Below are 54,525 nucleotides of genomic sequence, written 5' to 3'. Positions count from 1 at the left end.
CACCTTCATCGCCACCCTGGCCTGCTTGCCGCTGTTCGGCTGGCTGGCATCGACCGTGCGCCGTCGGCATATCCTGCCGTGGACCTACGGGTTCTTCATTGCCAACCTGGTGCTGTTTGCCGTGGTGTTTGCCAGCGACCCGGACGGTGTATGGCAGGCGCGAGCCTTTTACATTTGGCTGTCTGTGTTCAACCTGCTGGCCATCTCGCTGGCCTGGAGCGTGCTCACCGATCTGTTTTCCACCGCCCAGGGCAAGCGCCTGTTTGGCCTGCTGGCAGCCGGCGCTAGCCTGGGCGGCCTGAGCGGGCCGATTCTCGGCACCCTGTTGGTCGCTCCGCTGGGGCATGCCGGGCTTGTGCTGCTGGCCGCGCTGTTGCTGCTGGGCAGCGTTGGCGCGGCAGGGTACCTGCAGCGCTGGCGTGATCGCCACCCATTGCCTGACGTGGGCGAGCAACCCGCTTCTCGGCCGCTGGGCGGCAACCCGTTCGCCGGCGCCACCGCGGTGCTGCGCTCGTCCTACCTGCTGGGTATTGCCCTGTTCGTGGTGCTGTTGGCCAGCGTCAGCACGTTCCTGTATTTCGAACAGGCGCGGATCATCAGCGAAACGTTCACTGACCGTACCCGACAGACCCAGGTGTTCGGCCTGATCGACACCGTGGTGCAAGCACTGGCCATTGTCACCCAGGTGTTTCTCACTGGCCGGCTGGCCAGGCGGTTGGGCGTCGGCATTTTGCTGGTGGCGGTGCCGCTGGTAATGGCCGCCGGGTTTGTCTGGCTGGCCCTGAGCCCGGTGTTTGCGGTGTTCTTGGTGGTGATGGTGGTGCGCCGCGCAGGCGAGTACGCCTTGGTGCGGCCGGGGCGGGAAATGCTGTTCACAGTCCTGCCAGCCGAGGCCAAGTACAAAGCCAAGAACTTCATTGACACCGTGGTCTACCGGGGTGGCGACGCCTTGAGCGGTTGGGTCAAGCGCGGCCTGGACATGCTTGTCGAACACCCGCAGCTGGCCATGCTGACAGGCGCCGCGCTTGCCCTGGCGTGGGGCTTGACCGGTGGCTGGCTGGGGCTTCGCCAGCAACGCTTGGATACCGGCCGCGACCGATGACCCGTCCATTGGCGCACCAAATACACATTGGCCGCTTATTTAATGCCGCCGGTCCGAACGCTTCGCAATAAAACGAATCCCCCGATATCGCCGAACTCCGAACCTATGTACGGCAGATTCGTCGTGCATCCCCTAAGTCACATGAGGTTTCGCACCATGGACAAGAAAGAGAAGGGCAGTACCGGCAGTCAGGGCGGCCAAGGCAGCCAGGGCGGTACCAAGAACCCAGGGAATTTCGCCAATGACCGCGAGAAGGCTTCGGAAGCCGGACGTAAAGGCGGCCAGCAGTCCGGTGGCGGCCATACCAGCGACACGAGCCGCAAAGGCGGCCGTTCGTAAGTGACGCGCGCCGTGCAGGGGCGACCCGGCACGGCGCTTTACTGACCGAGAGGAACACCCATGCGCCTGATCAGCCTTTTGCCCTTGCTCGGCAGCCTGACGTTGTTGGGCGGTTGTTTCGACCGTGACAGCGATCATCCGGCCAAGGATGCCGACCAAAGCAAGCCTTCGTTACAAATGCAGCAACCCGACGACAAGCCGGCTCCCCAGCCTGCACCGGACCCTGAGCCTATGCCCCGGGCCAATCAAAGCCAATGAGTGCACGAGGAGTGAGGCATGACGGTCACGACCTGCAAGAGCGCCGCGAACGCAGCGGCAAAGGCCGCCCCTGATAGCCTGCAGCAGCGGTACCAGGCGCTGCTCGATGGGCACGACCCCAGCAGTGCCGCTTGGCTTACCGAGCAACTGACACGCGCGCAATCCCTACCCGATGACCTGCCCGACACTCCTTCACAACTGCAGGCGTGGAGTGCCAACCACGCCGCTCAGGTTGCCCAAGGGTATGCCCACTACCTGGAACAACGCCGCCAAGGCGCGCCCCGGCGCTATTTCAGCAACCGCGCCCAGGCGCTGTGGTTCCTGCAGCAAGTGGCCCCGACCAAAGCGGTCGATGGCGCCTGGTTGCACAGTACCCTGAGCCATTGGGATGACCCGCGTTACCACGGCCTGATCACTACCTACCTGGAGGAGCTCGGCGCAGGCGACCCCCGCTGCAACCACGTGCTGATCTACCGGCGTCTGTTAAGCCGCCTCGGCTGCCTGGAGCTCGCCGCCCTGGAAGATGAGCGTTACCTGCAAGGCACGCTGCAGCTGGCCTTGGGGCAGCACGGCGAGGCCTTTTTACCTGAGGTGATCGGTTACAACCTGGGCTACGAACAGCCGCCGGTGCATTTGTTGATCACGACCTATGAACTCGCCGAACTGGGCATCGACGGCCACTATTTCCAGCTGCACGTCACCATCGACAACGCTGCCAGCGGCCACGCACGCAAATCCCTCGCAGCGTTCCAACAGCTGTGCCCCCGGGAAGGTGCACAAGCGTTCTACCAACGTGTGCGCCGAGGTTATCGCTTGAACGACCTGGGCCTGGATACGCCTAGCCTGATCAGCCGCTTCGACCTGCAGGCCGAGTTGTTCGCCGCCCTGGAACGCAAGCGCGTGTTCGGGCAGTTCATGCATGCCGACCGCTGCCGTGTGCAGAACCGCACCATCAACCAATGGCTCGCCGAGCCAGGTGCCATGCCGGGTTTTGTTGCCGCCTTGCAAGCCCAAGGGTGGATAAAGCGCGGCCTGGACCCGGCGCAAAGCCGTTGGTGGGCATTGATCGAGGGGCCCAGTGCGCCGATGTATGGCGTATTCACAGCCTACGAGAAGCAGCTTTGGCATGACTGGATCGCCGCCGACTGGCAGCCGCCGATTCGCCGCGTCGCTCCCGGAACGTGGGAGGCCAAGCTCACGTTCGACGCGGTGCCCGGCAACCCGATGGCCGCCGATGGCATCCCGGCGCTGATCGCGCGCATGGCGGGCGACCGTCATGCCTTGCCGGAGGGCCTTCTGGCCACGCAAGCCTACTGCCGCGCCACCGGCCTTGATCAGGAGCCAGCCCACTGATGATGCGCGAGCCAGACGAAGCCTTGCTGCAGCTTGGCCGGCGCCTGCGCGCCGAGGGGTACCGCTTCACCTGCGTATCACCGGCCACGCACGCGCGCAACAACGCCCGGCCCGGCAGCGAGCGAGCGGCGACGTTGCGCGATGTGTTCGGCTGGAGCCGACCATTCGGCGCGTCGCTGCTCTCGCCAGATGAGCTGGCGCAACTGCGCGTTGCCCAGGTGCTGAGCGAGCAGGGCAGCCTGTGGCGCGCCACGGTGCGCTGGTCCACCCTCGACGAGCTGCTGCTGGTGCACTCCGCTTACCCGACCCTGGCCAGTGATGCGGTGTTCTTCGGCCCCGACAGTTATCGCTTTGCCCAAGTCGTCCATGACCATCTGCAGCGTACTGCCACCCCGGTGCAGCGCGCCGTGGACATTGGCTGCGGCAGCGGCGTCGGTGCCTTGCTGATCGCCCGCGCGGCGCAGCACGCGCAGGTCAGCGCTGTCGACATCAACCCCCTGGCCTTGCGCTACACCGCCATCAACGCCGCCTTGGCGGGGGTGAGCAACCTGTCGCTGGCCTCCAGCGATGTACTCGATGGCGTCGACGGCAGCTTCGACCTCATCGTCGCCAATCCACCCTATATGTTCGATACCGCCCAGCGTGCTTACCGCCACGGCGGCGGCGCGCTGGGCGCACAACTGTCGTTGCGCATCGTCGAGCAGGCCTGCGAGCGCTTGAACCCCGGCGGCTCTTTGCTGCTGTACACCGGGGTGGCCATCGTCGAGGGTCGCGACGCCTTGCTTGAAGCCGTCCGCCTACGCCTGGCCGGGCCGCAATGGGCCTGGACCTACCGGGAAGTGGACCCTGATGTGTTCGGCGAGCAACTGCTCGAGCCGGGGTACGAACACGTTGAACGGATTGCGGCGGTGGCGCTCACCGTAAACCGTAGCGCGTGACGGACATGGACCGGGCCTGCTCATTCGGCATCGAAGAAGAGTACCTGCTGGTGGACCTTACCAGCAGACGTGTGCTGGCAAAGCCTTCGCAGGCGGTGACCAAGCGGTGCCGGCAGGTGTTGGGCAGGTACTACGCCGAAGAGATGTTCTGCAGCCAGATCGAAGTCGCCTCACCGGTATTCGGCAGCCTGTTCGAAGCCCGTAATTTCCTCAACGACACCCGTCAGCAGTTGAACGAGAGCCTGAGCGAGGAGGGCGTTGGCCTGTATTGCGCCGGCAGCCATCCCACGGCCGCGTGGCGGCGGCAAAAAGCCAGGACCACGGTCCACTACCGGCAATTGTTCGACGACTACCAGCACGTCGCACGGCGCAGCCTGCTCAACGGGCTGCACGTGCACATCGGCGTGCCACCCGGCTGCGACCGCATGCAGTTGATCAACCGGCTGCTGTACTGGCTGCCATTGCTGCTCGCACTCAGCACATCCTCGCCGCTGTGGTCAGGGCAGATGACGGGTTACAGCAGCTATCGCCGCGTGATCTGCGGGGAATGGCCGCACATGGGCTTGCCGGAGCCGCTGCCCGACTGGTCGGCGTACCTGCGCTACCGTGCGCTGCTGCAGCGGACCGGGGCATTGGCCGAGGAAGGCGACTTCTGGTGGGCGATACGGCCCTCGCGGCGCTTTCCAACCGTGGAGCTGCGCATCTGCGACGCGTGCCCCGCACTGGAGGACGCGGTGTGCGTGGCCGGTGTGTTCCGCCACCTGGTGGAGCACTGCCTGCTGGCGCAGCACGTGGCAGCGCCACTCAACCGCGAACTGCGCTGGGTTACCCAGGAAAATTACTGGCGCGCCCTGCGGTACGGCCGCAGCGCCCAGTTCATCGGGATACATGACCAGCAGCCGGTCACGGCCCTGGCCTGGCTGGCCCAGTTGCAGGCGATGTACCCTGTCGAGACGATCGACGCTGAGCGTTCGTTCCAGCATGCCCAAGGCATTTTGCGTGAAGGCACCAGCGCCGATCACCAGCTCACCTGCCTGCACCAGGCCACCGAACACGGCGCCAGCGCTGCCCAGGCACTGCACGCCGTCGTCGACCTGGTTCTGGCCCAAGGGCGTGCAGCCCCAGGTCCGGCAGGGCCGCTTGCAATTAGACAGGGTTCACCGACAATGGCTGCGCCTTCCGCAAGCCATTAGGACCCGCCCGCTCCATGATGCTGACCAAGCAATTTCCCGATATTTCTCTGGCTGACACCCTCTTTGTCTTCGCCCTCGAAGCCGAGGCCGGCAGCCTGTTTGACGAGATGAATACCGTGTTCACTGGGATCGGCAAGGTCAATGCTGCCATTGCGCTGACCCGGGCTATCCACCAGCGACGACCGAAACTGATCGTCAACCTCGGCTCGGCCGGCGGCCAGGGCCGTAACAAGGGCGAGGTGGTCTGTTGTACGCGGTTCGTGCAGCGTGACATGGACGTGACCCCTCTGGGCTTTGCCCGCTACGAGACGCCGTTTGCGGATATTCCGGTACTGCTTGAGCACGGCCATGCGATGCCTGGGTTGCCGCTGGGCACGTGCGGCAGCGGCGACAGCTTCGAAATCAACCACGGCGACGCGCCCTACGACATCGTCGACATGGAGGCTTATGTATTGGCGTTGATCGCCCGCAGCGAAGGTATCCCCTTTGTTTGCCTCAAGTACATCTCCGATGACGCCGGCAGCGACGCGGCTGGCGACTGGTCGGTGCAGGTTCACCTCGCCGCCGAAGCGTTCAAGCGCGTGTTGTTCACCTGCACAGGTTGAATATTCTGCCACCGGAGCAGGTGGGCTAAACCTTCTGCAGGCTGGGGAGTCATTTCCATTAAGCGCCTGACCTTTTTCAGGCCAAGGAGGTGGCTGATGAGCTTCGTCTGCCTGCTGCGTGGCTGCCACTGGCGTGCCATGGCCAACCCGGACGTGGCCGGGCTGCACTGTCAACTGTGCGAACGCTGTGGCGCGTTGCGGTACAGCGAACCCGTTCACCCCCAGCACCCTTAGGAGGGCCACATGGCCAGGGCAATCTGGAAAGGCGCGATCAGTTTCGGCCTGGTGCATATCCCGGTCTCGCTCAATACGGCGGTGCGCACCGAGCGGGTCGATTTCGACTGGCTCGACAAGCGCAGCATGGAGCCTGTGGGCTACAAACGGATCAACAAGGTGACCGGCAAGGAAATCGACAAAGAGAACATCGTCAAAGGGGTGGAGTACGAGAAAGGCCGTTATGTGGTGATCAGCGAAGAAGAAATCCGCAAAGCTCGGCCCGAAGCGACCCAGACCATCGACATCTTCTCGTTCGTGGCGGCCAGTGAAATCCCGCTGCAGCAGTTCGATACCCCGTACTACCTGAGCCCTGACCGCCGTGGCGGCAAAGTGTATGCGCTGCTGCGCGACACCTTGGAGAGTACCGGCAAGGTCGCGCTGGCCACAGTGGTCCTGCATACCCGCCAACACCTGGCGCTGCTGCGTCCGCTGGAGGATGCGCTGGTCATGATTACCTTGCGCTGGCCTGAGGAAGTGCGCGGGCTGGACACCTTGGAACTGGACAAGAGCGTCACTGACACCAAGGTCGACAAGCGTGAACTGGACATGGCCAAGCGGCTGGTGGAGGACATGAGCGGGTCGTGGGCACCGGAGGAATACCACGACGCGTTTCGCCAGACCATCATGGACCTGGTCGAGGAAAAGGCCAGCAAAGGCAAGATCAGCGTGGTGGAAAAAGGCGAGGGCGGCGAAACCGAGAAAGGTGCCGACATCATCGACCTTACCGAGCTGCTCAAACGCAGCCTCGGGGGCAAAGGGGGCAAGAAACCCACGGATGACAAGAAGCCGGCCAAGCGCACGCGCAAAGCGTCGTGAAGCCCGGCCACTGCGTCGTGCGTGGCCAGGCGTCGCTCGCCTAAGTCGAGGTCACCTTGGCGAGGCTACAGGAGCTCAGCCTGCAGGCTCGCCAGGTAGTCACCAAAACCTTCCCGCGCCCGGCTGTTGCGACGGCTACTGGTGGCCACGCTGTGCCGGGCGGTCCAGACGATCTGTGCACCACTGGCCTCCAGGTCTTTCACCAGTTGCACATCCTCATGCGCCACCAGGGGCTGAAAGCCCCCCACACGCTCATACGCACGGGCACACACGCCAAGATTGGCACCGTGGATATGCCTGTGCCCCTCGCACGCCTGGTACCTGCTGCGGTAGAGCTTTCGCAGTGCGGCTCGCTGCCAGGGCTGCCAGCATCCGATATGCACGGTGCCGCACACCACCTCGGCCGTGCAGGCCAGTTGCGACAGCAGCCAGTGCGCAGGCACCTGGCTGTCGGCATCCGTGCAGGCCAGCCAGCGAGCGCCACGCTCAAGCATCTGCGCTGCGCCGAGCCGGCGCGCCATACCGACGCTGCCTGCCTCCACCGCCAGCGTCCGCACGCCATGGCGAGCGGCCACTGCGGCGCTGCCATCGCTGCAGCGGTCCAGCACCACCAGCACTTCGACTTGATGGCCGGCCTGTTCAGCCATGGCGACGGCGGCGCGCATGGCCACCAGGCAACGCCCCAGGCGGCGCGCCTCGTTGTGCGCCGGAATCACGACGGCAATCATAGGCAGGTCTCATCCAGGTCGACCACGCTGGGCTGACACGACCAGTACTCCATGACGAAATCGGCTTCCTCATGGTGGAACACAGGGAACAGCGACAGGTGCTTGGCCAACATCCGGTGCACCTCGCGGCCGTCTTGCGGGCAGCCTGCAATCGGATGTTTCCAATGGCAAGCCAGCAAGCCGCCGTCATAGGTCAGACTGGCCACCGATTGTTCGATCACCTGCAGCCAGTCGGTGGGATCCAGGTAATAGCCCAGTTCACTGAGCACGATCAGGTCGAAACGACCGCCCGGCCAGTCGCCAGGCAACCGGGCCAGGTCAACCGAGGCGTGCGGGGCGCCCGCCAGGCGATCCCGGGCCAACCCCACGGCGGTGGGGTCAAGGTCCTGGCACAGCAACTCTGCACAGCGCTCGGCCAGCAGCGCGCTGAGCTCGCCGTTGGCACAGGCGGGTTCGAACACGCGCTGGTAACACTGGCGCGGCAGGCAGGCCATCAGCAGGTCGCGCTTGCGCTTCTCGTACCAGCGGGTGCGAAACGCCCAGGGGTCTTCGTTACAGGCATACAGATCAGCGAAATATTGCGCATCGAGGCTCATGACCACTCCGTTCTACATGAACACCAGTTCGAAAGGTTGCAGCAGACACTCCAGCAGGTGCGCGGGCAGCACCGGTGCGCGCCCCTGGTCTGGCTCCAGCTGGCTGACGTGGGCCGCCAGGGCCTTGCGCTTGCGCGCGACCAGTGACTCGTCGAGCTGGATGCGGTGTGCGCGAGGCCAGGGCAGGCGAGGGTCGTCCGGCTGCGCCCAGTGCCAGGCCCAGACCGGGACTTCCAGCAGCGCAGCCTTGCGTGCCAGGGCCGCCTGAGCGGCGGCGCGGCCCACCGCCTCATGGTCGCAATGGCCATCGTTGCGCCAGGTCGCCATCAGCAGGTCATCAGGTTGCAGTAACTGGCTCAGGTGGTTGACCAGAAACGCTTCTTCTCGCGGCAAGCTGCCATCCCTGAGGTTGAGCCGGCGCCAGTCCAACCGGTTCAGCTCCAAGCCCAGGTGCTGCAACGCCTGGCGGCTTTCCAGCGGCCGCTGATGACGCAGGTTGTGCTCGGTCCAGCGTTCAGAGCCAGGGTGGCTGCCCTCACCATCGGTGGCGGAGATCAGCACCAGGTCCTGCTCGCGCCCGGCGAACCCTGCCAGCAGCCCGCCCGCCATGAGAATTTCATCATCAGGATGGGGGGCGATGAGCACCAGACGACGCCCTGGAGGGCACAGTTGTTGCGGGTTTACCCACGTGGCTCGGGCCAGATGGGCCGAATGCTGCCAGTCTGACCATGGCGTGCCGCTGGCGGCCTGAATCAGGTTTTCGCTCATAGCTGCCAGGCTCCTGCGGGGAGGTGGGCCAACTGTTGACCCAGGGCAGCCAAGTCGCGCTCGGCATGGCTTTGGCGCACGTACACCGGTAAGTCGGCACTGAGCCGAGCAAAGTGGCCGCTGCGGCAAAAAGGTGTAGCGCCCAGTGCCCGTGCGACATGGCTGGTCACGTGTTCGACCGCGTGCTCGACCTGGGCGCGGGTACGGCGTACCACAAAGCTGGCATCCGCACGGGGGTCGCGGTCAATCCAGGCGGCACATTCACGCAGGGCCGCACGGGCGCCGAACAAGGCAGCATCGACCGCACCCAGGTGGGCGTCGGCGTGAGGGTCGGGGCGGGGGTTGCGGCAATGCTCGCGCAGGTAGTCGGCCAGCGCTTGGGCTGCACCGTACCAGCAGGCCGCGATACCGGCGCCGCCATGCCAGAAGCCGGGCCGCCGCAGGTACTGGCCCGGCTGGCCGATGGCGATGCCGGGGGTGTCGTTGAATTCCACCTCCACGCTGCAGGTGGTCGCCATGCCCACGGCCTGCCACTGCTCGATCGCCAGGCCTTGGCTAGGCTCAGACAGTTCAATGGCGACCAGCTGTGGCTGGTCATCGTCGGCCCAGGCGGTAATCAACGCCCGGTCGATCTGCAACGCGCCGGAGCACCAGGCCTTGCGCCCGCTCAGGCGAACCTGATCGCCCTCACGTGCGACGATGCGTGCACGCGCATCCGGCGGCTCCGCCGCCCACACGCCCCAGACCCCATCCAGCGCCTGGTGCGCCGCACCGCATTCGGCGAGGATGGCCAGCGCGTCGGTGTGACCCTCGTAGAGTTTGGCCAGTGCCAGATCGCAGCCGGCCACCCGTGCCAAGGTCTGCCAACGCCGCAGCGTGTTGCCTTGCCCGGGTAGTGGCAACAGGTCCAGATGGTCAGCCTGCAGTGCCTGTAGCAGCTGCGGCAGTTGAGTATCAAGGTTCAAGGGCTGCGGTCGCTCGCTGAAGGTGCGCAACAGCCGGTCTAGGTTGGTCAGGTCGAAATCCTGGATGATGCTCATCGAGTCGGCTCCATGGCGATGTGCGGTAATGCGACCCCGTGTTCCATCAGGCCAGCCCCAGTTGCTTGCGCATGCGCGCGGTGATCGACTGGCGGACCTTGCCCAGGTCCGCCCAGGGGTCGTCCAGATCGGCCAGGCGTTCATGCAGGTTGCCGATGTGCCACTGGTCTGCACCTTTGAGCTGGGCCAATTCCTCGCGCCAGATCGGCACCGACACCGGGAGGCCTTCACGGGCGCGCAATGAATAGGCGCAGGCGGTCGTCGCGCCTTTGCCATTGCGCAGGTAGTCGATGAAGATGCGCCCGACCCGATTCTTGGGCCCGGACACGGCGCTGAGCCGGTCGGGGAACAGCTTGGCCAGGTAATCGACGATGGCGTGGCTGAAGTCCTTCACCTCGTCCCAACCTGCACGACGGGTCAACGGCACCACAAGGTGCATCCCCTTGCCACCACTGGTTTTCAGGAACACCTGCAGGCCCAGCTCGTCGAGCAGGGTCAAGGTCAGCTGGGTGGCTTCGATCATGGCCTTCCAGGGGAGGGCGGGGTCGGGGTCCAGGTCGAGCACGAAACGGTCGGGCTTTTCGAAGTCCTTGTCGGTTGCGTTCCAGGTGTGCAGCTCGAGCATGTTCATCTGCACCGCGCCGAGCAGGGTGTCAGGGCGGTTGATGACCATCGCCGCTTGGCCGGCTTGGGCCTTGTCGTAGCTGAGCACATTGGGGATATGGAGCTGGCCGGCGTTCTTCTGGAAGAACAGTTCGCCGCCCAGGCCGTCCGGGGCGCGCACCAGCGCCACGGGGCGATCCTTCAGGTGCGGTAGGAGCCACTGGCTGACGGCGGCGTAGTAGTGCGCAATCTGGCGTTTGTTCACCCCGGTGGTGGCGTCAATGACGCGGTCCGGGTGGGTCAGGCGCAGGTCGCCCAGTGTTTCGGGCGCCTTGGCCTGCTTGTGCTTGGGCACGGTCTTGGCGGGCATGGCACGCTCCAGGTCGATGGCGCTGGCGGGCTTGTCGTCGCGCAGGCCATGGAACACCGAATGGCGCACCACGCCGTCGCGGGTCATCTGTGCGTAGGCCACTTCGGCCAGCAACTGCGGTTTGAGCCAGTGCACACCCCGGGCTTCGGCGCCGGTGGGCGGCCGTGGCAAGGCGGGCTTGGCAATTTCCAGTGGTTTGAGCCGGGCGTGGATGCTGGCCAAGGTGGTGGCGCTGAACCCGGTACCGACCTTGCCGGCATAACGCAGCTCGCCACTGTCGTTGTCATGCAGCGCGAGCAACAGGGCGCCGAAGCCGCTGCGGCTGCCTTTGGGGTCGGTAAAGCCGACAATGACGAACTCTTGGCGCTGCTTGCACTTGAGCTTGACCCAATCAGCGCTGCGCCGCCCGATATAAGGGCTGTCGGCGCGCTTGCCGATCAGGCCTTCGAGTTCCAGCCTGCAGGCGCTGTCGAGCAGCGAATCGACCGGCTCATCGAAGTCGGCAGAAAACTTAAGCACGTCCGATTCGGCGTGTTCGAGCAGTTGGCTCAAGGCCTTGCGCCGATCCTGCAACGGTACCTGGCGCAAATCCTCGCCACCGAGAAATGGCAGGTCGAACAGGTAGTAGGTGATACGCCCGTCCTGCTCGGTATCGAACGCGTTCTGCAAGGCTTGGAAGTCCGCTACGCCGTGTTCGTTAACGACCACCATTTCACCATCGAGCCACGCCGCATCGATGCCCAGTGCACGCAAAGCGGCTACCTGCCTGGGCATCTTGGCGCTCCAGTCATGGCCGTTACGGGTGAACAGGCGAACATCGTCGCCCTCGACGCGGGCGAGAATGCGATAACCGTCGAACTTGACCTCGTAACGCCAGTCGCCGCTGGGTGGCGAGTCGACCAAGGTTGCCAGTTGAGGGTGCAGTTGCTCTGGCAAGGGTATGTTCTTCGCGCGTTTGCGGCGGGGCTTACCGGTTGCCTTGGCGGCCTTTACCGCGCCGCGTGGCAGTAACGTGCGGTCGCTGATCACGCTATCGGGTTGCGCCTCGACGATGCTGTACTCCGCTTCGCTGCGGGCCTGGGCATCGTGGGACTTGACCAGCATCCATTGCTCCTTTTTGCCGGCCAGGTGTGTGCGGAACAGGTTCCACACCCCGCTGAGTTTCTCGCCCTGCAGGCGAAAGCGCAGTTTGCCCTTGGCATAACCCTGGCGTGCATCACCCTCGGGCTCCCAAACCCCTTTGTCCCAGACGATGACATCGCCGGCACCGTAGTGGCCCTCTGGGATGTGGCCTTCGAAGTCGGCGTAGTCGAGCGGGTGATCCTCCACATGCACGGCCAGGCGCCGCACTTTCGGGTCCAGCGAGGGGCCTTTGGGGATCGCCCAGCTTTTCAGCGTGCCATCGAGCTCCAGGCGGAAGTCATAGTGCAGGTGGCTGGCATCATGTTTCTGGATACAGAACTGCAGGGCGTGGGCGCGCTTGGCCCGGCCAGTCTTGCCGCTGGGCTCGGGCGTGGCATTGAAGTCGCGTTTGCGCGCGTATTCCTGCAGGGCTTTAGCCATGGCCGGCTCCAGCTGTTGACGGTCTCTCATTTGGGAGGCGGCGCGGCTGACGCTAGTTCAAAAAATCGTGTTCGCCAGACGGGAAAAAACTCTGAATCTTCCGCTGCTTGGCGTAGTCGACCAGAAGTAACCCGCTGATGGAGAGCCGAGATGACCCGACCCGATGACCCCAAGCCCTATACACCCCGCGAAATCGACGACACCGAAGACCGCATGGGCAGCGTCCATGAGCTGGACTTCAGCGATCGCAAGGACGAGCGCGAGGGGCGCATAGGCGATGAACGCCCGCCGGCGGAAGTGGCAAAGGAGTTTCCGCCACAGCGCGTCGTCGAAAGCGGCATGACCGGGGGCGAGGCCCTGACCGATAGCCTGCACGAGGACAATGTCACCGACGACGACCTGAGCCCCGACACCCTGCTGGATGAGACCGGCGCGCGCGATCGGTACGAGCCAGGCGATGGAACTGGCCCCGCCGACCAGCAATTGAGCGAGGTGGATGCGGGCGACATTGGTGGCGGGATTGGCCTGGACGAAGCCGAACTGGCCCGCTCCGACCCCCTGGACGGTGAGCCTTGGGCCGATGATGCAGTGGAAGACGAACCGAGGAAATGACCATGACCGAACAACGCTGTGGCTGCACCCATTGTTCCTGCACAGTGGATCACAATGCCGTGATGCACAACGGCAAGGCGTATTGCTGCGAGGCCTGTGCATCAGGCCACCGCAACGGTGAGCCCTGCCGCATGGGCGATTGCAAGTGTGGCGAGGCGGCGCAGCCTGGGGAAAGCAGCGTCGACAACGCACTGGAAGAGACCTTCCCGGCCAGCGACCCGATTTCGCCCTGAACGGTGCGGCCAAGCACTGAACCCAAAGGGCCGCTGTGCGGCCCTTTGCTTGGTCACGCCTGCTTGCGCAACGCTTCGACCAATTGGGCCTTGCGCATAGTGGAGCGCCCAGCAATGTGCTGCTGGCGAGCCCGCTCCAGCAACTGGGCCTTGCTCATGTCTTCCAGTTGCTCGCCAGGCCGGGGCACGCCCTTGCGGGTTGCCGCAGCACGGCGACCGGATGACGCCCGGGCTTTTTCCTTGCTGGCGGCACTGGTTTTCTGCCCCGAACCACCTTTGCGCTCCCCGCCGCCGGACTGCTTGTTGACCGTCGCCCAGGCACGGGCCTGGGCTTCGTCCTTGGACACGCCCTTGGCCTCATAGCCCTCCTCGATGTGTTCAGCCTTGCGCTTCTGTTTTTCGGTGTACTTGGTTTTGTCTCCACGTGGCATGGCGGTACTCCTGCGTTGGGTCAGTGGGTCTGCCAGATGCCGTCGCTGCGCTCGCAGTCGGCACGGGCCTGGCCGAGGCTCGGGGCGTCGTAGTAATAGGTAATTACCCGCGCATCCTTGGCCAGCGCAGGTTTGGTTGACGGCTCGTCGCGCCCAGCGGCCTTGGGGTTGGCCAAGCTTTCCTGGGTCAGCGGGGCAATACAGCTGCCCACGCTGCCATCGGCGCAGCGTGCGACCTTGTGCTTTTTGGTGCTGAGCATGTCCTTGCTTTCGTTGCTGCAGGACCAGTCGATGGCCTCGGCGGGCATGTTGCTGTAGCTGTAGCAGGTGTGTTGCTCGACTGGTTTCACTGCTTCGCTGGACGACCGGGTTTGCACATCGCAGGCCTCGGCCATTGCCTGGCCACTGGCAACGGCGCCCAGGAGCGCTAGTATCAGGGAGCGTCGCATGGTGCACCTCCTGGGCCAGGGGCCCGTTATCGAGCTAAGCCGGCTTGCTGCGCTGGCGCATCGCCTTGGCACGCTTTTCAAGCACCAGGTAAGTGACAAGCGCCAGCAGCAGCGGGATGAGATAGTACAGGCTGCGGTAGCCAAGCAATGCCGCCACCAGGGTGCCTTGACCGATCTGGCCATGCAGCAGGGCCAGGAACACGGCTTCGAGTACGCCCAGCCCCGCGGGGATATGGGCCACAACGCCGGCGACGCAACTGATCAGGAAAATGCCCAGAATCGAGGGGTAAAATGCCTCACCAGGCAACAGCCAGAAGATCAACAACGCCATCAGCGCCCAGTTGCTTGCGCCCAGCGCAATCTGGCACAGGGCCAGGCGCAGCGAGGGCAGGGTGATTTCATGCGCCCTCCAGCGCCAGGTGCGTTTTTTGGCAAAACCACAGGCAAGGACGTATCCGACGGCAATCGCCAGCAGCAATACGCCGATCAACTGCAAGCCTGCGGCGCCGACCGCCCAGTCGCTTGGCAACTCGACCAACCGTAGCGCAAACACCGTACCGGCCAGCAGCATGTAGCCCGTCCAGTTGGTCAGCAAGCCCAAGGTAAGAATACGGGTGATGGTGGCGGTATCCAGGCCCAGGCGGCCGTACAAGCGATAGCGCAGCGCGACCCCGCCTACCCAGGTGGTGAAGTTGAGGTTGAATGCATAGCACACGAACGCTACCGGGAGGACCTGCCGCGCGGGCAAGGTATGACCGGTGTAGGCACGCGCCAGCAGGTCGTAGCTGGCAAATACCAGGTAGCTGCACAGCGCCAATGCCAGGCCGATCAACAGCGTGCCGGGCTTATAGGCCAGCAGCGAGTGGCGCACTTCATTCCAGTCCAGGTTGCGCGCCAGCAGGTACAGCAAGACCGGGATCAGCACCAGAAAGACCCCGGTGAACAGGCGTTTGCCCCAGGTTTGCCAACGCGCCTGTTCCATCAGGCTTTTCCCTCGCGAAAATCACCGTGGGCCTGCACTTCAGGCTGCACCGAGTGCAGCCGCTGGCGGTGTGCCGGGAACCAGCCGGCGATTCTGGGGAAATGGCGGATGACGTGGAAGCATACGAAGATCAGCGGCGCTCGCCACCAGTAACCCCGGACCATGCGCTCCAGGGTGACGACCTTGCACTGTTCGCCAGCCAGTGACTCGAGGTGCTGGTGCAGTTGCTGGTTGAAGGCTCGATCACGAATGAACAGGTTGGCCTCCAGGTTGAACGACAGGCTCAACGGGTCAAGGTTGCTGGAACCCACCGTCGCCCATTGGTCATCGACCAGCGCCACCTTGCCATGCAGCGGGCGGCTGCAGTACTCGTGGATGCGTACGCCGTCGCGCAGCAGGTAGTTGTACAGCAGCCGCGACAGCGCCCTGACCCAGCGCAGGTCGGGCTGCCCCTGCAGGATCAGGGTAACCTGTACACCGCGCCGGGCGGCGTTGCGTAGCTCACGCAGCAGCCGATAACCGGGGAAGAAGTAGGCGTTGGCCACCACGATGCGCTGACGTGCCGCACGGAATGCCTCCAGGTAGCGGGCTTCAATGTCCGTAGTACGCCGGTGGTTGTCCCGCTCGACCAGCACCGCGCTGGCGGTGCCGGTTGGCTGCGTCAGCGGGCGCACTTCGCTGGGCGGCTCCAGCACCGGTTTCATCAGGCGCCGACTGGCCGCATGCACTTGAGCCACCACCGGCCCGGTCACCTCGACGGCGTAATCCTGCTTCGCCATGGGCCCGAAGTCGCCCAGGTGATCGGCGCTGTAGTTGATGCCGCCGATAAAGGCGCGCTGGCCATCGATCACCACGATCTTGCGGTGCAAGCGGCGGAACAGGTTGGTGCGCATGCCCACCACCCTGGGTTGTGGGTCGAAAGCATGGAAACTCACACCCGCATCGGTCATGGCCGAAATGAAGGCATTGGGCAGGTCGGCGGTGCCATAACCATCCACCGCCACTTCGACCCGCACCCCGCGGCTGGCGGCGTCGATCAGCACCTGTTGCAGTTGCTGGCCCACCTTGTCATCGAAAATGATGAAGGTTTCCAGGAGGATTTCTTCACGCGCCTGCGCCATGGCCTGGAACACCCGTGGGTAAAAATCTTCGCCATTGATCAACAGCTCCACGCTGTTGCCTTGCACCCATGGTCTGTTCACAAGGAAATCTCCGCTGCCAGGGGGGCATGGTCGGACAGGTGCGACCACGGGTAACTCGACAACACCTGGGCCTTCTCGGGTACGGCATTGCGCAGGTAGATGCGGTCCAGGCGGAGCAGGGGTAGGCGCGCCGGGAAACTGCGCGCCAGTGCACCGCAACGCTTGCCAAAGGCTTCTACCAAGTGCCTGGACAGCACGGCGTCAGCTTTCAGGCGCCAGTCGTTGAAGTCGCCGGCAACAATCACCGGCGCGGTGGGCGGCAGGCTGTCGAGCAGCTCCAACAGCAGACGCACCTGGTTTTGCCGGTGCGCCTCGCGCAGCCCCAGGTGCACGCAGATGGCGTGTACCTGCTCATGGCCCGGCACGTCCAACCGGCAATGCAACAGGCCGCGTTGCTCATTGCCGTGAATTGACACATCGCGGTTGTCGTAATGGCTGATCGGGAACTTGGACAGCAGGGCATTGCCGTGGTCGCCATGGGGGTACACCGCATTGCGCCCGTACGCGAACTGCGGCCACATGCTATCGGCCAGGAACTCGTATTGCGGGGTATCCGGCCAGGCCGGGTGGCGGACCGCGTGGTGCTGATGGCTGCCATGCACCTCCTGTAGAAACACCAGGTCGGCTCCGGTGGTCCGCACCGCTTCACGCAGCTCCGGCAAAATGAAGCGCCGGTTGAATACGTTAAACCCCTTGTGCACGTTGATGGTCAGCACCGTGAGCCGATGCACGGTGGTGACCCTGTCGATGATGCAATTGGGCGCGGGCAGTGTCCTGTTCACAGTTGCACCTGCGGCTCGACGCCAGGCTCAGTGACCAGGTCGTAATCGAGCTTCATTTTTTCCAGCAGGCGGCGGGCATCGTAGGGCGCATGGACCTTCTGGTCGTTGTCGAAATAGCAGTACACATCCCGCGAGGCCCGTCGCGGCGGCGGCCCGGGAATGACCAGCGCCGCATCGTCGGCCTGGCTGCCTTCGCTCCAGCACTGGATGCGCTGCTTCCAGCGGCGCAAGGCACGCGCCGTGTAACCACTGCTGTAAAGCTCCACGTCACCGTGCAGGCGCATGTAGACAAAATCGGCAGTGACGTCTTCGACATACGGCCATTTGCCGGCGCTGTCGGCCACCACCAGGGCGATATGGTGCTGGCGCAAGAGTTTGATGAAGGCATCACACAGAAAACTATCGTTGCGGATTTCCACGGCATGGCGCAAAGGAGCGTTGCCTTCTATGCCCGTTCCGCCATTGCCTTTGAGCCGTTCTGCACAGGCCTTGGCGCAGTGTCGGGCCGCCTGTCGATCACGCGGCAGCAGTTGCAGAAAATGCGCAAAGCGCGCTTCGTCGAACTTCATGTTCGGCGGAAACTGCCAAAGGAACGGCCCGAGTTTTTCACCCAGCAGCAAAGGCCCGGACGCAAAGAAATTGGCCAACGGCTCCTCGATGTCCTTGAGCCGGCGCACATGGGTGATGTAGCGCGGGCCTTTCACCGAAAACAGGAAACCCTCCGGCGTCTGGGCGTGCCAGGCACGGTAGCGGTCGGGCGTCTGCAGGCTATAGAACGAGCCATTGATCTCAATGCTGTTGACTGCCCGCGAGGCGAAGGCCAGCTCGCTGTCCTGGGGTAGGCCCTTGGGGTAGAAGTCCTTGCGCCAGGGGCCGTAGCGCCATCCGGATATGCCGATGCGGATCTCGCTCACATTGCCTCCTTTTCTGATTCAGCAAAGCTTGTGATGTGCGACTGGCGAATGCTCGCGCAGGTTCAGCATGAGTGACCAGCGGCGTGGCCAGCGCTGGCAAAATGAACTTTGCAGCGACCGGCGATTCCACCGCATAGCGGACAAACAGCAGAGGAACGCCGACATGAAATTCGACCGTTTCGCCCAATGGCTGGCCAACTGGAGTGGCCGCCCGCTGAGCTTCGCCATCGCGTTGCTGTTGATTCTGGTCTGGGCCGTCACCGGGCCGCTGTTCGATTACAACGACACCTGGCAACTGGTAATCAACACCTCGACCACCATCGTTACATTCCTCATGGTGTTCCTGATCCAGAACACCCAGAACCGGGACAACGATGAGCTGCACATCAAGATCGACGAGCTGTTGCGAACCACCCATCGCGCGCACAAGGCCCTGCTCGACCTCGAGGACATGGACCCTGCCGAGCTGCATGCCTTGCGCAAGCAGTACCAGCGCATGGGCGAACACGGTGAGACAGGCGCCGACAGCAAGGACCAGACGACGGACTGAACGCCCGCTCACTCACGGGTATGAACCTACGCTGGAGACAAGCATGCCCAGACACATCATCCACTTCACCGGCCCGATCAACTCCTCGACCTGTGGCAACCTGATCAACACTTGTTCCAAGGCACTGCAGCAGGGCGCCGAAGCACTGCAGCTGAACATCGCCACGATGGGCGGTGAATGCAGCTATGGCTTTACCCTTTACAACTTCCTGCGCGCGCTGCCGGTGGCGGTGCATACGCACAACCTGGGCACCGTCGAATCGATGGGCAATATCCTGTTCCTGGCCGGTGAACATCGCACCGCATGTAGCCACAGCAAATTCCTGTTCCATCCGTTCCATTGGACGCTGCATGGTTCGGTGGACCACGCGCGCATGGCGGAATATGCAATGAGCCTGGATTACGACCTGCAGCTGTATGCGCAAATCGTTGCCGAGCGTACTCAAGGCAGCAGCGAAGTCCTGGATGTACCGCGCTACCTCATGGCTTATCCGCGGATACTGGGGCCTGACGAGGCATTGGCGAGCGGGATGATTCACGCCATCGACGAGATGCCGATCGAGGCGCAGGTCACGCAGTGGAGTGTGCATGCATGATGCACAAGCCCTGATCAGCGCACTGATGCTGCCATGGCCCGGTCACAGGCAAGCAACGACAGGATCAGCGCCTTGATTTCGCTGTTCAAGGCTGGCACCTGCGTCAGGTGTTCAAAGCGGCAGTCGGCAATTTCATGCTGGGCGATGGGCTTGGGGGCATCGGCAAAGTCGGCTTCGAACACATAGTGTATGCGCCCTGGTGCCTCATAGCGCATCAGAAAGGTCAGCGCCTCGGCCTGCAGGCCGGTCTCTTCCCACAACTCGCGCGCAGCGGCCTGGTGAGGTGTCTCACCCGGCTCGATCTTGCCGCCCGGTAAGGTCCAGGCAGCCTTGGGCTTTCTCACCCACAGCCATTTATGGGTCTTCTTGCCATGCCGGCAGATGATGGTGGCGCGATGTTTGACTGGCTTCATGCGGGCTCCAGCGGCGAATCTTGATTTCTATCTGGTTTGTCCGCGCCGGTGCAACAAACGTTCTGTTGACTATGGAAAAGATGAGCCCGCAAACCGCTGCACAAGCATTTGCGCTCGCAGTGTTTTGTGCCACCGGTCAGTCCCCGTCAATCGAATTGAGCAGAGCGCTGTTACACGTGCTCCGTATTAGGGCATGGCACAGTTTCATGCGCGCAACCCATCCCATCGCAAGGAGATACGACATGGCTGGCGATCAACAACGGACCGGGCAACGAGGCGGCACCAAGGAAACCAACCCAGGCAACTTTGCCAACGACCGCGAGCGGGCCTCCCGTGCAGGCCAGAAGGGCGGACAGGCATCGGGCGGCAACTTTGCAAACGACCGTGAGCGGGCCTCCCAGGCCGGGCGCAAGGGCGGGCAGAACAGCCATGGGGGAGGCCGCCAGGCGCAGTGAGCTCCGGGGGCAATTGTTCGACAATATTTTTTGAATCTTCTCGACAGGCATCACTCAATGACTGAGTCATCCATGGAGAAGAGGAGGGCCGAGTGATGCCTAACCCCCAGCTGTATATCATCGATTACCAACTGCACGGCGAGCCCCGCAGCTTCATCATTCGCCTTGAGCGGCTGGATAATGCCGAGGCTTGGCACTGGGCAAGCTGTGATGCAGGGATTGGCATCATCCCCAAGTTTGGCCGAGAAAAAATCAAGAAAGTCAGCCGCCCCATGGCCGAGCGCTATGGAATAACGGGCGTCAATTGGCGGCCATCGGGCAGCAAACCGAGCCAATCGGTAGGCGACTCGGCGTTGATAGGCTGAGTGTGGGAGCGGGCAGACGCCCGCTCCAATACATCACGCACCCGCTTCGGGATCGCTGGCAGGGACTCCAGGGCGGTTCTGTTCGTCATCGGTGACATTCGGATCGGCATCCGGGTCATCCGCCCGATCGTTGCGCCGTTCAGGCTCCAGCTCGGGCCAGTCGTCCTGGGCATTACCGCCGCCCATTTGCAGTCGTTCGTTCATCACGGTCTCCTTGGCGTACTTTGCACATTAGAGTGTGCTGTAGCCAGGGCGATCTTTCTGCGGGCGCCAATACCGACCAACGGTGTCAGGTACCGGTGTATTTCACGGCGGCGGCGGTGCGTGTGGTGACGTTGAGCGCCTTGAGCAGCGAGGAGACATGGATGCGTACAGTGAACGGCGAGATGTCCAGGTCCCGGGCAATTTCCTTGTTGGTCTTGCCCTGAGCGATCAGGCGCAGCACCTCGTGCTGACGATGGGTCAGTTGTTCAAGCTCGGCGTCGCAGCCCAGGTTCGGCAATAGCCCTGACGGCGCGTACTTGACCAACACTTCACCGTCACGAATGGCCAGGATCGCGGCGCCGATCTCGTCGGGCGCGATGCTCTTGCCGATAAAGCCATCCACACCACTGGCCATGACCTGTTCGATCAGCACCGGCTCATCGACCATTGACACGATGATCAAGGTGGTGCGGCGCAGTTGCTGGCGCAGCTCGGCCAACCGGTCGACACCGGTCAGGCCAGGGAAGCGAAGGTCAAGAATCAGTGTGTCTGGCGCCTCGCCCTGACGGGCCAGGCTCAGGACCTGCTGCAGGTCTGCGGCTTCTTCCGGCTGCGCATCGGGTAATACCCGCTGCACGGTGCGGACCATCGCCTCCCTGAACAGCGGATGGTCATCCGCCACGATGATGCGACACGTCACGTTCTGAAACTCCCTTTGATCGCCCGTTTTCCGGGTCGTGCTAATTTAACAGCCGACTACGGCAGCCGTCGCGACGAGATGGCCGTTATGCGACCCCGTGCACAAGGACGTCTTCATGGATTTCAACAAGAACAACGAGCTGGACCAGGCGAACCTGCGGATCATCGTTGCCTGCTGCGCACTGGCCTATATCGTGTTTCTAGGTTTCCTGCCTGGCCATTCGCTGCCCGACTACCTGCCAGTCATCTACTACATCCTCTGTTTCATCCTGCTGTCGGTCGGCCTGCGCCAGGCGATCGCTCGCTGGCCAGGCCATTACCCTTGGCGCCGGGTACTGGGCATCGTGCATGACTACACAGGCACCTGCTTCGGTCTGGTGCTGGGCGGTGAATCGGCGCTGCCGCTGTATGCCGTGATGGTCTGGGTAAACCTGGGCAACGGTATGCGCTTCGGTACCCGGTACCTTGCCATTGCCACGGTGCTGGCACTGACCGCGCTGCTGGTGGTGTATCGCCTCAACCCCTACTGGCAGGCCAACCCGTACATGGTGCTGATGCTATTGACCACCAGTACGGTGATTCCGTTCTACGCCCACCTGTTGCTGGAGCGCACGCGCCAGGCATCTGAGCGGGCGATGGCCGCCACCCAGGAGAAATCGCGTTTTCTGGCCCAGGCCAGCCACGACCTGCGGCAACCGATCCACTCCATCGGCCTGTTCACCGCGTGCCTGCGCGAAGCGCCGCTGGGGGAGCAGGAGCGACGCCTGGTGGACAGTATCGACCGTTCGCTGCTCAACGTGTCGCAGCTGTTCCGCTCGATCCTTGACCTGTACACGCTGGATAATGGCCGGGTGCAACCGAAGTACGAGACGTTCGCGCTGGGGGATTTCCTTGCCGAGCTGCTGCGCCAGAACGCCGAGGCGGCCCGTTGGAGCGGGGTGCAGATGCGCCTGCGCGCGTGCAGCCACTGGACGCGCGCCGACCGCGGGATGCTCGCGACCATGGTGCAGAACGTGCTGTCCAACAGTTTCAAGTATGCGGCCCATCGGCCGTTGCTGATTGGTGTGCGGCGCCACGGCGAAGGGCTGGCGATTGTTGTCTACGACCAGGGGCGGGGTATTGGCGAAGAGCACCAGACGCTGGTGTTCGAGGAGTTCTACCGGGTGCGCCACGCACGTGACAAGGATGTCGAAGGCGTCGGCCTGGGGCTGTCGATCGTCAAGCGGCTAGGGCGGCTGATGGGCGTGCAAGTGTACTTGCGGTCCCGCCTCGGCCGGGGGACGGCGGTGAGCCTGCAAGGCCTGCCGCGGGTGGCGGCGCAAACGGTTGCAGTCAGTGTCGAGCAGCAGGCCCTGCAAAGTGCGATGCTTGGTGGTTTACGGGTGTGCTTGGTGGAAGATGACCATAACGTGCTGCGCGCCACCTCGGCATTGTTGCAGCGTTGGGGTTGCGAGGTGGAGGCGCACAGTTCACCGGTTGGCCTGAGCAGCCAGTGTGAGGTGATCGTTGCCGATTACGACCTGGGCCAGGAAGCGACCGGCGTGGACTGTATCGACCGTTTGCGCGAGCAGCGGGGCTGGGAAGTGCCGGCGTTGATCATGACCGGGCATGACCTGGAGAGGATCCAGGCCCTGGTGCAAGGGCGCAATATCGCCATTTTGTCCAAACCGGTCAGGCCGGTGGAACTGCGGGCGGCATTGCGCGGCTTGCGGGAAGTGCCCGCCGCCTAGGTTGCCTGTGCGGGCTTCAGCGTCGGCGAGCCGGCCAATCGGCATGGCTGGCCGACGCTGGGACGAGTGCGTCAAGCCATCATTCAGGGCTGCTTGAGCACCAGGGTCAGAATGTCATAACTGGCGACCAATTCACCCAGCTGGTTGGTCACCTCGACATCCCACGCTACCACGCCCTGCGGCTGACCGAGCGGGCTGGCCTTGCCCTGGTCAATCTTGCGCTTGCACGTCAGCCGCGCCTGGATGGTGTCGCCAATGCCCACCGGGTTGATGAAGCGCAAGGTATCCAGCCCGTAGTTGGCCAGCACCGGCCCGGCACCTGGGGAGACGAACAGCCCGGCCGCCGCCGAGAGCACGAAGTAGCCGTGGGCGATGCGTTTGCCGAACTGCGATGCCTTGGCCGCGATCTCGTCGAAGTGCATGTAGAAATGGTCACCCGACAGGCAGCCGAAGTTGACCAGGTCGGCTTCGGTCACCGTGCGGCGGTGGGTCAGCAGCGATTCACCGATGCGCAGTTCGTCGAAGTAACGGCGGAACGGGTGCACCGGGGTCTCGATCACCTCGGCGCCGCGGACATATTCGCCGGTCACGGCGGTGAGCATGCTTGGCGAACCCTGCACGGCGGCGCGCTGCAGGTAATGCTTGACCGCGCGCAGGCCACCGAGCTCCTCGCCACCCCCAGCGCGGCCAGGGCCGCCGTGTTTGAGCTGCGGCAGCGGCGAGCCGTGGCCGGTGGACTCCTTGGCCGCTTCGCTGTCCAGCACCAACAGGCGACCATGCCAGGCGGCCGCAACTGGAATCGCCTTGGCTGCCACGGCACGGTCGGCGGTGACCAACGTCGCCACCAGGCTGCCCTTGCCACGCGCGGCCAGGGCCAGGGCTTCGTCAAGGTCATGGTAGGCCATCAACGTGCTGACTGGGCCGAAGGCCTCGATATCGTGGGCACCACCCTCGGCATGCGGGTCACGGGCCTGAAGCAGGGTCGGGGCGAAAAATGCACCTTCGGCAACGCCTTCGCCACGCGGGGCAAAGCCGTCGCTGGCACCGAACAGCTGGTCGCAACTCTCCAGCAGGGCACGGACCCGCTCGCCCACGTCACGCTGCTGGTCGTGGGAGGCCAGGGCACCCATGCGCACACCTTCCACCGCCGGGTCCCCGACCACCACGTTGCTCAGGCGCTCACGCAGGCGTGTGGCCACGGCGTCCAGGTGCTTGGCGGGGACGATGGCGCGACGGATGGCGGTGCATTTCTGACCGGCCTTGGTGGTCATTTCACGCACCACTTCCTTGATGTACAGGTCGAACGCTTCGCTGTCCGGGGCCACGTCAGGGCCGAGGATGGCGCAGTTGAGCGAATCGGCCTCGGCGGTGAACGGCACCGAATGGCGGATCAGGTTAGGGGTAACGCGCAGCTTCGCAGCCGTGTCCGCAGACCCGGTGAAGGTCACCACATCCTGGCCCTGCAAGCGGTCCAGCAGGTCCCCCGTGCTGCCGACCACCAGTTGCAGGCTGCCCTCGGGCAGCAGCCCTGAGGCGTGCATCAGGCGCACCACGGCTTCGGTCAGGTAGCTGGTTGACGTGGCAGGCTTGACGATGCAGGGCATGCCGGCCAGGAAGGTCGGGGCGAACTTCTCCAGCATGCCCCAGATCGGGAAGTTGAAGGCATTGATGTGCACGGCGACACCCGCGCGCGGCACCAGGATATGACTACCGGCAAAATGGCCTTGCTTGCCCAGCGGGATCGCCGGGCCTTCGTGCACCAGGTTGCCCGAGGGCAGTTCGCGGCTACCGATACCGGCATAGGCAAACAGCGTGGCGTTGCCGCCTTCGATGTCGATCCAGCTGTCGGCGCGGGTAGCGCCACTGTGGTGGGACAGGGCGTAGAGCTGCTCCTTGCGTTCAGCCAGATACAGCGCCAGGGCCTTCAGGCGGGCGGCTCGCTGCTGGAAGTCCATGGCCATCAGCTGCGCAAGGCCGCGTACCCGGGCGAAGTCCACGGCTTCGGCAAAGTCCGGGCGCTCTTCATGGCTGTAGGCCAATACATGGCCGTCGAGGGCACTGCGCAGGGCCTGGGCGCCGTGCTGGCCGATCCAGCGGCCGGCGATGAAGCTCTGCAGGGTGGGGGCGTCAGACATGCTGTTCTCCTGTAAAGGGCGCTGTTACCACAGCGCCAGGGTGTAACCGATGATCAGGCGGTTTTCGTCCACGGCGTTGGTCAGCCCGTTGCCGGAGCGGAAGGTGACGTTGCGCCAGCGCAGGCTCACGTCCTTGAACGGGCCGCTCTGGATGACGTAGGTGAGGTCGGTATCACGCTCGCGCTCACGGCCATTGCTGACGATGGCGGTTTCGGCATGGCGGCCATCGGTGTAGCGGGTCATGAAGCTCAGGCCTGGGATGCCCAGGGCAACGAAGTCGTAGTCGTAGCGCAGTTGCCACGAATCGAGCCCCGCGCGGGTGGAGGTGTTGTAGGTCACCAGGTTGACGGTGAACGGGTCGCCGCCGTTGACGAATGGAAAGGCGCTGGCGCCGGACATCTGCTGCCAGGTGGCGGTGAATTTATGGGCCTTCACGCCGAGGGTGAACAGGGCGTTGAAGTTGCGGTTGTCGATAGTGCCGGCGCGCTCGGCACCGTCGTTGCGGCTGTCGAAGTAGCGCAGGTCGCTGCGCAGGCTCAGGCCTTCACCCAGCGGGCGTGTGTCGACCAGGCCGACGAACTGCTGGCGGTAGATGTCCTGGAGCTTGGCGTAGTAGTAGCTGACGCTGGTCTGCGGGGTGATCGCGTAGCTGCCGCCGGCAAAATCAAGGTGGTCGCTGGTGGCGGCACCGTAGCCCATGGCGTCGCGGCCGGATGAATCGCGCAGGTTGGCTTTGCTCAGGCGCCCGGCATTGAAGGTGAGGCCGTCGATGTCCTGGCTGGTCAATTGGCCGCCCTGGAAGGTCGAGGCCAGCAGCCGGGTGTCGTTGTACACCACCACTGGCAGGATCGGCTGCAGGGTGCCCAGGCGCAAGGTGCTTTTCGCCACCCGCAGTTTGCCGGTCAGGCCCAGCTCACTGTAGTCGTCGACCGGCTCGAGGCTGTTGGGGCCAAACGGCAACAGGCCGGTGTTGCGCCGGTCGCGGCTGGCGTCGAGTTTGATGCCTAACTGGCCCATGGCGTCCACGCCGAAGCCTACCGGCCCTTCGGTGAACCCGGACGCCACGCGGGCGGTGAAGCCCTGGGCCCATTCCTCGGCCTTGGCCTGGGGGGCGTTGCTCTGGCGAAAGTCGCGGTTGATGTAATGGTTGCGCAGGTCCAGCCGTGCATGGCTGTCGGCGATGAAGTCGGCCAGGGCCGGCGCGGGCAGGGCGAGGGTCGCCAACCACGCAGCTGATTTGAGGTGCATGCGGTTCATTGTTGTTATACCCGACATAGTCAAGAATCAGTGCTTGCTGGCGCCGGCGGCGCCAATCCCGGTCATGGAGCGGATGAACTGCGCCAGGTAGCGCCCGCGTTCTTCGCTGGCACGCGCGCAGGTATCGGTCACCGAGAACACCCAGGCGCCCAGGAACGCCAGGCTCATGGAAAACAGCGCGGGGTTGCTGTAGGGGAACAGCGCCTGTTCGTGGTGCAGCACGTTGACCCACACCGCCGGCCCCAGGACCACCAGCACGATCGCCGACACCAGCCCGGCCATGCTCCCGCATACCGCACCGCGGGTGGTCAGACCCTTCCAGAACATCGAAAGCAGCAGGACAGGGAAGTTGACCGAAGCCGCCACGGCCAGCACCAGGCCTGAGAGGAAGGCGATGTTCTGTGATTCGAACACCAGGCCCAGCACCACCGCCAGCAGGCCGATCACCAGGGTGGCGATACGCGATACGCGCATCTCTTGCTGTTCGGTGGCCTGCCCCTTGCGCACCACGCAGGCGTAAAGATCATGGGACACGGCCGAGGCGCCAGACAGCGCAAGCCCGGCCACCACAGCGAGGATGGTGGCAAACGCTACCGCAGAGATGAAGCCCAGGAACAGGTTGCCACCCACGGCCTGCGCCAGGTGCACGGCGACCATGTTGCCGCCACCGATGATCGCGCCACTGGCATCGCGGTAGGCAGGCTCGGTCCCGACCATCACAATGGCCCCGAACCCGATGACGATCAGCAACAGGTAGAAGTAGCCGATGAAGCCTGTGGCGTAGAACACACTCTTGCGTGCTTCCTTGGCATCGCTGACGGTGAAGAACCGCATCAGGATGTGCGGCAGCCCGGCGGTGCCGAACATCATGCCCAGGCCCAGCGAAATGGCATCCACGGGGTTGGACAGCAAGCCTCCTGGCGCCATGATTGCCTGGCCCTTGGCGTGCACGGCGACGGCATTGGCGAACATCGCCTCGGTGCTGAAGCCAAAATGCTTGAGGACCATGAACGCCATGAAGCTGGTGCCCGACAACAGCATCACAGCCTTGATGATCTGTACCCAGGTGGTGGCGAGCATGCCGCCGAAGGTGACATAGGCCACCATCAACACGCCCACCAGCACGACGGCGTACAGGTAGCTGATGCCGAACAGCAGTTCGATCAGCTTGCCGGCGCCGACCATCTGCGCCACCAGGTACATCAGCGCCACAGCCAGGGTGCCGAAGGCCGAGCTCAAGCGTACCGGGGTTTGCGCCAGGCGGTACGAGACCACGTCGGCGAAGGTGTATTTGCCCAGGTTTCGCAGGCGCTCGGCAATCAGGAACAGGATGATTGGCCAACCGGCCAGCACGCCCAGCGCATACAGCAGGCCGTCGTAGCCGTTCATGAACATCATGGCCGAGATGCCCAGGAACGACGCCGCGCTGATCATGTCGCCCGCGATGGCCAGGCCGTTCTGCATCCCGGTCAGGCCGCCACCGGCGGTGTAGAAGTCACTGGTCGAGCGGGTACGCAGGGCGGCCCAGCGGGTGACCAGCAGGGTGAAGCAGACGAACACCATGAACATCGAGATGGCGGTCCAGTTCATTGCGCGCACTCCTGCTTGACCTTGTCATTGAGCGGGTCGAGCACATTGTTGGCGCGGTGCACGTAGATGCCGGTGAGGGCAAAGGACAGCAGGACCATCAGCACACCGACCAGCATGCCGACGGTGGTCACCCCACCGCTCAGCGACTGGCCCAAGGTAGTGGGGGAAAAGGCCACCAGAAGGACGAAACCGTAGTAGATGACCAGCATGGCCAGGGTAAGGCTGCCGTTGAGGCGGCGCTTGCGCCGCACCAGGTGCTGGAAATCGGGGTGGTTACTGATGCTCTCGATCTGTTCGGGGGTCATGGCAAGCGATCTCTGGGTGTTGTAATTGTTTTTGGTGAGGTCACGCGGTTATTGCGGTGTCGCTGAGGCCCTTTTCGCGGGGTTACGGGCGAACAGGGCAACCCGGTTTCAGAGCTGGTCGAAGTCCAGAACCACCTTGTCGCTGACCGGGTAGCTCTGGCACGACAGCACATAGCCGGCCGCCACTTCGTAGTCTTCCAGGGCGTGGTTGCTGTCCATTTCCACCTCACCCTCGATCACCCGGCACTTGCAGGTCGAGCACACCCCGGCCTTGCACGAGTAGGGCAGTTCGGCGCCGATGGCGTTGCCGGCGTCGAGCAGGTTCTGGCTGTTGCGCGGCAAGTCGAAACTCAGCGCGCGACCGTCACTGATCACGGTGACACGGCTCAACGCGGCATCTACCTGACGCGCGGCCTCGCGGGCTTCGCGGCGGGCGTGGCTGCCGGCGGCGGCGAACAGCTCGAAGTGAATGCGGTCCTTGGCCAGACCATTGACCTGAAGGCTGTCGCGCACGGTTTCGGTCATGGCTTGTGGGCCACAGATGAACGCGGCATCCAGGCTGGCAACGTCCATCCAGCGGGAGAACAATTGGCCGCACTTGTCGGCGTCGATACGGCCGTTGTAAAGGTCGACGTCCTGCTGCTCGCGGCTGAAGACGAAAATCAGGTTCAGGCGGTCGAGGTAGCGGTTCTTCAGGTCTTCGAGCTTGTCGCGGAACAACGCGCTGGAGCTTGAGCGGTTGCCGTACAGCAGGGTGAAGCGGCTGTGCGGCTCGCTGGCCAGGGTGGTGGCAATGATCGACAGGATCGGCGTGATGCCGCTGCCGGCAGCCACGCCCAGGTAATTGCCCTGGCGTGTCGGGGACAAGGGCACGAAGAAGCTGCCCGACGGTGGCATCACCTCGAGCTGCTGGCCCACCTTGAGCACTTCGTTGGCATATGCCGAAAAACGCCCACCAGGTACGCGCTTGACGGCCACGCGCAACTCGCCGTCCTGTACTGCGCTGCAAATGGAGTAGGAGCGGCGCACTTCTTCATTGTCCAGTTGGGTGCGCATCACCAGATACTGGCCCTGGGTGAAGCGGAAGGCGTCCTGCAGGTGTGGCGGCACGTCGAAGGCGATCGATACCGCATCGCGGGTTTCATTGCGCAGTTGCTTGATGGTCAGGCTGTGAAACTGGCTCATGGTGGTCTCCACGGCTCAAATGCATTTGAAATAATCGAACGGCTCCAGGCACTCGCGGCAGCGATAAAGCGCCTTGCACGCCGTGGAGCCAAACTGGCTGAGCACCTCGGTATGGCCGCTGCCGCATTGCGGGCAGCACACCTGCGGGGCTTCGCCGAGCAGGCTGCGTTTGCTGGCGCTGCCTTCGGGCGGGGCGATGCCATAGGCGCGCAGGCGTTCACGGCCCAGGTCGCTGATCCAGTCGGTGCTCCAGGCCGGGGTCAAGCGACGCTCCAGGGCCGGCTCGGGAAACCCGGCCTGCTCCAGCGCCTGGCGGATATCGCCCTCGATCACTTCGGTAGCCGGGCAACCGGAGTAAGTGGGCGTGACTACCAAGTGGAGGTGGCCGGCGCGCCAGCTGAGATCACGAACGATCCCCAGGTCGACCACGCTGACCACTGGCACTTCCGGGTCCATGACCTGGGCAAGCACCGCCCAGGCCCGGCTCAAGTCGTCGCTGCTAGGGGCCCGGGCACCGCGGTCCCCGGCAATCAGCTCACCAGGTTGCATCGGGGTAGGCCCTTGGCAAGAACTGCATCTCGGCCAGCAGCAGGCCCAAGTGTTCGGTGTGCAGCCCTTGGCGGCCACTGAGGTAGAAATGGCTGGCAGCGTTTGGCAGGGGCAGCTCGACCGACTGGAAAATGCGGGCTACTTGGTGGAGCCAGGCCGCTCCCACCTGCGCAGGGTCGGCAGCAATGCCAGCTTCGGCCAGCCGGGCTTCGCTTTCGCTGCCGGTTGTGAGTTCGACGGTGAAGCGCCACAACGCAGGTATCGCCTCAAGCATGCGCCGACGGCTCTCTTCGGTACCGCCACCCAGGCGTTGTACCCATTCGCTGGAGCGGCGCAGGTGATAGGTCACTTCCTTGAGGGCCTTGCCGGCAATACCGGCGATACGCGCGTCGCTGGAGTCGACCAGGCGCTGCAGCACGGCATGGTGCCAGGCGTCATAGAAGCACTGTTTGGCCATGGTCACGGCAAAGTCACCGTTGGGTTGCTCGACCAGCAGCAGGTTACGAAACGCTCGCTCGTCGCGGCCAAAGGCCAGGGCATCGGCGTCCCGGCCGTCGGCGAGCAACTCGGCGGCGTATTCCAGCCAATTGCGCGCCTGGCCCACCAGGTCGAGGCCGACGTTCATCAGGGCCAGTTCTTCTTCCAGTGCCGGCGCGTGGCCGCACCATTCACACAGGCGCTGGCCCTGGATCAGGGCGCTGTCACCGAGCAACAGCAGGTAAGGGATGAGTGCTTGGGTGTGCATGGCCAACCTCACATGTGCCCGACTTCGTCGGGGAGTTCATAGAAGCTGGCGTGGCGGTAGACCTTGTCGTCCGATGGAGCGAACAGCGGGTCTTTCTCGTCAGGCGAGGAGGCGGTGATCAGCGCCGAAGGCACTACCCAAAGGCTGACCCCTTCGCTGCGGCGGGTGTATAGCTCGCGGGCGTTCTCGATCGCCATTGCCGCATCGGCGGCATGCACGCTGCCGACATGCTTGTGGTTCAGGCCGTGCTTGCTGCGCACGAACACTTCGTAAAGGGTCCAGACAGACATTTTCGATCTCCGCATCAATCGCCGCTCAGGCGGCGTTCTTGTTCTGTTGCTTGCGCGCATACGCCACGGCCGCTTCGCGGACCCACGCGCCATCCTCGATGGCCTTGCGCCGGGTGGCGACGCGCTCCTGGTTGCAGGGGCCGTTGCCCTTGATGACTTCGTAGAACTCCTCCCACTGGATCGCGCCGAAATCGTAGTGGCCGCGGGCTTCGTTCCATTTCAGGTGCGGGTCCGGCGCAGTGCAGCCAAGCAGCTCCAGCTGCGGCACGGTCTGGTCGATGAAGCGTTGGCGCAGCTCGTCGTTGGTTTGGCGCTTGATCTTCCAGGCCATCGACTGGGCGCTGTTAGGGGAGTGTTCGTCGCTTGGGCCGAACATCATCAGGGCCGGCCACCAGAGGCGATTGATGGCGTCCTGGACCATGTCCTTCTGCGCCTGGGTACCGTCGCGCATCATGGTCAGAAGCAGTTCGTACCCCTGGCGCTGGTGGAAGCTTTCTTCCTTGCAGATACGGATCATTGCCCGGGAGTAGGGACCATAGGAGGTGCGCTGGAGCACCACCTGGTTGACGATGGCCGCACCATCGACCAGCCAGCCCACCGCCCCCATGTCGGCCCAGCTCAGGGTCGGATAGTTGAAGATGCTCGAATACTTTGCCTTGCCACTGTGCAGCTTGGCGATTTCCTCGTCGCGGTCGGCGCCGAGGGTTTCCATGGCGCTGTACAGGTACAGGCCGTGGCCGGCTTCGTCCTGGATCTTGGCCATCAGCTGCAGCTTGCGCTTGAGGCTGGGGGCGCGGGTGACCCAGTTGCCTTCGGGCAGCATGCCGACGATTTCCGAGTGGGCGTGCTGGGAGATCTGCCGGATCAGGGTCTGGCGATAGGCCTCGGGCATCCAGTTCTTGGCTTCGATCTTGATTTCGGCGTCGATCTTTTCCTGGAAGTTGCGCTCCTCGGGCGACATCTCGTCCAGCGATTTGACGCGCTTGACTCCGGTTTCCACTAGCTGTGCGTACATGTTCCGACTCCTGCTAAGGCATGAGTCATTTGTAAGCGATACAAAACATAAGGTCAAACAGTTTCCTATGTATCAAATAAGATTTGTGTATCACATGCTGTGTTGACGGAGCACGGGCACCAGGCAAAAAAAAGCCCTGGCTAAGCCAGGGCCTTAAAAACAGCTGAAACGTCAGCTGGCCAACCGTTTGTCATAGACGTGGCACGCCTTGCCTTCGGAGCGCTTGAGCGTGCCGCAGGGCTGCAGTCGCACCTGGGTGCTGATGCCGATGTAGGTTTTGATCTGTTTGGTCAATTCGCCAGTGAGCAGCTTGCGCTGGCTGTCGTCCAGCCCTTGGCACTCACCCCGCAATTCCACGTGCACCTCGACACTGTCCAAGTTGCCATTGCGATACAGATGAATCTCGTATAGCTCAGAAAGCTGTTTTATTTTTAGCACTTGTTCCTCGATTTGAGTCGGGAACACGTTGACCCCACGGATGATCAGCATGTCGTCGCTGCGCCCGGTGATCTTGCCTCTGCGCCGCATGGGGCGCGCGGTGCCCGGCAGCAGGCGTGTGAGGTCGCGGGTGCGGTATCGCACCATCGGCAGCGCCTCCTTGCTCAGCGAAGTGAACACCAGTTCGCCCAATTGCCCATCGGGCAATACCGCGCCGGTCAGCGGGTCGATGATTTCGGGGTAGAAGTGGTCCTCCCAGATGGTCGGGCCATCCTTGCTCTCGAGGCATTCCATGGCCACGCCTGGGCCCATGATTTCAGACAGGCCGTAGATATCCAGGGCATCGATGCCCAGGCGCTGTTCGATGGAGCGGCGCAACTCGTCGGTCCATGGCTCGGCACCAAAGATGCCCAGGCGCAGCTTGAGGTCCTGTGGGTCTATACCCTGGCGCTCAATCTCGTCGGCCAGGTTGAGCATATAGGACGGGGTGACCATGATGATGTCCGGCTGAAAGTCGCGTATCAGCTGCACCTGTTTCTCGGTCTGCCCGCCGGACATGGGAATGACCGTGCACCCCAGGCGCTCGGCACCGTAGTGGGCACCCAGACCGCCGGTGAACAGGCCATAACCGTAGGACACATGCACCTTGTCGCCCTTGCGCCCACCCGCGGCCCTGATCGAGCGGGCAACCACATTGGCCCAGGTATCGATGTCGTTCTGGGTATAACCGACCACCGTCGGCTTGCCGGTGGTGCCGCTGGAGGCGTGCAGGCGCACAACCTCTTGCTGGGGCACGGCAAACATGCCGTAGGGGTAGTTGTCGCGCAGGTCGTTCTTGCCAGTGAAGGGGAACCTCGCCAGGTCGTCGAGGGACTTCAGGTCGTCCGGGTGAGCGCCGCATTCGTCGAAACGCTTGCGGTATAGCGGCACGTGGTCGTAGGCGTGTTTCAGGCTCCAGCGCAAACGCTCCAGTTGGTGCTGGCGCAGGGCGTCGATACTGGCGGTTTCCATCGGGTCCAGCAGGGCACGATCGGCATCATGGTACATGTTCATGGCTTCACTCGAATTGTTCTTGTAGACCGGCACGCGCTTGTGCAAAGCGCGCGTCGTGAGTGTCATGGACGCAGCATAACGGGCGGCGTCGCGTTCAGTAACAAGCCGTTGGTCAGAGGCGTTCAATGACCATGGCGATACCTTGGCCAACGCCGATGCACATGGTGCACAGGGCATAGCGTCCGGCCGTTTCTTCCAGCTCATGCAGCGCGGTGGTCACCAGCCGCGCACCGCTCATGCCCAGCGGGTGGCCCAGGGCAATGGCGCCACCGTTGGGGTTGACCCGCGGGTCGTCGTCGGCCAGGCCCAGTTCACGCAGCACGGCCAGGCCTTGAGCCGCGAACGCCTCGTTGAGCTCGATGACATCCATGTCTGCCAGCGCCAGGCCGGTCAGTTCCAGCACCTTGTGCGTCGCCGGCACCGGGCCAATGCCCATGATGCGTGGATCGACACCGGCCACCGCCATGCCGACGATCCGCCCCCGCGCCTTGAGGCCATGGCGGCGTGCTGCCTGGCTGCTGGCCAGCAACAGGGCGCAGGCACCGTCGTTGACCCCAGAGGCGTTGCCTGCCGTAACGCTACCGCCCTGGCGAAACGGCGTGCCAAGCCTGGCCAATTGTTCAAGCGTGGTATCGGCACGCGGGTGTTCATCGTGCTCGACACGAAGGGCCGGGCCTTTACGCTGGGCAATCGTCACCGGCACGATTTCACGGGCCAGCCGCCCGCGCGCCTGGGCAGCAGCAGCCTTGTGCTGGCTGCGCAGGGCGAAGGCATCCTGGTCAGCGCGGGAGATGGCAAATTGCTCAGCAACGTGTTCTGCGGTCTCGGGCATGGAATCGGTGCCGTACTCGGTGTGCATCAACGTATTGACGAAACGCCAGCCGATGGTGGTGTCGAACAGCTCAGCGCTGCGGCCAAAAGCCTGCTCGGACTTGCCCATGACAAAGGGCGCGCGCGACATCGACTCTACGCCGCCTGCCAGCATCAGGCCGGCCTCGCCGCAGCGCAGCGCACGGGCGGCATTGCCGATGGCGTCCATCCCGGAACCGCACAAGCGATTGAGGGTAGTGCCCGGCACGTTGACCGGCAGGCCGGCCAGCAAAACGGCCATGCGTGCTACGTTGCGGTTGTCTTCACCGGCCTGGTTGGCGCAGCCGAGGATCACGTCATCGATGGCTTGCCAGTCCAGTTGGGGGTGGCGCTCGATCAAGGCCTTGATCGGCACCGCCGCCAGGTCGTCGGCACGCACGCTGCTCAAGGCCCCGCCGTAACGGCCGATGGGCGTTCGCACGGCGTCGATGATCAGCGCGTCGAAGGGGGTGTGTTCAGTCATCTGGGGTCTCCTGCGCGAGCACCGTCCCGCGCACTTTGTAGGATTTGCCGTGGAACAGGGCGATCAGCTCGCCGCGCTGGTTTTCAATGCGTACGTCGTAGAGCCCGGTACGGCCTTTGCGGCTGAGTTCGGACGCACGTGCGGTCAGCACGTCCCCGCGCAGTGCAGGCGCTACGTAGTCAATGCTGCAACCCAGGGCGACAGTCGCCTGGTCGTAGCTGTTGCAGGCAAAGGCGAAGGCAGAGTCGGCCAGGGCGAAAAGAAAACCACCGTGGCAGGTACCGTGGCCTTGGAGCATGTCGGCTCGCACCGCCATGCGCAGGCGCGCCCGGCCAGCGCCGGCGTCGAGCAGCTCGATGCCCAGGGCCTGGCTGGCCTGGTCGCGGGAAAACAGCGCATCGACGCAGGCCTGGGCCAGCGCGTCAGGGTTAGGTTGGGGGTCATTCATGCAGGCGGGCTCCTTGGGCATCGCAACGGCGCAGCAGCAGGGAAGGGCGATAGCGGCTCTCGCCGTAGCTGCGCTGGAGGTTTTCCAGCACGCGTAGCGTGTAGCCAAGCCCAAGCTGTTCGGCCCAGGCGAGCGGGCCGAGTGGGTAATTGACCCCGGAACACATGGCCAGGTCGATGTCGGCAGCGCTGCCGACACCCTGCAACAGTGCGTCAGCGGCTTCGTTGGCGAGCATGGCCACGGTCCGCAACACAACCAGGCCAGGCAGGTCGGCGATGGCCGACACCCGGAGGCCGGCGCGCTGCAGCAACGCCACCGCCTGGTCGCGAGCCAGGCTCGTGGTATCGGCAGACCAACTGACGGCAATGCGTGAAGCACTGCGGTAATCCAGGGCAAGGTCGACCAATACCAGGTTGCGCAGGCCGTCCTCTCGGGCGCGCTGGCTAGCCAGGCGGCCATCGGACAGAGCCAGGGTCGCGTCGCCGACCTGGATCAGGCCCAGGCCGGCACGCTCGCTGACGGCTACCCCGTTGTCGCGCAAGCGCTCGGCCAGCGGCTGCAGCACGCCCAGGTTGCCCTCGACCACGCAGCGCTCCACTGTGGCCTGGCTTTGCAGCTCATCTGCGTGCGGGCGCTGCGCGCCTTCGGCGTAGCTATAGAAGCCCTGGCCACTCTTGCGGCCCAGGCGCCCGGCATCGACCAGTTCTTTTTGCACCAGTGACGGCTGGAAGCGGAAGTCACCATAGAAGGCGTCGAACACCGAGCAGGTGACCGCGTAGTTGACGTCATGGCCGATGAGGTCGGTGAGCTCGAAGGCGCCCATGCGAAACCCGCCGGCATCGCGCAGCAGTGCATCGAGCGTGGCGCAGTCGGCCGCGCCTTCCTGCTGCAGGCGCAGGCTTTCGGCATAGAACGGCCGGGCCACGCGGTTGACAATGAAGCCTGGTGTGGAACGGGTCTGCACGGGCTGCTTGCCCCAGGCCTTGGCGGTTTCATAAAGCTGCGCGGCAACGGCTGGCGCGGTGGCCAGCCCGCGGACGATTTCCACCAGGGCCATCAGCGGGGCGGGGTTGAAGAAATGCATGCCCACCACCTGCTGCGGCCGTTGCAGGCCCGCGGCCAGGCTCGTGATCGACAGCGACGAGGTATTGCTGGCCAGAATGCAGTGTGGGGCGCAGAGCGTTTCAAGCTGCACCAGCAGGGCCTGCTTGACCTGCAGGTTCTCGACGATGGCCTCGATGACCAAGCAGGCATCGGTGAGGGCCTCGATCGCCTCCACTGGCTGCAAGCGTGCAGTGATAGCCTCGCGAGCCTTGGGCTGCAGCCTGCCTTTTTCCACCAGACGCCCGAGCTGACGGTCGATGCCCGCCACGGCCTGTGCCGCTGCACCGGGGCGGTTGTCGTAGAGCTTGACCGGGTGCCCGGCCTGGGCCGCCACCTGGGCGATACCGGCGCCCATCGCACCCGCGCCGATCACTGCCACCAGCGCGTTGTTATCCAGTGCGCCCATGTCAGTGCCCCTTGAATTCGGGGGTGCGCTTGCCCATGAACGCGCTCACCCCTTCGCGATAATCCTCACTGCGCCCGGCCAAACGCTGCAGGTCACGCTCCAGTTCCAGCTGCTGGTCGAAGCTGTTGTCGAAGCTCGCGTTGAGGCTGCGCTTGATCAGGGCTAGCCCGTAGGTGGGCTGGCGCGCTAGGTGACGGGCGAGGGCAAGGGCTTCATCGCGCAACTCGGCATCGTCCATCACGCGGTGGATCAGCCCCCAGCGCTCGGCCTGTTCTGCGCTCAGCCGCTCGCCGAGCAATGCCAGAGCCTTGGCCCGTGCCATGCCCACCAGGCGCGGTAGCTGCCAGGTGCCGCCAGAATCTGGGACCAGGCCGATCTTGCAGAACGCCTGGATGAACGACGCCGAACGAGCGGCCAGTACCAGGTCGCAGGCCAGCGGGATATTCGCGCCGGCACCTGCGGCTACACCATTGACAGCGCAGATCACTGGCATTGGCAGGTCGCGCAAGGTGCGCACCAGCGGGTTGTAGAATTTATCAATGGACTCGCCCAGGTCAGGCATGACCGCACCAGGGGCCACGTTACGGTCGGAAAGATCCTGGCCTGCGCAGAAACCGCGGCCCTCACCGGTTAGCAATAGCACGCGGGCACCGCTGCCCTGGCGCACTTGCTTGAGTGCCTCGCGCACCTCCAAATGCATTGATGCATTGAAGCTGTTCAGCTGCTCGGGCCGGTTCAGCGAGAGGAGGGCAACGCCGTCCTCGATGGAAAACAGGATGTGCTCGAAAGTCATGACAGACTCGCTCCGTCAGTCGAAGGGAAGGGCAGGTCAGCGGCCTTTGAACTGGGCCGGGCGTTTTTCCTGGAAGGCACGGATGCCTTCATCACGGTCGGCGGTGCCGGCCAGCAGGGTGAAGGCGTGACGTTCAAAGCGCAGGCCGCTGGCCAGGTCGGTATCGCCGGCCTTGAGCAGCGCTTCTTTAGCCAGGCGCACGGCCAGTGGCGCCTTGGCAGCGATGCTGCGGGCGACCTGGGTAGCACGCTCGACCGTCAGTTCGGGTTGGGTGATCTCGCTGACCAGGCCGGCCTGTAGGGCATGCCGGGCGCCGATGGCTTCGCCGGTCAGCACCATCTGCATGGCCAAGGGCTTGCCTACCGCACGCAGCAGGCGCTGAGTGCCGCCGGCGCCGGGGATGATGCCAAGATTGATCTCTGGCTGGCCAAAACGGGCATCCTCACCCGCGATGACGATGTCGGCGCACATCACCAGTTCGCACCCTCCGCCCAGGGCGTAGCCGTTCACGGCAGCAATCAGGGGCTTGGAGAATGCGGCGATGCGCTGCCAATGGGCGACGCGTGGGTCGTTGAGGATACCGACCAGGTCGCACGCGGCCATTTCTCGAATATCAGCCCCGGCGGCAAACGCTTTACGGTTACCTGTGACGACCACTGCGCGGGTGTGTTCATCGCGTTCGGCGTCTTCCAGTGCAGTGGCAAGCTCTGCCAGCAGGTCAGTGCACAGGGCGTTGAGTGCCTCTGGCCGTTGCAGTGTAACGAGCCGAACGCCGTGCTCCGGCGCCTGCACTTCTAGATAACGAGGCATGCTGGGTTCCTCAGGCTGCACGCACGGCACATCACATGGCCGGCATTTCTTGGAATTGTCTGCAGAGGCAACGGGTGACCGTGCCCAGGTGGGATCAGTATAAGCACTTTGTGATACGGGAAATCAATAGTGATGTACAGTATTGGTATCTGTTTCCCTGGGTGTGATTCCTTGACCCGCTAAGTAATTCAGGATTTACAGAGCATTTTCGGGGTTTGACGCAGGGCTATGTTGCGATACAGAATTTGTCACAACGACAAAATATTGAGGAATTTATAATGCCTTGCTATCGCCTCGACGGCCTGACTCCAGTCATCCACCCGACCGCCTATGTTCACCCTAGCGCCGTGCTGATTGGTGACGTCATCGTTGGCCCCGGTTGTTATGTGGGCCCATTGGCGTCACTGCGTGGGGACTTCGGGCGGATCGTCCTGGAAGAGGGCGCCAACCTGCAGGACACCTGCGTGATGCATGGCTTCCCTGGAGGCGACACGGTGATAGAGCGAAACGGCCATGTTGGGCACGGTGCGGTACTGCACGGTTGTCGCGTGGGCGAAGATGCGCTGATCGGCATGAATGCCGTGGTGATGGACGGTGCCCACATCGCGCCACGCTGCATCGTCGGCGCCACAGCGTTCGTCAAGGCTGGCTTCCACTGCCCGGAACAAAGCCTGGTAATGGGTACCCCGGCCGTGGCCAAGCGTCCGCTGACGGACCAGGAGCTCAGTTGGAAACAGCGCGGCACCGCTGAATACCAACACCTCAGCCAACGCTGCATGGCCAGCATGGTGGAGTGCCCGCCATTGACCGAGGCCGAGGCTCAGCGCCCACGAATGGGGGACGGCGGCTTGCGGCCCAAAGGTGAGGAGGGCGCATGAACCTTCCTGCCGCACATAATGGCCAGGCGGCCCGTCGCACAGGTATAGTCGGGGCTTTATCCGCGCACAGTTCCTTCATGAGCAACCTCGCCCCGCTGAACAACCTGATCACCCGCTTCCAGGAGCAGACGCCGATCCGCGCCAGTTCGCTGATCATCACCCTGTACGGGGATGCTATCGAACCCCATGGCGGCACGGTCTGGCTCGGCAGCTTGATCAACCTGCTGGAGCCGATCGGTATCAACGAGCGGCTGATCCGCACATCGATTTTCCGCCTGACCAAAGAAGGCTGGCTGACTGCAGAAAAGGTTGGCCGACGCAGCTATTACAGCCTGACCGGTACCGGGCGGCGACGCTTTGAAAAAGCCTTCAAGCGCGTGTACAGCCCAAGCCAACCGGCCTGGGACGGCGCCTGGACCCTGGTTTTGCTGTCGCAACTCGAGGCCGGCAAGCGCAAAGCGGTGCGTGAAGAGCTGGAATGGCAGGGCTTCGGTGCCATGGCCCCGAACGTGCTCGGTTGCCCACGGGCAGACCGTGCCGACCTGGCCGCGACCTTGCGGGAACTGGAAGCGGGCGACGATAGCATCGTGTTCGAAACCCATACCCAGGAAGTGCTGGCCTCCAAAGCCATGCGCGCACAGGTGCGAGAAAGCTGGCGGATCGACGAGCTGGGGCAGCAGTACAGCGAGTTCATCCAGCTGTTCCGCCCGTTGTGGCAAGGCTTGAAAGAGCAGGAAGAGCTCGACGCCCAGGACTGCTTCCTTGCACGCATCTTGCTGATCCACGAGTACCGCAGGCTGCTGCTGCGCGATCCGCAACTGCCGGACGAGCTGCTGCCCGGAGACTGGGAAGGCAGGGCGGCGCGGCAGCTGTGCCGTAACTTGTATCGACTCGTATGCGCCAAAGCCGAAACATGGTTGAACGCCGCACTGGAAACTGCAGATGGGCCGTTACCGGACGTCAACGAGAGCTTTTACAAGCGGTTTGGCGGGTTGGTCTGAGGTGGCCTGAATATAACTAAACTAAATATTCATTTAGCATAGTTATAGATCAAGCTAATAATTAGGCGTTTCGGCAGGGCGCGATAAGCCCACGCGCACATCGCTTACATCTTCCTCAGGCCGCCGCCGCATGCCTGGGTGGAGGGCTTTGAATACGCTGTAGCCAATCACAGTAACGGGCCACACCTTGCTCGACGGTCAACGTCGCCGCCTCGAAACCGGCGTTGCGCAAACGCCCCAGGTCAGCACAGGTGTAGCACTGGTACTTGCCGCGCAGATGATCGGGAAACTCGCTGTATTCCAGTATGCCCTCAAGCAAGGCCGCTTCGAGGGTCAGCTGGGGTAAACCCTGGTGCTCTCGTAGCCTGTTGATCACTGCAAGGGCAACGTCATTGAAGGCCTGGGCGCGACCGCTGCCGACATTGAAGATGCCGCTCAATTGTGGTCGATCGAGGAAGAACAGATTGACCCTGACCACATCATCCACCGAGACGAAATCACGCAGGTGGTCACCGCTTGGGTAATCCCCATAGCTGCCGAAAAGGCTCACCTTGCCATAGGCCTGGTATTGGTTGAAGCAGTGAAGGGCCACAGATGCCATCGCACCTTTGTGCTGCTCGCGGGGACCGTAAACGTTGAAATAGCGTAAACCTACGATTTGGCTGCGTGAACCTGACAGCTGGCGGCGCACCTGTTGATCGAACAGGAATTTGGAGTAGCCGTAGACATTCAACGGGCGCTCGCATTCGCGCTGTTCATGGAAATCCTGTTCAGCACCGTAGACCGCTGCTGAAGACGCGTACAAGAGCGGAATCTGCTGCCGTTGAGCAGACTCCAGCAGGTCCCGACTGAACCGATAATTGTTGTCCATCATGAAACGTCCGTCGGTTTCGACAGTGCTTGAGCATGCACCTTGATGCAGCACCGCACGCACCTTGCCGAATTCTCCGCGACTGAAACGTTGAAGGAAGTCGTCCTTATCCAGGTAATCAGCGATGTCGCTGTCCGCCAGGTTACAAAATTTGTCGCCATCGCTCAGATCATCGACGGCGATGATCTCGGTTTCGTTGCGCTGGTTGAGCGCCTGAACGAGGTTGCTACCGATAAAGCCCGCGGCGCCGGTTACGATAATGGTCATGCCAGATTCCCCGTGAGGGTGCGGAGCCCGCAGTTTAGTAGAGGGAATTTGGGCGATTATTAATCGGGGTCAAAGGTTTGTGGAAAATTGGGGCGCGCGTAGCTTTGAATGCTGCTGACTCATGGGTGCGTATCTCTGCACGAACCTGCGCATAATGCATATTATGTTAAACTGGATGCTATGTCCGATATGTTCATAAGCCACGTAACCGGTTTGGACGACTAGTCTTGCAACGGGCCATGTGTTTTGAGGCTATCGCTAAATGAGGCGACTCATCATTAGTCATGCTTAACCCATTGATCTGATTGAATAAAATCGACCATTAAGGCAATGCCCTGCGAATTAAAGCGACATCTGTGCTGCTCAGCCTCATCATCTGAAGCCAAAGTGCCCAATTTTTTGAGTCAGACATCGATTCCTAAACCTTTTAGCGTTGGCAATTAATGAGGAGTTTTTCCCACTCTTCGGAGTAAGCGTCGTGAATCGACGAAAAATCCTCCCTTCAGAATGCAAGATTGAGGCGACTCTCCCGCGCTCGTGCAACAGATTGAGGCGACTTTCCCAGGTTTTGGAATCAATAAGGCGACTTTCCCACGCCTTGGAAGTAATGAGGCGACTTTCCACCAGCACCGCTGCTGCGTTCAAGTATGGCTTTAAGGATGTTTGTGCAGCTTTTATATCAGTTAGGGAGTATAGGGAAGTATCCAAATTTAAGAGCGCTTGATGAGCGCATTTGCCTGAACCTGAAGGAGCGCGCAAGACATCTGTCATTGATCCAGTCACGGCACTCTCATGTTGCGCCTAGCTAGGCTTGTCGTTACCATCAGTCATTCGACGCTTTTTCTTCGCAAAAGGTTGAAACTTCCGATTACTGTCATAACTGGAAGTCTATTGTATTCAAAATTCTGGCTGGTACTTCATGGCGCGCGCACCCCAACCCTTGTTCGAAACCCACGATAACTTCATCGAGCAGGACTTCAGTTTGCACGGCTCACCGCTGGCCTGCGTCGGCGCCTTTCTGGGCGAGTGTAACGCCGCACTGGAGGCTGACCGCGGCTACGCCGCGGTACGTTCGTTTCTGCGCGCCTTTTCCGACAACGCCCAGACGTTCAACTCGTACCGCAGTCATACCGAGCGCTTACTGCTGTGGGCGCTGCTGGTCCAAGGCAAACCGCTGAATCAACTCAAACGCCAGGATGCCCAAGACTATCTGAACTTCTGTCGAAACCCGCCAGATGACTGGATGGGTCCGGTGACCCGCAGCCGGTTCGTCAGTAACCCGCACGCGCTCGATGCCCGCGAGGCCTACATCCCCAACCCCAAATGGCATCCGTTTAATAGCAAGTCCCGCAAAGTGATCGCTGCAGAAACTCCCAGCACCCCGGAGTATCATGCTGCGAATGGCACGTTGAATCAGGTGTATACGGTCTGCAGTCGCTTCTATGAGTTTCTTGTTGAAGATGGCTTTGCTCAGACGAACCCCTTTCGGCTCCTTAAAAAAGGCAATCGATTCTCCACGGAAGCGCTGGGAGTTACTTCTTCGCGGGCACTTACGCCGTTGCAGTGGGACTTTGTGCTGGATACCGTTGAAGCAATGGCGAACGCCGAACCGGAGCGGCATGAGCGAACATTATTTATTGTTGCTACGCTGTTCGCCATGTACCTGCGGGTTTCAGATCTCTCCGGTCGTAAAAACTGGAAACCCACAATGGGTGACTTCCGCTTGGATGATGAAGGCAATTGGTGGTACTTCGCGGTGGGTAAAGGCAACAAGGCGGCGAAGATTGCCGTGCGGGATATCTACGTAGAGCGCTATTTGAAACGTTATCGGCGATTCCTGGGACTTCCCGAGTTACCTCATCCAGGAGAAACTACGCCTCTGATCACGACGCTCAACGGCCGCGCCGGTTTGTCTGATCGACAGATCCGCGCCCTCCTCCAAACCGTGTTTGATAAAGCCGTAGAGAAGATGCGCAGCGAAGGCCGCGCGAACCACGAGATGGAAAGTCTGCGCTGTGCGTCTGCGCACTGGCTACGTCACACCTCGGCCACCTTTGACGCGCCGCTGCGAAATCCTAAGGACCTGCAGGAAGACTTGCGTCACAGCAACCTCAGTACGACCCAGAACACCTATTATCACTCGCATGATCAGGAGCGCGCACATTCGGTCAAGCGCATTGGCATGCGTGACCGCGGTTGAACTCGAATCACTTGGTCGCCGATCGCCAGCCTGCCCTCCAACATGGCACGAATCCATTTTCTAGGAATTCACAGTGAAAATTACCGGGCTGGTCGAGATTGAGTGCATAACCGATATCATGTGTGACGTCTGCGGGAATTCTACGCGCCTGGCTGCGGGCATTTATCAGTATGGAACCCTACAAGCCCACTGGGGGTATGGCAGCGAACACGACGGCCAGCGATTCGAGGTACACCTCTGTGAGCACTGCTTTTTCCAGACCCTGGCGTACGTGAAGCAAGAGCGACGTGTTCAACAGCTGTTCAGTGATGAGCCGAAGGCTGAGAGCGGTGATTTGGGCTTGGTCGCCCAGGACGACTACTTCCAGGACGCGGGCCGCCGTTGACTGGTCGACCATTAGTCAGCCGGTGGATCCGAATTAGTGGTGGTCTATCTCTCAGCGGGCAGCTCAGAACTGGCTGCTGGCATCCCCTACCCCCTAATTCTTAAGGAGGGTCTCGCAGATGAGCGAAATTCGAAAGGCGAGGAATGTTGCCGGTCGAGAGGCGATTTTCCAGTCCAAGGCACAATCCAGAGTCATGGCCAGCGGAGATTGGCTGACCTGGCCTGAGCTAAATGCGCTGCTGCCGGAGTTAGCAGAGCAACTCAGCGCCGGCGCTCCTGGCCGGTATTTAGACGGTGCAATCTTCTCTATCAACTACGAGGGCGTGGAGTACTTTCCACGTTTTGCCATCGATGCATGCGCCTTGGCCATTGCGGCCCGGGGAATACAGCGCGTCATCGCTGTGCTGGCCACCAGGCTGAATGGCTGGGGCATGGCGTTATGGTTCGAATCATCCAATTCGTATTTGGGCGGTAAGCTGCCGAAGGACATCATATCGTCCGACCCCGACGCGGTGGTTCAAGCCGCACAGTACGAGATAGATGGGGCCTTGCATGGTTAGCGCTGCTCGTAGCTAGGCCCATCGCCGCGCCTCGCTCGCTATACCCAAGAGACAAAACCGCTTTATTTAGCGACGCCCTCCTCCATTCAGGCTTCCGGCCGGCAGTCTTCGGCAGTGCTAGTCAGGAATCTTCCACGATTCTCGACACGGTGTCCTGTACAGGCCAATTGAAAAACGGGGAGCAGCGGCGGTGGCCATAGGCATTTTGGATGTAGAAGGGGCCACCTTAGCCATGGAATGATCTACGCATAGCTACGCTGCTCCCCGAAGCGGGTTTCAGTGAGCAGCGATGGTAGTCGATCCAGGACGACATGAACACTATAGCGCTCATTTTGGGCGCTGAATCGACGGTCAAGGCTTGAGCGCCTCTTTTTTCACCTGTTTGATCAGCCCGTCGAAGCTCACCTCCGGGTCTTGGATAAGATACGCAGATACGATGAGGCTGAGTGGGTGGACACCCATGCGGCCGGCCAGCTCTTCAATTTTTTGGATGGTCGGCGACTTGAGTCCTCGTTCGAGGGAGCTTACGTAGGTTCGACTACTGACTACGGCGAAATCTTCCTGGGTCAGATCGTGCGAAATGCGCATGCGCCGCAGTGCCTCACCCAGGGATTCACGGATTTCCATCATCATTCCTCATAAAAGGAATGATGAAGCGCTATCGAACACGATAGGGCTACAATCTATAGTGTTCATTGTGGGATAATTTGAGTTTTCCAGCCCTGGTGACTGGTCGCCTAGGGGTATGCAGCGCTCAGTGGAGCCCGTTTTGATCTATTTGTCCGAATCTCACACCCGTACTGTCCGTACGGGTTCCTATTGTGAAATTGAAGGGATGTGCTTTTGGGTAACCTTGCGGCCGCTTTTCAACGGTGAGAGCGAGCGAGCAGCTGTGGTTGAAGATGCCTACGAACTCAACGTCTTCCTGTCCCAGGCAACGGGCGTCGAGATCGCGCAGGTACAAATGCTATGCCCTCCTTCCATCACCGGACGTCCGCACTGGAGTCTGGAAGAGCTTCGTAAGATTGTGATTCACCGTGGGCTTGAGTCCTCGCAAAGCGCAGTGATTTACGAGACTGCGGTGGCCACCTACAAATTAGGTGACCTCGATTTACGCCTGCGGAAACGGTCACACGCGTTGTACTCAGCGCGAAACCTGAAAGCGCGAATCACCAGCGCGGCCCCTCAACCTAAGTCTGCTGACGAACCGCAGTTGTACGCGCACTTTTGATGTAGGAACGCACACCGTCGTTGAACGGTGAAGCGTCCACACATGTTTTTTCGGCGCGAGGCCCCCGAATTGGTTGTTCACTGATCCGATGCCACCCGCGGCCGCTCTCCTGGCAGCCTTCCCTGCCCCACGTTAGGAAGATGAGTACTCATGGACACCCTAGCAAAAGCCGCAGACGCATTGCGGGATGCGCAACATATCATGGTGTTTACCGGCGCTGGCGTTTCTGCCGGCAGCGGCATTCCGACTTTTCGTGACCGACTAACCGGGTTGTGGGAGCGCCAAGACCCTCAACGGTTAGAAACCGCGAAGGCATTTCGCGAAAACCCGGCGCTGGTTTGGGGCTGGTACCTATGGCGTCGCCAGCAGGTCATGCAAGCTCTGCCCAATGCGGCACATCAGGCGATCCACCGGTTATCTGGCAGCGGTCGGAGTGTCACTGTGGTTACTCAGAATGTTGATGATCTGCACGAGCGGGCGGGCAATCAGGACGTGCTTCATCTCCATGGCAGCCTGACGCTTCCCAAGTGTTTCAGCTGTCATCGCTCTGTCGCGGGATCGCTTGAATTTCCGAGCTTTCCAGCGGAAGGCGCATTGATAGAACCGCCCCGCTGCCGACGGTGCAACGGTCGCTTACGTCCAGCTGTGGTGTGGTTTGGTGAGGATCTTCCGCCAGGCGCATGGAAAACCGCCAGTCGAACAGCACGACAGTGTAATGTCATGCTTTCTATCGGGACTTCCGGCGTGGTCCGGCCCGCTGCTGACTTACCAGAAATGGCGTTGGCGTCTGGTGCAGTGGTGATACACGTCAATACCCTAGATGTATCCATGAATGGGCCGAAAGAGATCATGCTGATTGGCCCCGCTGAGAAAATACTGCCCGATCTGGTTGCTCTGGCGCTGAACGACTGAGTTATCGCAGCGCTGCCAGTGTTTATTTCGTCCAAGCTCTCCCTTCGTCTGTTCCACTTGGCGGGCCTTAAAAAATCCGTGAGAATGTCATTTGGCCATTACCAAATGTACGGAACACTCATATGCCACGGAAGCGCAAAGGGAGCGGCGGCGGGTCGATCGCTCTGTACGCCCTGTTATTTGTTATTGCCCTCTTGGCACAGATCCCTAAACAGGTGTGGATTGCCATTGGGGTCGTCTTGGGCATAGGCGTATTGATATGGGCCGTCAGACGTGCCACCCGGGCAAAGCCTTACGTTCCTGAAGATGACTTTTCTGTCGAGATCGCTGCGGTGTCTCGACACGCAACGTCCCCCAGTGTCACTGTCCAGTTCAGCACCAGTACCCGCGAACCAGACTTCCATACTGTCCAGGTCGGCTCCTCCAGCGACAGTCAGAGTTACGCCATTCCAAAGCCAAGTGCCAAGCCCGCGGGGGTTCGTTGGCTGGCTGAAAATGAGTCCGTTAACGTGGCTGGGTTGGCCATCCCCGGCGGACTGCTTTACATCACCGAGCGGGCGACTCAATTTGGCCAAACTGAACCGTCCCTGATCGACGCCACGCTCCGTGTCGCGCGCTCACCGATGAACCTCACCGAGCGACAGATGCCGTACTGGCCAAGCTACCGGAGCATCACGCCCGAGGCGCGGCGAGCGTACCTGCAATGGTTGGCAGGAGGTCGTCGCCAGCCTGCTGATGCGGGTTACGTGTTCCTGTTTTTCTATGGGCTTGAACGCCGTGCGCTGATCGATGCACCGACCGACCCTCAGGCCAAGGCAGAAATCCCGGCCATCAAGGCCGAGGTCGAGCGTTTACTTGGTCTTTACGGCGATAACAATTCTTTCCGCGGTTACGCTACCCGTTTCCTCGCCCATATCGACGCGGGCGCTGTTCAGCCTCAGAGCTACCTAAGCGAGCCCGGCGCCAGCCCCGCAGATGGGTATGAGCTACCTATGTCCCTGCGCGTTGCGCTGGGACAGATGGCCGTGGACAAGTATCCGCTTAATTCGAGCTGGGCATTGGCCTGGGCGCTTGCAGAGCCCAACATCTCCAGGCGCACACCTGTGACGCGGTGTCCCGAGCAATTCGCAGCGCTCTTCAAACACGAATTCGCGAAGCGCTATCCCAGCGGCATTGTGCTGCCTCAGAACAAGACCAAGCTGAAGGTCGCCTATCGACCCGCTACTGCCGGATTGAATATTCCGGCAGTAGCCGTAGGTGACCTTCCTGATGTCGCGGCGACCTCAGGAACGCGTAACAAGCTGCAGGTCATTGTCGAGGACTGCACCTCCGTACTCGACGCTTTCAGTCGGTACCTAGGGCGTAATCCAGACGCCGGAGATAGCCTGGAAGCCATCCTGCAGTTGCCAACCGAACTCTGGCCTATTGAGGCAAAAGCAGAGCTCGAACAGTTGGAGCAACGCGTCGGGGGCGAAACCATCTGCATGAGTTTCGGAGAGCTGGCAGGTCGATTCAAATCGGCCGGCGCGCTTTCCCGTGACAAAGTGATCGCCCTTGCCCGGGCGTTGGAGAGCAAGCGGATCGGATTGGAACCCGACGTCCTGTCTGGCAGCCGCACCCCCAAGTCTGAAGACACCATCGCGCTGTTCGCGGCGGACTCTGACGAAGGCACGCTTCGCTCTACCGATGCCTACAGCGCCGCAGCAGTGACGTTAGACCTGGCCAGTGCAGTCGCTGCAGCAGACGGTGACACCTCGCTTGAAGAAGTAAGTCTGCTCTCAGGCCACATTGACTCGTGGGATCACCTCTGCATCGCGCATCGCAAACGCCTGAAAGCGCACCTCCAAATTCAGCTGAAGCAACCGCCCACGCTGGCAAGCCTCAAGAAGAAGCTTGAGCCCTTGACCCTCGAGGCCAAACGGAAAATTGCCAGCTTCCTGGCCCACCTGGCACATGCGGATGGCGAGGTGACGCCGCAGGAAGTGAAGCTGCTTGAGCGCGTGTACAAATCGCTCGCTCTCGATCCGCAGTTCGTCTACAGCGATCTCCATAGTGCAGCCGTTCGCCCTTCCCAGGTCATGGAGGCAATGCCTTCGACTGTCGCGCCGGCGACTGCGACGGAGGCGTCAGAAGGCATGGGTTCAGGCTTCGCACTGGACATGAGCAAGGTCGCTCGTCTGCAACAAGAAACGGCAGAGGTGTCGGCGCTTCTGGCCAGCGTCTTCAATGAAGAGTCTCCCCCCGAAACATCTGGCGCCTCGGCACCAGAAACGCTTCAAGATCAGGAGGGCAGTAGCGCCGAACAGCTTGCTACCGTTCATGGTTTGGACGTCGAGCATTCTGCCTTCCTCCGCCTGTTGGTTTCTCGGACTGAATGGAGCCGCGCTGAGCTGGAAGACGCAGCCAGTGATATGGAATTGATGCTGGATGGCGCCCTGGAACGGATCAACGACACAGCATTTGAGCTGTTCGACATGCCCGTGACTGAAGGCGATGATCCCATCGAAATCAACCCCGAAATTCTGGATGAATTAGCCCTATGAGTAAGATACGAGCCAAGGATCGCGACGCGGTCATTCAATCGCTGCGTGCGGGTGTTGTGCCCCGTGTAGGGCAGCACCTGATCCAGGTAGGTCGGGCGGGTGAACTCGACTCGCTGCTCAAGGATGTGGATCGTCTCGCAGATGGCGGCTCCGCATTCCGCGTCGTCGTTGGCGAGTATGGCGCGGGTAAAACCTTCTTCCTCAACCTGGTTCGCGGCATCGCAATGGAGCGCAAGCTCGTCACCATGCACGCTGATTTGAATCCGGACCGTCGTCTTCATGCTTCGGGTGGTCAGGCGCGATCCCTTTACTCCGAACTGGCCAAGAACATGGCCACGCGCACCAAACCCGATGGCGGCGCGCTCCAGGGTATCGTTGAGAAATTCATTTCCCAGGCTAAAACGGAAGCCAAGGCTAAAGGTGTTGAGAGCGAGGTCGTCATTCGTGAGTACCTGGCGGAGCTCACCGAAATGGTCAACGGTTATGACTTTGCCGACGTCATTGCTGCCTATTGCCGCGGTTTCGAGGAAGGCAATGAACAGCTTAAGGCTGATGCCATCCGCTGGCTGCGCGGGGAATTTTCCACCAAGACCGATGCCCGCGCTGCGCTAGGCGTCCGCACGATCGTCGACGATGCCTCCGTTTACGATCAATTGAAATTGCTGTCGCGGTTCGTGCGTCTGGCTGGCTTCGGCGGACTGATGGTGTGCCTGGATGAGTTAGTCAACCTGTACAAACTGGCGAACACTCAGGCCCGGAATGCCAACTACGAACAGATTCTTCGGATCCTCAATGATTCGTTGCAGGGCTCGGCTGAAGGCCTGGGCTTTGTGCTGGGCGGCACGCCAGAGTTTCTGATGGACACGCGTCGGGGGCTCTACAGCTACCCTGCCCTGCAATCGCGTCTCGCAGAAAACAGCTTTGCGAAGTCTGGACTGGTTGACCTTTCTGGGCCTGTCATTCGGCTCAGCAGCCTGACCCCTGAAGACTTCTACGTGCTGCTGCAGAAGCTGCGCAATGTCTATGCCTTCGGCGAAGCTGAGAAGTTCTTGCTGCCGGACGAAGCCATCCCAGCGTTTATGGCGCACTGCAACCAGCGCTTGGGCGAGGCCTATTTCCGGACGCCGCGCACGACCATTACCGCTTTCATCAACCTGCTCGCGGTCATCGAGCAGAACCCTACAGCGGACTGGCGCACCTTGCTGGGCGCGGTGGAACTGGCCAAGGATGAGGCTGGCCAACAGGATCTTGAAGTTGAGGCCGACGATGAGCTCGCCAGCTTCAAGCTCTGACTCTTCTTCGTTTGAGCGTCTTCATCCCGAGGTTCAGCAATGGGTCTGGTCACAGGGGTGGACGTCGTTACGTGATGCCCAAGAGTGGGCGGTACCAGCGTTGGTGGGCGCTGATCGCGATGTGATCATTGCAGCGTCTACCGCAGCAGGCAAAACGGAGGCCGCATTCCTCCCTATCCTGACCAACCTGCTCAACGACCGCGAGCCCGCCGGCGCAGTGCTATATATCAGCCCACTCAAGGCACTGATCAATGACCAATGGGACAGGCTCAGCCGGCTGTGCGAGCGGCTAGAGCTCCCCGTCGTTGCCTGGCATGGTGATGTGGCAGCAAGCAAGAAACAACGGTTCCTGAAATCGCCTGAGGGCATCTTGCTGATCACGCCGGAGTCCCTCGAAGCCCTCTTCGTAAACAGGGGCTCAAGTTTGCCCGGGGCTTTTCAGAACCTGCGCTACATCGTCATCGATGAGCTTCATGCCTTCATTGGCAGTGAGCGCGGTAAGCAACTGCAATCGCTCATGGAACGGGTTGAGATCGTCGTAGGCAGGGCGCTGCCTCGCGTAGGACTTTCCGCGACGCTTGGGGAGATGTCGCTGGCCCGGAAGTTTCTGAGGCCGGTTCGCCCGGATGACATCACCATCATTGAGTCGAAATCCTCTAACCAAGAACTCCAGGTGCAAGTCCGCGGCTACCTTGAACAGCCGATGCAACAGGTGGTGGCGGAATACCCTGGGAAATCGTCAACAGATGAAGGCGACGAACAGGAGGAGACCTCTGGCACCAAGGTGGCAATTGCAGGCCATCTGTACAAGGTGCTGAGAGGGCACAACAACCTGATCTTCCCCAACAGGCGCCAAGAGGTTGAATGGTTTGCCGACCGACTGCGCTCACTGTGCGATAACGATGGCGTGCCAAACGAGTTCTGGCCGCACCACGGTAGCTTGTCCAAGGAACTGCGCCAGGATGCCGAGCGCGCGTTGAAGGCGGGAGATCCTCCTGCTTCTGCCGTATGCACTACTACCTTGGAGCTGGGTATCGACATCGGTAACATCCGGACGGTCGCACAGATCGGTTCCCCACCCTCTGTGGCAAGTCTCAGGCAACGGCTTGGCCGCTCGGGTCGTCGACCCGGTGAGCCTGCAATGCTCAGGGCGTACTGCCGAGAGCGCCCCTTAACGGATCAGTCTGATCTCTCCGATCAGTTGCGTGAGGGCCTTGTCCAAACGGTCGCTATGATCCGCTTGCTGATCGGTGGATGGTTTGAACCACCTCGGTCGGGAGGCTTGCACGCCTCGACACTGGTGCAGCAGTGCTTGTCGTCAATTGCTCAGCTCGGCGGTGCCTCGGCAGCGCAATTATGGGGAAATCTCATAGCAAGCGGCAGTTTTGCGAGCGTCACCAAGCCTGATTTTCTGTCTTTGCTGAAAGGTATGGGTGAGAAAGAGCTGATCGTCCAGGACAGCTCAGGACTTCTGCTGCCAGGCGAACTCGGGGAGCGATTGATCAACCATTATGAGTTCTACACTGCATTCACGAGCGATGAAGAGTTTCGTTTACTCAGGGATGGCAAGCCACTTGGCTCGCTGCCCGTCAGCAAACCCCTGACCAAGGGGCAACGCATCATTTTCGGCGGCAGACGTTGGCAGGTTCAGAGTGTCGACCTGGAAGCGAAGATGATCGTAGTCACGCCGGCGCGGGGCGGCGAGCCCCCTCAGTTTGATGGGCTAGGTGCGCAGGTGGATGATCGCGTCAGGCTTGAAATGCGAAACGTGCTGATGGAAACCACCCCCTGTCCTTTCCTGGACAAGCACGCTCAAGTCCTTCTGGAGGAGGCTCGGAGTAACTTCCGTGCCCTCGGATTGGGTAGCACGGCAATTGTTGGCTCCGCCAGTGTCAGCTACGTGGCGACCTGGCGAGGGGACTACACCAACGATGCGCTGGCCTTGCTGCTCCGGCATGTGGGCATTCACTGTGAAAACACAGGGCTCTTCCTGGAAGTTGCATTCAGTGAAGAGGATACGTTGCGAGCGTTGCGCGTGGTCGGTCAAATGGATATTTCAAATGTAGAGCCCATCTTGGAGAGCGTAGAAAACATGATCCGAGAGAAATGGGATTGGGCCCTTCCCCGCTCGCTCCTAATGAAGTCATTTGCCTCGAGCCATCTTGATCTCCAGGCCGCGGTTTTAACAGCACGACTTCTTGGCGAAGAGGCGTAGGGCGAGGCTAGCGCCCATGGCGTCTCCTCTCCTAGGATTTAGGCCTTGTTGGATGAATCGAAATCATCTACGATCTCTTCATACACCACTTGGTTAGGAGTCAGCACGGTAGCTGATTTCGCCTTGGGATATGCGAAAGCACATAAAAGCCACCTCCTGGGTGGTTTTTTTGTGCCTGCTGTTTTGGCCCCTGACGGACACTTCCAGCCTGTAGCAAAGACCCGACGCAAGTATCCCGACTCCAGGCTTGCTGGTCCACGTAATGGTGGCCAAGTTTGCCGATCACTTGCCGCTGTACCGGTAGGAGAAAATTTTTGGCCGCATCGAGCTGGCAATCGCTTTCTCGACCATAGCCCAGTGGGTTGGGCAAACTGACGTGCAATTCCGGCCGCTGGTCGATGCGCTGAGTGAACCTGTGCTGAAGCAGAGCGTGATTCAAGCTGATGAAACGCCCGTGCAAATGCTTGCGCCGGGCGAAAAGAAAGCCCATCGGGCCTACGTCTGGTCCTACAGCACTACGTCGATCTTGACGCTCGACTTTAGCCCAAGTCGCGCTGGCGAACACGCGCGCAACTTCTTGGGCGACTGGAACCCACTCATATTAGGTCTGATAAGCGAACGTTATCTGGCCTTGGGAGTGCCGTTGGGGCGGACTCGCTGGCTCACGCCACTACCGTGGCAGCCGAAGCGCTTACTGACGCCTTTGCGGCGTGGATATTGATATGGGTCAGTACCGCCCTGCTGCTGCCACCGATTGCCCTACCTAGAGGGCACCTCCCGACCCGAAGCTGCCCTTCACGAAGGGCAACAATCTGCCAATGGCGGTCATTCAGGCCGATTACAAAGGGGTTTCATTCAGCTTGATCCACATTTTTCATCGCGGCTTTCATACTCTCAAAATATCGCTTTTCGAGTATACCCAGAGCCTTAAAGGCCTTGACCCGCTTAGTCGGATCGTCAATGTCTAAGTTCTCGCCAGCCTTATCCAACTCAGCATGCGCGAAGTCAGCAAATTTATCGATGATTTCGGGCATCGTCATTAACATGCTTGCGTCGTATTGCTGCAACGCTTTGGACGTGAAATAAGATCGCACAGCATGCGCCCGCTCCGAAACTTTGGAGCTCCATATCAGCTGCGCGAGACCGACGCCTTGCTGAATCCCTCCAAGCATTACTTCAATAAACTGTATCAAGCCGACGTGGCTAATCATGAGTTCAGCAGAATCATGATATTTTGTGTTAACCAACACATTTTTTAGCCGCCGATCTGCTGTCACGAAAATAGATTTTTCGCCCTTTTCAAATTCGCTAATGAGCACGGAGACCTGAATAGCATCATGCTCAATCAGCAAAGGCGTTTTACCATGAGACAGGGAATTGGCATACGCCCGTTCCATGATGCTGTAGAGCTCTGAAAATACGGTGTTTTTAGGTATTGAAACGACCTCAAAACCTTGTTTGATCAACCAAGTCTTGAGCTTGGACTCATTGCTGAACGGAGCAAACCGAGCTAGATAGTCCGGGAATGTGATCTCCTGGTTATTGGCGATC

Annotated in this window: 57 protein-coding genes and 2 pseudogenes (1 of these 59 only partly in view); 27 read left to right on the top strand and 32 right to left on the bottom strand. The window is 61.7% G+C overall.

Translation table 11 applies throughout. The features are described from left to right. From APH34_RS19580 to APH34_RS19545, 9 genes are all read left to right on the top strand, one after another. Nucleotides 1–1,102, top strand: partial view of an NTP/NDP exchange transporter gene (locus tag APH34_RS19580; RefSeq protein ID WP_054902545.1) — the 3' portion only. The gene continues 182 nt to the left of window position 1, outside the view; the window shows 1,102 of its 1,284 coding nt (coding positions 183–1,284); its start codon lies off the left edge, out of view; the stop codon is at nucleotides 1,100–1,102. Between the two features lie 156 nt (nucleotides 1,103–1,258). Continuing rightward, entirely contained in the window at nucleotides 1,259–1,441 is a 183-nt protein-coding gene (locus tag APH34_RS19575; protein ID WP_054902544.1) for a general stress protein, read from the top strand. Nucleotides 1,442–1,501: 60 nt separating this feature from the next. Beyond that, on the top strand, nucleotides 1,502–1,699 hold the full coding sequence (locus APH34_RS19570) for a hypothetical protein (RefSeq protein ID WP_054902543.1): 198 nt from the start codon (nucleotides 1,502–1,504) through the stop codon (nucleotides 1,697–1,699). An 18-nt stretch (nucleotides 1,700–1,717) separates the two neighbouring features. Next, nucleotides 1,718–3,052, top strand: a complete 1,335-nt coding sequence (locus APH34_RS19565) for an iron-containing redox enzyme family protein (RefSeq protein ID WP_054902542.1) — start codon at nucleotides 1,718–1,720, stop codon at nucleotides 3,050–3,052. Further along, nucleotides 3,052–3,990, top strand: coding sequence for a class I SAM-dependent methyltransferase (locus APH34_RS19560; RefSeq protein ID WP_054902541.1), 939 nt, complete (start codon nucleotides 3,052–3,054; stop codon nucleotides 3,988–3,990). Before APH34_RS19565 ends, APH34_RS19560 begins: the two co-directional genes overlap by 1 nt. A gap of 5 nt (nucleotides 3,991–3,995) precedes the next feature. Next, nucleotides 3,996–5,183 (top strand): carboxylate-amine ligase, encoded by a 1,188-nt coding sequence (locus APH34_RS19555; RefSeq protein WP_082422842.1) that lies wholly within the window; start codon nucleotides 3,996–3,998, stop codon nucleotides 5,181–5,183. 14 nt (nucleotides 5,184–5,197) lie between these two features. Continuing rightward, a complete protein-coding gene (locus APH34_RS19550) occupies nucleotides 5,198–5,788 on the top strand; it encodes a nucleosidase (RefSeq protein WP_054902540.1) in 591 nt (196 codons plus the stop codon). Nucleotides 5,789–5,884: 96 nt separating this feature from the next. Next, nucleotides 5,885–6,022 (top strand): PSPA7_2676 family Cys-rich small protein, encoded by a 138-nt coding sequence (locus APH34_RS29590; RefSeq protein WP_177337040.1) that lies wholly within the window; start codon nucleotides 5,885–5,887, stop codon nucleotides 6,020–6,022. Nucleotides 6,023–6,031: 9 nt separating this feature from the next. Beyond that, nucleotides 6,032–6,880 carry a Ku protein gene (locus APH34_RS19545; protein WP_054902539.1) on the top strand — a complete coding sequence of 283 codons (849 nt, stop codon included), beginning with the start codon at nucleotides 6,032–6,034 and terminating at the stop codon, nucleotides 6,878–6,880. 65 nt (nucleotides 6,881–6,945) lie between these two features. Here APH34_RS19545 and APH34_RS19540 read toward each other — a convergent pair whose 3' ends face one another. The 5 genes from APH34_RS19540 to ligD are packed head-to-tail and all read right to left on the bottom strand — an operon-like array spanning nucleotide 6,946 to nucleotide 12,548. Further along, nucleotides 6,946–7,608: a glycosyltransferase family 2 protein gene (locus tag APH34_RS19540; RefSeq protein ID WP_054902538.1), complete on the bottom strand. Its 663-nt coding sequence runs from the start codon at nucleotides 7,606–7,608 to the stop codon at nucleotides 6,946–6,948. After that, nucleotides 7,605–8,204 carry a bifunctional 2-polyprenyl-6-hydroxyphenol methylase/3-demethylubiquinol 3-O-methyltransferase UbiG gene (locus APH34_RS19535; RefSeq protein ID WP_054902537.1) on the bottom strand — a complete coding sequence of 200 codons (600 nt, stop codon included), beginning with the start codon at nucleotides 8,202–8,204 and terminating at the stop codon, nucleotides 7,605–7,607. The genes APH34_RS19540 and APH34_RS19535 overlap by 4 nt, the downstream gene beginning before the upstream one ends. Nucleotides 8,205–8,216: 12 nt before the next feature. Further along, nucleotides 8,217–8,972 (bottom strand): PIG-L deacetylase family protein, encoded by a 756-nt coding sequence (locus tag APH34_RS19530; protein WP_054902536.1) that lies wholly within the window; start codon nucleotides 8,970–8,972, stop codon nucleotides 8,217–8,219. Further along, nucleotides 8,969–10,012, bottom strand: coding sequence for an acyl-CoA dehydrogenase family protein (locus APH34_RS19525; protein ID WP_054902535.1), 1,044 nt, complete (start codon nucleotides 10,010–10,012; stop codon nucleotides 8,969–8,971). The genes APH34_RS19530 and APH34_RS19525 overlap by 4 nt, the downstream gene beginning before the upstream one ends. A 46-nt stretch (nucleotides 10,013–10,058) precedes the next feature. After that, on the bottom strand, nucleotides 10,059–12,548 hold the full coding sequence (ligD, locus tag APH34_RS19520) for a DNA ligase D (RefSeq protein WP_054902534.1): 2,490 nt from the start codon (nucleotides 12,546–12,548) through the stop codon (nucleotides 10,059–10,061). A 150-nt stretch (nucleotides 12,549–12,698) separates the two neighbouring features. Between ligD and APH34_RS19515 the strand changes: the two genes are divergently transcribed. Both APH34_RS19515 and APH34_RS19510 read left to right on the top strand, forming a co-directional pair. Further along, nucleotides 12,699–13,160 carry a hypothetical protein gene (locus APH34_RS19515; protein ID WP_054902533.1) on the top strand — a complete coding sequence of 154 codons (462 nt, stop codon included), beginning with the start codon at nucleotides 12,699–12,701 and terminating at the stop codon, nucleotides 13,158–13,160. Nucleotides 13,161–13,162: 2 nt separating this feature from the next. Then, nucleotides 13,163–13,393 carry a metallothionein gene (locus APH34_RS19510; RefSeq protein ID WP_054902532.1) on the top strand — a complete coding sequence of 77 codons (231 nt, stop codon included), beginning with the start codon at nucleotides 13,163–13,165 and terminating at the stop codon, nucleotides 13,391–13,393. Between the two features lie 53 nt (nucleotides 13,394–13,446). Here the strand turns inward: APH34_RS19510 and APH34_RS19505 are convergent, their stop codons facing one another. The 6 genes from APH34_RS19505 to APH34_RS19480 are packed head-to-tail and all read right to left on the bottom strand — an operon-like array spanning nucleotide 13,447 to nucleotide 18,153. Then, nucleotides 13,447–13,824, bottom strand: a complete 378-nt coding sequence (locus APH34_RS19505) for a Rho termination factor N-terminal domain-containing protein (RefSeq protein ID WP_054902531.1) — start codon at nucleotides 13,822–13,824, stop codon at nucleotides 13,447–13,449. Between the two features lie 20 nt (nucleotides 13,825–13,844). Beyond that, entirely contained in the window at nucleotides 13,845–14,273 is a 429-nt protein-coding gene (locus APH34_RS19500) for a hypothetical protein (protein WP_054902530.1), read from the bottom strand. A 34-nt stretch (nucleotides 14,274–14,307) separates the two neighbouring features. Then, complete coding sequence (locus tag APH34_RS19495; RefSeq protein ID WP_054902529.1) at nucleotides 14,308–15,255, bottom strand: lysylphosphatidylglycerol synthase domain-containing protein; 948 nt, start codon at nucleotides 15,253–15,255, stop codon at nucleotides 14,308–14,310. Next, nucleotides 15,255–16,457 (bottom strand): cardiolipin synthase ClsB, encoded by a 1,203-nt coding sequence (gene clsB / locus APH34_RS19490; protein WP_054902528.1) that lies wholly within the window; start codon nucleotides 16,455–16,457, stop codon nucleotides 15,255–15,257. Before clsB ends, APH34_RS19495 begins: the two co-directional genes overlap by 1 nt. Next, a complete protein-coding gene (locus APH34_RS19485) occupies nucleotides 16,454–17,239 on the bottom strand; it encodes an endonuclease/exonuclease/phosphatase family protein (protein WP_054902527.1) in 786 nt (261 codons plus the stop codon). The genes clsB and APH34_RS19485 overlap by 4 nt, the downstream gene beginning before the upstream one ends. Then, nucleotides 17,236–18,153: a DUF72 domain-containing protein gene (locus APH34_RS19480; RefSeq protein WP_054902526.1), complete on the bottom strand. Its 918-nt coding sequence runs from the start codon at nucleotides 18,151–18,153 to the stop codon at nucleotides 17,236–17,238. Before APH34_RS19480 ends, APH34_RS19485 begins: the two co-directional genes overlap by 4 nt. A 163-nt stretch (nucleotides 18,154–18,316) precedes the next feature. Between APH34_RS19480 and APH34_RS19475 the strand changes: the two genes are divergently transcribed. Next, nucleotides 18,317–18,703, top strand: coding sequence for a low affinity iron permease family protein (locus APH34_RS19475; RefSeq protein WP_054902525.1), 387 nt, complete (start codon nucleotides 18,317–18,319; stop codon nucleotides 18,701–18,703). A 43-nt stretch (nucleotides 18,704–18,746) separates the two neighbouring features. Next, a complete protein-coding gene (locus APH34_RS19470) occupies nucleotides 18,747–19,298 on the top strand; it encodes an ATP-dependent Clp protease proteolytic subunit (protein WP_054902524.1) in 552 nt (183 codons plus the stop codon). Between the two features lie 14 nt (nucleotides 19,299–19,312). Here the strand turns inward: APH34_RS19470 and APH34_RS19465 are convergent, their stop codons facing one another. Next, on the bottom strand, nucleotides 19,313–19,711 hold the full coding sequence (locus APH34_RS19465) for an NUDIX hydrolase (protein ID WP_054902523.1): 399 nt from the start codon (nucleotides 19,709–19,711) through the stop codon (nucleotides 19,313–19,315). A 242-nt stretch (nucleotides 19,712–19,953) separates the two neighbouring features. On the opposite strand from APH34_RS19465, the gene APH34_RS19460 reads away from it, so the two are divergent. Beyond that, a complete protein-coding gene (locus APH34_RS19460; protein WP_054902522.1) occupies nucleotides 19,954–20,166 on the top strand; it encodes a general stress protein in 213 nt (70 codons plus the stop codon). Nucleotides 20,167–20,261: 95 nt separating this feature from the next. After that, nucleotides 20,262–20,531, top strand: a complete 270-nt coding sequence (locus APH34_RS19455; RefSeq protein WP_054902521.1) for a DUF6555 family protein — start codon at nucleotides 20,262–20,264, stop codon at nucleotides 20,529–20,531. A gap of 33 nt (nucleotides 20,532–20,564) precedes the next feature. On the opposite strand, the gene APH34_RS29295 is transcribed toward APH34_RS19455, so the two are convergent. Continuing rightward, a complete protein-coding gene (locus tag APH34_RS29295; protein ID WP_156358096.1) occupies nucleotides 20,565–20,735 on the bottom strand; it encodes a hypothetical protein in 171 nt (56 codons plus the stop codon). Nucleotides 20,736–20,820: 85 nt separating this feature from the next. Further along, the gene (locus APH34_RS19450; RefSeq protein ID WP_054902520.1) at nucleotides 20,821–21,435 is read right to left on the bottom strand and encodes a response regulator transcription factor; all 615 of its coding nucleotides are present in this window, start codon (nucleotides 21,433–21,435) and stop codon (nucleotides 20,821–20,823) included. 115 nt (nucleotides 21,436–21,550) lie between these two features. Between APH34_RS19450 and APH34_RS19445 the strand changes: the two genes are divergently transcribed. Then, entirely contained in the window at nucleotides 21,551–23,164 is a 1,614-nt protein-coding gene (locus tag APH34_RS19445; RefSeq protein ID WP_054902519.1) for a hybrid sensor histidine kinase/response regulator, read from the top strand. Nucleotides 23,165–23,247: 83 nt separating this feature from the next. Here APH34_RS19445 and paaZ read toward each other — a convergent pair whose 3' ends face one another. From paaZ to paaF, 15 genes and pseudogenes are all read right to left on the bottom strand, one after another. Beyond that, complete coding sequence (paaZ, locus tag APH34_RS19440; protein ID WP_054902518.1) at nucleotides 23,248–25,299, bottom strand: phenylacetic acid degradation bifunctional protein PaaZ; 2,052 nt, start codon at nucleotides 25,297–25,299, stop codon at nucleotides 23,248–23,250. 24 nt (nucleotides 25,300–25,323) lie between these two features. Further along, nucleotides 25,324–26,556, bottom strand: coding sequence for an OprD family porin (locus APH34_RS19435; protein ID WP_054902517.1), 1,233 nt, complete (start codon nucleotides 26,554–26,556; stop codon nucleotides 25,324–25,326). 27 nt (nucleotides 26,557–26,583) lie between these two features. Beyond that, a pseudogene (locus APH34_RS19430) lies at nucleotides 26,584–28,152 on the bottom strand (cation acetate symporter); the annotation flags it as partial. Next, nucleotides 28,143–28,451: a DUF485 domain-containing protein gene (locus tag APH34_RS19425; protein WP_054902515.1), complete on the bottom strand. Its 309-nt coding sequence runs from the start codon at nucleotides 28,449–28,451 to the stop codon at nucleotides 28,143–28,145. The gene APH34_RS19425 and the pseudogene APH34_RS19430, both read right to left, overlap by 10 nt. A gap of 108 nt (nucleotides 28,452–28,559) precedes the next feature. Next, entirely contained in the window at nucleotides 28,560–29,636 is a 1,077-nt protein-coding gene (paaE, locus tag APH34_RS19420; RefSeq protein WP_054902514.1) for a 1,2-phenylacetyl-CoA epoxidase subunit PaaE, read from the bottom strand. A gap of 15 nt (nucleotides 29,637–29,651) precedes the next feature. Beyond that, a complete protein-coding gene (gene paaD, locus APH34_RS19415; RefSeq protein ID WP_054902513.1) occupies nucleotides 29,652–30,185 on the bottom strand; it encodes a 1,2-phenylacetyl-CoA epoxidase subunit PaaD in 534 nt (177 codons plus the stop codon). Further along, the gene (gene paaC, locus APH34_RS19410) at nucleotides 30,172–30,930 is read right to left on the bottom strand and encodes a 1,2-phenylacetyl-CoA epoxidase subunit PaaC (protein WP_054902512.1); all 759 of its coding nucleotides are present in this window, start codon (nucleotides 30,928–30,930) and stop codon (nucleotides 30,172–30,174) included. The genes paaD and paaC overlap by 14 nt, the downstream gene beginning before the upstream one ends. An 8-nt stretch (nucleotides 30,931–30,938) precedes the next feature. After that, the gene (paaB, locus tag APH34_RS19405; protein ID WP_004374528.1) at nucleotides 30,939–31,220 is read right to left on the bottom strand and encodes a 1,2-phenylacetyl-CoA epoxidase subunit PaaB; all 282 of its coding nucleotides are present in this window, start codon (nucleotides 31,218–31,220) and stop codon (nucleotides 30,939–30,941) included. Nucleotides 31,221–31,245: 25 nt separating this feature from the next. Beyond that, nucleotides 31,246–32,235: a 1,2-phenylacetyl-CoA epoxidase subunit PaaA gene (paaA, locus tag APH34_RS19400; protein WP_054902511.1), complete on the bottom strand. Its 990-nt coding sequence runs from the start codon at nucleotides 32,233–32,235 to the stop codon at nucleotides 31,246–31,248. A 171-nt stretch (nucleotides 32,236–32,406) separates the two neighbouring features. Next, nucleotides 32,407–33,726, bottom strand: coding sequence for a phenylacetate--CoA ligase PaaK (gene paaK, locus APH34_RS19395; RefSeq protein WP_054902581.1), 1,320 nt, complete (start codon nucleotides 33,724–33,726; stop codon nucleotides 32,407–32,409). 112 nt (nucleotides 33,727–33,838) lie between these two features. Then, complete coding sequence (gene pcaF, locus APH34_RS19390; protein ID WP_054902510.1) at nucleotides 33,839–35,059, bottom strand: 3-oxoadipyl-CoA thiolase; 1,221 nt, start codon at nucleotides 35,057–35,059, stop codon at nucleotides 33,839–33,841. Next, the gene (gene paaI / locus APH34_RS19385) at nucleotides 35,052–35,507 is read right to left on the bottom strand and encodes a hydroxyphenylacetyl-CoA thioesterase PaaI (protein WP_054902509.1); all 456 of its coding nucleotides are present in this window, start codon (nucleotides 35,505–35,507) and stop codon (nucleotides 35,052–35,054) included. The genes pcaF and paaI overlap by 8 nt, the downstream gene beginning before the upstream one ends. Then, nucleotides 35,500–37,017: a 3-hydroxyacyl-CoA dehydrogenase PaaH gene (gene paaH, locus APH34_RS19380; protein WP_054902508.1), complete on the bottom strand. Its 1,518-nt coding sequence runs from the start codon at nucleotides 37,015–37,017 to the stop codon at nucleotides 35,500–35,502. The genes paaI and paaH overlap by 8 nt, the downstream gene beginning before the upstream one ends. 1 nt (nucleotide 37,018) lies before the next feature. Then, nucleotides 37,019–37,810, bottom strand: a complete 792-nt coding sequence (paaG, locus tag APH34_RS19375) for a 2-(1,2-epoxy-1,2-dihydrophenyl)acetyl-CoA isomerase PaaG (RefSeq protein ID WP_054902507.1) — start codon at nucleotides 37,808–37,810, stop codon at nucleotides 37,019–37,021. A gap of 36 nt (nucleotides 37,811–37,846) precedes the next feature. Continuing rightward, the gene (paaF, locus tag APH34_RS19370) at nucleotides 37,847–38,620 is read right to left on the bottom strand and encodes a 2,3-dehydroadipyl-CoA hydratase PaaF (protein WP_054902506.1); all 774 of its coding nucleotides are present in this window, start codon (nucleotides 38,618–38,620) and stop codon (nucleotides 37,847–37,849) included. A 278-nt stretch (nucleotides 38,621–38,898) separates the two neighbouring features. Here paaF and paaY point away from each other — a divergent pair, with 278 nt between their 5' ends. Both paaY and paaX read left to right on the top strand, forming a co-directional pair. After that, a complete protein-coding gene (gene paaY / locus APH34_RS19365; protein ID WP_054902505.1) occupies nucleotides 38,899–39,498 on the top strand; it encodes a phenylacetic acid degradation protein PaaY in 600 nt (199 codons plus the stop codon). Between the two features lie 77 nt (nucleotides 39,499–39,575). Beyond that, nucleotides 39,576–40,499, top strand: coding sequence for a phenylacetic acid degradation operon negative regulatory protein PaaX (gene paaX, locus APH34_RS19360; RefSeq protein WP_177337039.1), 924 nt, complete (start codon nucleotides 39,576–39,578; stop codon nucleotides 40,497–40,499). 115 nt (nucleotides 40,500–40,614) lie between these two features. Here paaX and rfaD read toward each other — a convergent pair whose 3' ends face one another. Beyond that, nucleotides 40,615–41,637 carry an ADP-glyceromanno-heptose 6-epimerase gene (gene rfaD / locus APH34_RS19355; RefSeq protein WP_054902503.1) on the bottom strand — a complete coding sequence of 341 codons (1,023 nt, stop codon included), beginning with the start codon at nucleotides 41,635–41,637 and terminating at the stop codon, nucleotides 40,615–40,617. Nucleotides 41,638–42,556: 919 nt separating this feature from the next. Between rfaD and APH34_RS19350 the strand changes: the two genes are divergently transcribed. The 3 genes from APH34_RS19350 (at nucleotide 42,557) to APH34_RS19340 (ending at nucleotide 44,781) form a co-directional block, all read left to right on the top strand. Continuing rightward, nucleotides 42,557–43,837 carry a site-specific integrase gene (locus tag APH34_RS19350; RefSeq protein WP_047149825.1) on the top strand — a complete coding sequence of 427 codons (1,281 nt, stop codon included), beginning with the start codon at nucleotides 42,557–42,559 and terminating at the stop codon, nucleotides 43,835–43,837. 73 nt (nucleotides 43,838–43,910) lie between these two features. Continuing rightward, the gene (locus APH34_RS19345) at nucleotides 43,911–44,222 is read left to right on the top strand and encodes a hypothetical protein (RefSeq protein ID WP_009681873.1); all 312 of its coding nucleotides are present in this window, start codon (nucleotides 43,911–43,913) and stop codon (nucleotides 44,220–44,222) included. A 118-nt stretch (nucleotides 44,223–44,340) separates the two neighbouring features. Further along, nucleotides 44,341–44,781 carry a hypothetical protein gene (locus APH34_RS19340; protein WP_009681872.1) on the top strand — a complete coding sequence of 147 codons (441 nt, stop codon included), beginning with the start codon at nucleotides 44,341–44,343 and terminating at the stop codon, nucleotides 44,779–44,781. 351 nt (nucleotides 44,782–45,132) lie between these two features. On the opposite strand, the gene APH34_RS19335 is transcribed toward APH34_RS19340, so the two are convergent. Beyond that, complete coding sequence (locus tag APH34_RS19335) at nucleotides 45,133–45,408, bottom strand: helix-turn-helix domain-containing protein (protein WP_016487079.1); 276 nt, start codon at nucleotides 45,406–45,408, stop codon at nucleotides 45,133–45,135. 142 nt (nucleotides 45,409–45,550) lie between these two features. On the opposite strand from APH34_RS19335, the gene APH34_RS19330 reads away from it, so the two are divergent. The 6 genes and pseudogenes from APH34_RS19330 to APH34_RS28810 all read left to right on the top strand — a co-directional run. Next, on the top strand, nucleotides 45,551–46,012 hold the full coding sequence (locus tag APH34_RS19330) for a hypothetical protein (protein ID WP_172828431.1): 462 nt from the start codon (nucleotides 45,551–45,553) through the stop codon (nucleotides 46,010–46,012). Nucleotides 46,013–46,162: 150 nt separating this feature from the next. Beyond that, nucleotides 46,163–46,924 (top strand): NAD-dependent deacylase, encoded by a 762-nt coding sequence (locus APH34_RS19325; protein WP_033690120.1) that lies wholly within the window; start codon nucleotides 46,163–46,165, stop codon nucleotides 46,922–46,924. 122 nt (nucleotides 46,925–47,046) lie between these two features. Then, entirely contained in the window at nucleotides 47,047–49,467 is a 2,421-nt protein-coding gene (locus APH34_RS19320; RefSeq protein WP_009681867.1) for a TerB N-terminal domain-containing protein, read from the top strand. Further along, a complete protein-coding gene (locus APH34_RS19315; RefSeq protein ID WP_009681866.1) occupies nucleotides 49,464–50,759 on the top strand; it encodes an ATP-binding protein in 1,296 nt (431 codons plus the stop codon). The genes APH34_RS19320 and APH34_RS19315 overlap by 4 nt, the downstream gene beginning before the upstream one ends. Then, nucleotides 50,734–52,974, top strand: a complete 2,241-nt coding sequence (locus tag APH34_RS19310; protein WP_033690117.1) for a DEAD/DEAH box helicase — start codon at nucleotides 50,734–50,736, stop codon at nucleotides 52,972–52,974. The genes APH34_RS19315 and APH34_RS19310 overlap by 26 nt, the downstream gene beginning before the upstream one ends. A 223-nt stretch (nucleotides 52,975–53,197) precedes the next feature. Then, nucleotides 53,198–53,566, top strand: a pseudogene (locus tag APH34_RS28810) (transposase); the annotation flags it as partial. 259 nt (nucleotides 53,567–53,825) lie between these two features. Here the strand turns inward: APH34_RS28810 and APH34_RS29585 are convergent. Beyond that, nucleotides 53,826–54,525: hypothetical protein (locus tag APH34_RS29585; protein WP_177337038.1), on the bottom strand; the 700-nt coding region annotated here is incomplete at its 5' end.

Source organism: Pseudomonas sp. NBRC 111131 (assembly GCF_001320525.1).
In the GTDB taxonomy this organism is placed as follows: domain Bacteria; phylum Pseudomonadota; class Gammaproteobacteria; order Pseudomonadales; family Pseudomonadaceae; genus Aquipseudomonas; species Aquipseudomonas ceruminis.
The sequence above is the reverse complement of the archived record's forward strand: the minus strand, read 5'-3'. Positions and strand labels throughout refer to the sequence as shown.

What these genes read in the sequence shown, in the direction of transcription:
- APH34_RS19335 (WP_016487079.1), bottom strand. Translation starts at nt 45,408, where the DNA reads ATGGAAATCCGTGAATCCCTGGGTGAGGCACTGCGGCGCATGCGCATT.
- paaI (WP_054902509.1), bottom strand. Translation starts at nt 35,507, where the DNA reads ATGAATGACCCCCAACCTAACCCTGACGCGCTGGCCCAGGCCTGCGTC.
- APH34_RS19515 (WP_054902533.1), top strand. Translation starts at nt 12,699, where the DNA reads ATGACCCGACCCGATGACCCCAAGCCCTATACACCCCGCGAAATCGAC.
- paaG (WP_054902507.1), bottom strand. Translation starts at nt 37,810, where the DNA reads ATGACTTTCGAGCACATCCTGTTTTCCATCGAGGACGGCGTTGCCCTC.
- paaX (WP_177337039.1), top strand. Translation starts at nt 39,576, where the DNA reads ATGAGCAACCTCGCCCCGCTGAACAACCTGATCACCCGCTTCCAGGAG.
- APH34_RS19320 (WP_009681867.1), top strand. Translation starts at nt 47,047, where the DNA reads ATGCCACGGAAGCGCAAAGGGAGCGGCGGCGGGTCGATCGCTCTGTAC.
- APH34_RS19500 (WP_054902530.1), bottom strand. Translation starts at nt 14,273, where the DNA reads ATGCGACGCTCCCTGATACTAGCGCTCCTGGGCGCCGTTGCCAGTGGC.
- paaZ (WP_054902518.1), bottom strand. Translation starts at nt 25,299, where the DNA reads ATGTCTGACGCCCCCACCCTGCAGAGCTTCATCGCCGGCCGCTGGATC.
- APH34_RS19560 (WP_054902541.1), top strand. Translation starts at nt 3,052, where the DNA reads ATGATGCGCGAGCCAGACGAAGCCTTGCTGCAGCTTGGCCGGCGCCTG.
- pcaF (WP_054902510.1), bottom strand. Translation starts at nt 35,059, where the DNA reads ATGACTGAACACACCCCCTTCGACGCGCTGATCATCGACGCCGTGCGA.
- APH34_RS19555 (WP_082422842.1), top strand. Translation starts at nt 3,996, where the DNA reads ATGGACCGGGCCTGCTCATTCGGCATCGAAGAAGAGTACCTGCTGGTG.
- paaC (WP_054902512.1), bottom strand. Translation starts at nt 30,930, where the DNA reads ATGCACACCCAAGCACTCATCCCTTACCTGCTGTTGCTCGGTGACAGC.
- APH34_RS19575 (WP_054902544.1), top strand. Translation starts at nt 1,259, where the DNA reads ATGGACAAGAAAGAGAAGGGCAGTACCGGCAGTCAGGGCGGCCAAGGC.
- APH34_RS19565 (WP_054902542.1), top strand. Translation starts at nt 1,718, where the DNA reads ATGACGGTCACGACCTGCAAGAGCGCCGCGAACGCAGCGGCAAAGGCC.
- ligD (WP_054902534.1), bottom strand. Translation starts at nt 12,548, where the DNA reads ATGGCTAAAGCCCTGCAGGAATACGCGCGCAAACGCGACTTCAATGCC.
- APH34_RS19570 (WP_054902543.1), top strand. Translation starts at nt 1,502, where the DNA reads ATGCGCCTGATCAGCCTTTTGCCCTTGCTCGGCAGCCTGACGTTGTTG.
- APH34_RS19475 (WP_054902525.1), top strand. Translation starts at nt 18,317, where the DNA reads ATGAAATTCGACCGTTTCGCCCAATGGCTGGCCAACTGGAGTGGCCGC.
- paaK (WP_054902581.1), bottom strand. Translation starts at nt 33,726, where the DNA reads ATGAACATGTACCATGATGCCGATCGTGCCCTGCTGGACCCGATGGAA.
- paaB (WP_004374528.1), bottom strand. Translation starts at nt 31,220, where the DNA reads ATGTCTGTCTGGACCCTTTACGAAGTGTTCGTGCGCAGCAAGCACGGC.
- APH34_RS19465 (WP_054902523.1), bottom strand. Translation starts at nt 19,711, where the DNA reads ATGAAGCCAGTCAAACATCGCGCCACCATCATCTGCCGGCATGGCAAG.
- APH34_RS19535 (WP_054902537.1), bottom strand. Translation starts at nt 8,204, where the DNA reads ATGAGCCTCGATGCGCAATATTTCGCTGATCTGTATGCCTGTAACGAA.
- APH34_RS19425 (WP_054902515.1), bottom strand. Translation starts at nt 28,451, where the DNA reads ATGACCCCCGAACAGATCGAGAGCATCAGTAACCACCCCGATTTCCAG.
- APH34_RS19460 (WP_054902522.1), top strand. Translation starts at nt 19,954, where the DNA reads ATGGCTGGCGATCAACAACGGACCGGGCAACGAGGCGGCACCAAGGAA.
- paaY (WP_054902505.1), top strand. Translation starts at nt 38,899, where the DNA reads ATGCCTTGCTATCGCCTCGACGGCCTGACTCCAGTCATCCACCCGACC.
- APH34_RS19325 (WP_033690120.1), top strand. Translation starts at nt 46,163, where the DNA reads ATGGACACCCTAGCAAAAGCCGCAGACGCATTGCGGGATGCGCAACAT.
- APH34_RS19505 (WP_054902531.1), bottom strand. Translation starts at nt 13,824, where the DNA reads ATGCCACGTGGAGACAAAACCAAGTACACCGAAAAACAGAAGCGCAAG.
- paaH (WP_054902508.1), bottom strand. Translation starts at nt 37,017, where the DNA reads ATGGGCGCACTGGATAACAACGCGCTGGTGGCAGTGATCGGCGCGGGT.
- APH34_RS19455 (WP_054902521.1), top strand. Translation starts at nt 20,262, where the DNA reads ATGCCTAACCCCCAGCTGTATATCATCGATTACCAACTGCACGGCGAG.
- paaA (WP_054902511.1), bottom strand. Translation starts at nt 32,235, where the DNA reads ATGTACGCACAGCTAGTGGAAACCGGAGTCAAGCGCGTCAAATCGCTG.
- APH34_RS29295 (WP_156358096.1), bottom strand. Translation starts at nt 20,735, where the DNA reads ATGAACGAACGACTGCAAATGGGCGGCGGTAATGCCCAGGACGACTGG.
- APH34_RS19525 (WP_054902535.1), bottom strand. Translation starts at nt 10,012, where the DNA reads ATGAGCATCATCCAGGATTTCGACCTGACCAACCTAGACCGGCTGTTG.
- APH34_RS19545 (WP_054902539.1), top strand. Translation starts at nt 6,032, where the DNA reads ATGGCCAGGGCAATCTGGAAAGGCGCGATCAGTTTCGGCCTGGTGCAT.
- APH34_RS19530 (WP_054902536.1), bottom strand. Translation starts at nt 8,972, where the DNA reads ATGAGCGAAAACCTGATTCAGGCCGCCAGCGGCACGCCATGGTCAGAC.
- APH34_RS19315 (WP_009681866.1), top strand. Translation starts at nt 49,464, where the DNA reads ATGAGTAAGATACGAGCCAAGGATCGCGACGCGGTCATTCAATCGCTG.
- APH34_RS19495 (WP_054902529.1), bottom strand. Translation starts at nt 15,255, where the DNA reads ATGGAACAGGCGCGTTGGCAAACCTGGGGCAAACGCCTGTTCACCGGG.
- paaF (WP_054902506.1), bottom strand. Translation starts at nt 38,620, where the DNA reads ATGCCTCGTTATCTAGAAGTGCAGGCGCCGGAGCACGGCGTTCGGCTC.
- APH34_RS19340 (WP_009681872.1), top strand. Translation starts at nt 44,341, where the DNA reads ATGAGCGAAATTCGAAAGGCGAGGAATGTTGCCGGTCGAGAGGCGATT.
- APH34_RS19310 (WP_033690117.1), top strand. Translation starts at nt 50,734, where the DNA reads ATGAGCTCGCCAGCTTCAAGCTCTGACTCTTCTTCGTTTGAGCGTCTT.
- APH34_RS19350 (WP_047149825.1), top strand. Translation starts at nt 42,557, where the DNA reads ATGGCGCGCGCACCCCAACCCTTGTTCGAAACCCACGATAACTTCATC.
- rfaD (WP_054902503.1), bottom strand. Translation starts at nt 41,637, where the DNA reads ATGACCATTATCGTAACCGGCGCCGCGGGCTTTATCGGTAGCAACCTC.
- paaD (WP_054902513.1), bottom strand. Translation starts at nt 30,185, where the DNA reads ATGCAACCTGGTGAGCTGATTGCCGGGGACCGCGGTGCCCGGGCCCCT.
- APH34_RS29590 (WP_177337040.1), top strand. Translation starts at nt 5,885, where the DNA reads ATGAGCTTCGTCTGCCTGCTGCGTGGCTGCCACTGGCGTGCCATGGCC.
- APH34_RS19445 (WP_054902519.1), top strand. Translation starts at nt 21,551, where the DNA reads ATGGATTTCAACAAGAACAACGAGCTGGACCAGGCGAACCTGCGGATC.
- APH34_RS19550 (WP_054902540.1), top strand. Translation starts at nt 5,198, where the DNA reads ATGATGCTGACCAAGCAATTTCCCGATATTTCTCTGGCTGACACCCTC.
- APH34_RS19540 (WP_054902538.1), bottom strand. Translation starts at nt 7,608, where the DNA reads ATGATTGCCGTCGTGATTCCGGCGCACAACGAGGCGCGCCGCCTGGGG.
- APH34_RS19435 (WP_054902517.1), bottom strand. Translation starts at nt 26,556, where the DNA reads ATGAACCGCATGCACCTCAAATCAGCTGCGTGGTTGGCGACCCTCGCC.
- APH34_RS19470 (WP_054902524.1), top strand. Translation starts at nt 18,747, where the DNA reads ATGCCCAGACACATCATCCACTTCACCGGCCCGATCAACTCCTCGACC.
- APH34_RS19510 (WP_054902532.1), top strand. Translation starts at nt 13,163, where the DNA reads ATGACCGAACAACGCTGTGGCTGCACCCATTGTTCCTGCACAGTGGAT.
- paaE (WP_054902514.1), bottom strand. Translation starts at nt 29,636, where the DNA reads ATGAGCCAGTTTCACAGCCTGACCATCAAGCAACTGCGCAATGAAACC.